Raw genomic sequence first — 57,671 nt, forward strand, 5'->3', positions numbered from 1 at the left:
TCCAAATCCCCTTGTGTTTCCGAAAGGATGTTTCTTGGCAGGTTGTGAAAGAGCCCATGGAGAGGAATTCCGTTCCCATCCGTGAGCCAATGGATACTCGGATAAAATGGTTCTCTTGCCCATGGATTTGGTTCCAATCGGTTGACCCAAGGGAACATCAAAAACGAACCCGAGGCAAAAAATGGATCTGGGGCTTTGTGGCCGGCAACCACAGAAACTTTTGAGCCATCTACGGGAGAATGGAGATTCAAATGCAACCATTGCCCACCTCCAGTGGGTTCCGTCCCAAAACTAGAGTATTTTGTTTTCAGTAGGTGCAAGATTTATCTCCCAAAAATGATTGAAGTCAGAGTTTGCCATCTTAGAAAGGTTTGTATGCCTTTAAGAAAGTTTGGTCTAATTAGTTCCGTCGTTCTTCTTTCGATTCTTTTTACAGAATCATGTGTCATTGGGAATAGTATGAATTTATTCCCTCCAACAGCTAAGTCTGAATTCGAAGAGAAACTCATTGCTGGAAAGGATCAAGAAAAAATCGTAATTATCTCCATAGAAGGGATGATTTCTGATGAAGGAAAAGAATCCTTTTTTGGACCTTCTTCTGATTCTATGGTCGTCCGAGTGAAAGAATCACTGAAACGTGCAGAGAGAGACCCTGATGTCAAAGGTGTGATCTTAAAAATCAACTCTCCTGGTGGAACTGTTACAGCTAGTGACATCATTTACCAAGAAGTGAAAAAATTCAAAGAAAGAAAAGGAATCCCTGTTTTTGCAGGATTTATGGATACTGCAGCAAGTGGTGCTTATTACATTGCAATGGCAACAGATTCCATTGGTGCCCACCCAACAACTGTTACAGGTTCTGTAGGAGTCATCATGTCAGGGATCAATGTGAAAGAAGGTTTAGACAAAATTGGTGTCAAAGACCAATCCTTTACCTCTGGTCCAAACAAAGCCCTCGGTTCCCCTACTACAGAAATGACTGCAGAACAAAGAAAAATTTTACAGTCCATCATTGATAGTTTGTATGCTCGATTTTTTGATGTCGTGAAAAAAGGAAGACCAAAAGTTTCTGAATCTAGACTCAAAGAAATTTGTGATGGTAGGATCTTCACAGCGGAACAAGCACAGAAAGAAGGGATGATTGATTTTATCGGTTATTTTGATAATTTTGTAATCGAACTGATGAAACACCCTAAGTATGAAGGTAACCCACAAGGATCACCTCGCATTGTGACTTACCAAAGAGGAAAAGTTCCTGTGGAAAATATTTACCAAGCAACTGACGTGAAAGGAAATCCTATTTCATTTGGTATCGCTGATAAACTTCTTGGAACAAGTACGAACTCGAAGTTTTTATACCTCTGGGATATCTAAATTTTAAGGTTATCTAATTCATGTTATTCAATTCGATTCCGTATTTAATTTTATTTGCGCTTACCTATTTAATCTATTGGAACATTCCACAAAAGGGGAGAAAACCCCTTCTTGTGGTTTCTTCTCTTATTTTTTATGCTTATTTTAGTTTTCCTTTTTTATTCCACTTCCTTTTAGTCATTCTTGTTAACTACGCATTTAGCGAATGGATGTTTCGGAAAAAAGAAAAAGGAGAAAACCACAACAGTGTCTTATACACAATTGTCATTCTAAACGTTCTTAACTTAGCGTTCTTTAAGTATTTTTACTTCATTACAGATTCCTTATATTCTTTAACTGGGTATCCAAGTTTCAAAGAAATCGCTGGTTCATGGAGTATCTTTTTACCACTGGCGATTAGTTTTTATACCTTTCAGATCATTGCCGTACAAGTGGACATCCACCGTGGTATCATAGAAAAAAGAATGTCCACTGTGGACTACTTTTTGTTCATTTTGTTTTTCCCTCAGCTCATTGCTGGACCGATTATGAGGTCACAGGATTTCCTCCCTCAACTCGACCATCCAACGATCGACCCAGACCGAATGAAAAAGGGAATATTCCTCATCATTGGTGGATTGTTTAAAAAGGTAATCATTGCCGAAAACATCGCGCCTATCATTTCTCCTTTGTACCTAGACCCAGCGAAATACGATAGTTTTTCGATATTCTTTAGTGTGCTTGCCTTCGCGATCCAAGTGTATTGTGACTTTTCTGGGTATACCGATATGGCAAGAGGATCCGCCAATTTACTGGGATACGAAATTCCAGAAAATTTCCAAGGCCCATTTTTTTCACAATCCTTCAGAGAACTTTGGAGCAGATGGCACATCACATTATCCTCTTGGTTACGTGACTACATTTACATTCCGTTAGGTGGAAGTAAAGGGAGCATTTTCCGATCCAATCTAAATTCCTTTATCACCATGTGCCTTGGAGGTTTGTGGCATGGAGCCAATTGGGCATTTGTCCTTTGGGGTGCATATTTAGGGGCGCTCATTTGGATCGAAAGGTCGTTATACCTGCACCGCGGGAAAAAGAAATTCATACCAGACTCGTTCCCACTCGCTGGAATCATTCGCACCCTTGTGATCTTCATTGTATTTACCTTCTCTGGAGTGTTTTTCCGTGCAGCAGCAAGAGGAGCAGAATCCTTAAATGTTGCTTATGAAATTTTCAAAGGCGTTTTAACGTTACGAAATACAGGTGATACTTTAAGCCGAGTTGATGAACTACCAACATTTATTGCTCTTGGACTCATGTTCAACTGGTTCCAATACTCACCGTTAGTGTATGAAAAACTAAAACCCTTTCAAAATATTTTACTCCCCATTTTATCCGTCGTAATCTTACTTTTACTCGGAATTTTTGGAGATGGTGGACAAGATTTTATTTACTTCCAATTCTAAATCAAATTGTAATTCCAATTTGATTTTAGTTCTAAACCAAAAGAAGAAATTCCTTCTTCTTTTGGTGTTTTTTTTCCCACTCTTTTGCACACCAAAACTTGGATGGATTCGGACTTTACCACAAGAATTTCCGAAAGATTCAGACTTACTCCTTGGATCGTACAAGAGACCTACAGAAAAAAAATCAGCGATGGGATCAAAAGACTTCCAACTCTTTTGGACGGAATCCATTTACATCGAACCAAATCTTGAATTTAAAAAAATATGGAGAGAATGGAAGGTATTCAAAGACCATATCCAATTCCGCCAAATCATCGGGAAAGGTTCCATTGAGAAATCAAAGGAATGGGTTCTCTTAACAACAACTGAAATGAATGTAAAAGAATGTAGTTTGGAACAAACCAAAATCCAAATCACAAGAGATTTGACAAAACGGATTCCATGCGAAGTCTTCGTTGTGAATACCACAAAAAACATTGAACATCGACTATTGTATTTTTATGACGGAAAATCTTTATACCCACTTCAATATGAATCTGGTTATACAGAAGCCAATTTTGGGATTGCTTGGGAATCAGACATCCCCTATGAGAAAACTCGATTATTTGAAATTGCGATACGTAAGTATGGGAAAAAAGAATTCCAACCCCACGTGTATCATCACGTGAAGTTGGATTGATTCGAAGGAAGAATCAAAAAAGGGTAACCATCTCTAGAAAGAATCATAACTACAAGTTTTGTTTAACGAACCGCCACCACCGCACAAGCTTTTGCAAATTCCTTTGATTCCAATTCAGCTTTGTGTTCGAATTTAGAAATACCATGAGCACGGAAAGCATCACTTGCTTTTTTTGCATACGTAGAAGCTTCACAAAAGTTACCAGCTTTAGAATACGCTTGGCTTGCTAAGTATTGAATCGAAGCAAAACTTTTATGGGATTTCATACCAATTGCTTCACGGATCTTGATCGCACGGTCATAATGAGTAGAGGCTAAATCAAATTCCCCCATCCCTTCTTCTTCGTTCGCCATTTTCACAAGTTCATTGGAAATGGCAGCCAAGGTTTCGTTATCGTATTGGCCAATGAGGGAAGCTACGTCATCATTCAAAAAGGAGGACTCTCCAGCCTTCACAGAGAAGTTGATCGCTAAAATGATGATGGTTAAGAGTAGTTTTTTCATATTCCCTCCGAACTGCTGTTCATGAGAATAGATGCAACTATCGTGCCAACATGAGATCCCCCTCAAACCCCTTAGAAATGCCGTTTCGGGAGATTCGGAAAGGAAAGTGCCTTTCAATCTGCTGAAAAATTACGCAGATTGAGTGGTTTGCAAGAAATTGCCTAAAAAAACAGGGATTACAAAAAAAAACCTCCTTCCTTGGTTGGGAAGAAGGGATTTGATTCCCATCTGACTGGTCTTGGTAGGTTGTTTCTTTGGCTTGAGACTTACTTCAATTCGTCGTCAGAGATTTCCAATTCACGTTGTAAGAAGTCGTTTAGGTCCATCGATCTGTAGTGGTCTCTGTCCCCATCACACTGCCTTCCACCAGGGACAGACAAAGTTCTGCCTGCAATTGTGATTGGTTTTAAGAATAAATTTCCAGTGAGAGGGCAATTGGGCCCTGGTGAAAGTCCATTAAACGCACAAGTGGCCCCTTTCACCACATCAGCTGGAATTTCATCCGCTTTGCCATTCGGGTAAAAACTTGGATACGGGCCTTCGTTGTAAAAACGAGAATACATTTTCCCCCAAATCGGTGCTGCAACACCAGCAGCGGTGACACCTTTTCCAAGAGATAGAGAAGATTTATCAAAACCCATCCAAACAATGGATGTGTATTTTGGGTCAAAACCTGCATACCAAACATTGGTATAAGAAGATGTAGAACCTGTTTTTCCTCCAGATTCCCCTTTATAATTTCCTTTGTCTGCAGCACGGAGTGCTTGGGTAGGTGTCCCACCCATTGCCACACCGATTAACATTTGTTTGATAATATAAGCTGTGGCTTCTGGGATGATTTGGATGGTTCCATTTTTGGCTTCTTCGGCCAAAGTTTCTTGGACTTCCTTTTCTTTATTATAAACGACAGTTCCACTTTGGTTTAGCACATAACGAACACTAAATGGAATTACATCTTTTCCTTTGTTTGCAAGGATAGAATACCCAAGAGCCATTTCATATGGTGTGAGTTCTGCGACTCCCAATGCAAGGGCAGGACCTGTCGGAAACCGAGCTTTGTTTGTTTTTGTGACTTTGGAGGCAAAATCAATCACGGAATCAGTTCCTGTTCGCATCAGAACCTGGACTGATACAATGTTAAGAGATAATGATAATGCACGAGATAAAGGTACCATTCCTCGGAAGTCACCAGAGATGTCTTGAGGGGAATACCCTTCCCCTTCTTCCGTGATGGTGGTGAGAGGTGCATCCATAATCCCTGTTCCCGATCCAACGGCTCGGTTTTGGATGGCAGCTGCATACACAAATGGTTTGAAGGCAGAACCCGTTTGGCGTCTCGCTTGCATCGCACGGTTAAATTGGTTTTTAGGAGAAAATCTAGAACCACCCACCATCGTTTGGATATATCCAGTTTGGTGGTCAATGGTAATGATTGCACCTTCTACGTGTAAGTTGGAAGAAAATACAAGTGAGGATCTTTGGAATTCTTTTACAGCCGCACTTTCATTTTCGGAAGGGATAAAATCCGTCAATAATTCAAGAGCCGGTGCCATTTCTTTTTCTAAATGCAAACGAAACACTTGCCTATCGTCCAAACTTGTCACATAGGGAACACCAACTGGAAAAATAGAACCAAACAAATTGTATAAAGAAACGAGACCTCGATCGGCACGACCCGCATAACGAAAGTTTGCACCAAATGCAGATTTGTCTTGTTCGATAAGACCCTTTCGGAGTTCTTCTTCTGCAATTTCTTGTTTTCTCACATCAAGTGTGGTATAAACACGAAGCCCACCTGTGTAAAGAGCCTCTTCTCCCAATTCCTTCTCTAAGATTTGGCGTACCCACTCTGTAAAATAAGGGGCACGGTTCAGTTTGGCACCCCAAGTGGATCGAGATGGTGATTGTGTGATGACAACTGGCCAATACCTGTCCCAAAAATCATCATGGATTTTCTTTACTTGGTCTTTGGGTATAAAACCATTTTTTGCCATAAGGCCAAGCACTACCATATGAGCTTGTTTGGCTTCTTTTGGGTTTTTGAAAGGGGAATAAGTGACAGGTGCTTTCGGTAATCTTGCTAAAAGTGCTGCTTCAGCGATACTTAAGTCTCTTACATCTTTTTGGAAGTAAACATTGGCTGCAGAAGACAAACCCGTTGTTCCATGGCCCAAATAAATGAGGTTAAAATAAATTTCTAAGATTTCTTCTTTGGTGTATTCTTGTTCGATTTGTAATGTGAGAAGTGCTTCGAGGAATTTACGTCCAAAGGTTTTTTTCCTTTGTTGCAAAATGGTTTTTGCTAACTGTTGGGTTAAGGTGGATCCACCTTGGACAATGCGACCAGCAAAAACGTTTTTAATTGCAGCTCTTACAATGGCTAAAAAATCAATTCCAAAGTGATTGAAAAAGTTATCATCTTCTACTGATAAAAATGCATGGATCACATGAGGTGGAATATCACTGTATTTTAATAATTCTTGTTTGTGACGGTATAACTCAGCGAACAAAACTCCATTGGTATCATATAATTTTGTAGGAGTTGTTGGTTGGTAAGATGCTAGTTTTTGTAATTCTTTCCCTTTGTTCACTTCGGAAAGAATGTATCCAAAAAAAAGTCCTCCCAGAAGTGCGATACTAAAGAAGGTAGTGATGGTAATTCGAAGTGTTTTTTCTTTGTTCATAGTCATTATAAGTGGAATCTAAGTCCTTCTCTTGCTAAATGAATTTTTAATTTCTTTTCACCTAACTGCTGCTGGTGGAGTTTTGCGTTTTCATAAATATCATAAATTTTTTCATCAGAATAACTTGGTTCATGGTGGGTGAGGACTAAGTTTTTCACACGCCAAGAAGAAGCACAATTAACGGACATCGTATACGCCGTGTGGCCCCAATCAAATTTAGAAAAGGATTCATCTAAAGTGTATTGAGTATCTAAGATGAGTAAGTCCGCATCCGCAAAAAAAGGCAAACAGTCGTGGATGAGGTCCATGTCAGCTCCCGTAAATTCTGCATCCGTAGCAAAGATAAAAATTTTACCAGCACGGTTTGTGAATTTATACGCAAATGAACCACCAGGGTGTTTTAATGGGTAACACTCTACTTTGAGACCCGATGGAAATTCTAACACATCTCCTGGGAAAAAAAGTTTGAACTCTTTTGCAGAACCTGTTCCGTCCAGTGGCACTGGAAAAAATTCTGGTTCTTGTTGTCTTTGTAATCGTTTTTCTAAATCAGCATAGGGAGAATAAAAATGCAAATGGAAGTCTGGGAAGTAGATGGGCTTAAAAAAAGGAAGGCCTTGGATATGATCCCAGTGGGTATGTGTGATAAAAAAGGAGACAGTTTTTTTCAATTGGTTTGTGAAATATTCGGAAACAAGTTCATCACCTAAGTTCCGAAGTCCCGTCCCCATGTCCAAAACATAGGTTTGCCCATCATCATCGGTCACGGAAACACAGGTTGTGTCAGATCCTGTGACAAATTTTAAGTGGTAGGGAAGATTTTGCCAAAACTCATCCACAGATCCATCGGCCCCTGATTGTTTGTAGAGGTCTAAGATCTCGATTATCTTTTTGCGGTAGTCTTGGTTTCGGAGTGGGCTCGCAATGGAACCGCGGACTCCGTAGAGTTGCACAATCACTTCCTCGATGCTAGGAAATCGACTTTCCTTGTCACTCAAGATTTACGACCTTGAATTTATGGCCTCTCGTACCCCAGGATATGAACTCCGATTTGGACCACCTATGGTTCCCGTTGTCCGAACTCTGATTTTAGTCAATGTCATCTTTTTCATTCTGCAACTTCTGACAAAACTCAGCTTTCACTCTCCCCTTGTGGAACTCTATTTGGGTCTCTCTCCCGAACTTGTGTTCCGAGGATGGGTTTGGCAACTTGTGAGTTATGCCTTTTTACACGGAAGTTTTATGCACATCCTATTCAATATGCTGAGCCTTTGGATGTTTGGTTCAGAACTGGCTGAAATCTGGGGGGAACGTGCTTTTCTCAAATTTTATTTTTTCACTGCCCTACTCGGTGGGATCGGAACCATCACTGCCCAATATTTGGGAATCCCACAAGGTGTTGTTGTCGGAGCTAGTGCCAGTATCTATGGCCTTCTTGTTGCGTACGGGATGACATGGCCAAACCGTGAACTTCTTGTCTTTCTCATCTTCCCCATGCGAGCCAAATACTTTGTGATGATTGTGATGCTTATGGTACTGTTTGCACAAGGGGAACGAGTGGCACACTTTGCTCATTTGGGTGGAGCCATCGGGGGACTTATCCTGATGAAATTGTATACGGGTTGGAAAGGCACAAAATCTTCCCTGCCTACTTGGTCACTCTCTCGTTACTTACAAAAACGTAGGTTTATGCGGTACCAAGAAGAAATGGCAAAACGAGAAAATGCCAAAACCAAAGTGGATGAACTACTAGAAAAAATTTCCAAAAATGGAATGGAGTCTTTGTCCCGAAAAGAACGTAAGTTTTTAAACGAAGCGTCTCAGAAATACTTCAACGAGTGACAAAAAAAGTTTTTTTCTTTCCCCCTATTCCACCAAGATCGCCTTACTACAATTTGGCGATTGAAGAATCGATTGCCATCCAAATGGTAAGTTCTGGGATCACAGCGGGGATTAGGTTATGGAAAAATCCAGATTCGATCATCCTTGGACTCTCTGAAAATCCTTACCGCAATATCAAAGAACATGTGGTGAGTGCTTACGAAAAGGAAGTAAAATCTTTTGGATTTGGGAAAAAACCAAAACCTAACTTCTGTTATATCGCAAGGCGTGCCTCGGGTGGAGGGACAGTTTTCCATTCCCTTTCCGGAAATATCAATTATTCGCTTTATTTTAACTTAGAGGAACGAAAGGAATTATTCCCTGTCAAAGAAAGTTACGACCGAATCCTAGGAATCATTTCCAAATCCCTCGCCCACCAAAACATCCAATCCTTTGCCAAAGGGAAATCAGACCTTGTTTTAGAAAAAGAGGGAGTTTTTAAAAAAATCTCAGGAAACGCTCAGTTTCGGAAACGAAATTGTATCGTCCAACATGGAACACTCATCTTAGAAGAAAGTCTCATTGAACATGTCTCCGAGGTTTTACACCACCCTCCCGAAGAACCGGATTACCGTAAGGAAAGAGGCCATAAGGATTTTTTAACCTCCCTTCCTGGTTTTTTTTCCGAAGAAAAATGGGCAATTGATTTGGTTCGGGAAGTATTTTTGTATTTGGAAGAGCCACTCCCATCTGATTTTTCAAACATTTCCTTCTTTGGAAGGGACTTTTCTACTTTTCGGAAACAAGTGCTCCGAGAATCTGAATTTATTCGCAAGAAGAAATACCAAAATCCAGAATACACACTCCACAGAGAAATTCCGACATGAGTTATTTACAAAAACAAGACCCTGAAGTTTATGCTGCCCTAAAAAAAGAAGACGAAAGACAAGAACATTCCCTCGAAATGATTGCGAGTGAAAACTTTGTTTCTCGTCCAGTTCTCGAAGCTTACCACTCTACACTGACCAATAAATATGCGGAAGGTTATCCTGGAAAACGATACTACAATGGCTGTGAAAATGCTGACAAAGTAGAAGAACTCGCCATTGAAAGAGCCAAAAAAATGTTTGGTGCTGAATATGCGAACGTACAACCACATAGCGGTGCTCAGGCGAATATGGCAGTTTTTCTTGCCACTCTTGAACCAGGAGACAGTTTTCTTGGAATGAATTTGGCACACGGCGGCCACCTAACACATGGTAGTGCAGTCAACATCAGTGGAAAATATTTTAAACCAATTCCTTATGGTGTGGATGAAAAAACAGAAACCATCAATTACGATGAAGTGGCAAAACTTGCCAAAGAACACAAACCAAAACTCATCGTTGTTGGAGCATCTGCTTACCCTCGAATCATCGATTTTAATAAATTTAGAGAAATTGCAAATGATATTGGTGCCAAAATCATGGCGGACATTGCACATATCTCTGGTTTGGTGGTTGCTGGTGAACACCCAAGTCCCATCGGAGTTTGTGATTTTGTCACAACAACTACTCACAAAACATTACGTGGACCTCGTGGTGGACTGATTCTATCTTCTGCTGAAAACGAAAAAGTGCTGAACTCACGAGTGTTCCCTGGAATCCAAGGTGGACCACTTATGCATGTGATTGCCGCAAAAGCAGTCGCTTTTGGAGAAGCACTCCAACCAGAATTCAAAACTTATATCAAACAAGTGGTAAAAAACGCGAAAGTCCTTGCAGAAGTATTCCAAAAACGAGGATTTCGTGTGGTATCAGGCGGAACAGACAACCATATCGTTTTACTTGATGTGTCTGTGAAAGGTCTCACTGGAAAAGATGCAGCAGATGGACTTGATCATATTGGGGTGACTGTGAATAAAAACGCGATCCCTTTTGATAAAAATCCTCCTGCAGTTGCTTCAGGGATCCGACTCGGAACACCAGCCCTCACAACAAGAGGCCTTAAAGAAAAAGAAATCGAAGCCGTTGGCAATTTGATTTGTGATTACCTAGATCATTTTGGCGATACAACTTGGGAATCAAAGGTAAAAGCAGCTGTAAAAGAAATCACAGATGCTTTCCCGATGAAACATTTCCGATTGGAAGACTAAAAACCTACCAAACCAAAACATTTCTCCGTTCCGTAAATCCATCGGATAACGGATCGGAGAAAGTTCTTTCAACAATCTCTACAGATTCCTTTCCATAAAACACTAACGTGGATGCCCTCGTTCCATACTGAGGAGTTTTGATGCGAACTGAGGAAAGACTCACTTCCCGTTCAAGTCCAATCCCTGTGTCTGGTAAGTACCTCTCATCCTTAACAAGTTCTGCATCATTTAAGGAACGAAAGAGTTCCGATTCGATTTCAAATTTGGAAATTTTTTTCTCCTGCCATCTCGTTACCAATGGTTTCATTTGAGACAAAAGTTTTTCCGTTTTTGGCCATTGGGTATCCCAACTAGCATTACTCACCGCATGAAACCCAAACTCCACTTTTTGGATGGCAAACGGATCGCCACCAAGTGCGAATGCCTCCTTTCCATCAAAGAGGAATAAATTAAATCCTTCATACAGGTTCTGGTTGGCCTTCACTTCGTCTGCATAATGAGAAGATAAAACGGAGCCCCTTGATTCTAAAAAACGAATCACAAGTTCTCCTCTGGATTTTGGGTTGGGATGGTGGGGTTTTCGGAAATTGCGTACGTTTGTGAGGAAGGTTACTTTTCCATCTTGGTTTGCTCCAAGCCAAGTCCCACCCGCTTTTAGATCTTTGCCCGCCAAGATCGTAGGTTCCGTTTTCCAAACATGTAACCCTTCCGTGGGACGTTCAAAAAATTCATCACGGTTTGAGACAACCACCAAAGGAAAATCTGAGTGAATGCCATAGGCAATGCCAACTAAACACATCTTTTTTCAAAAGATCTTGTGCTTTGGCAAAAGAAAGCGAAAAACCTAAGAAATATTTGGATTGAACCCCAAAAACCATATGAAAACGTGAATTGCATTACGATATGAAAGCATTGGAAGCCATAAAAGCCGTCGCTATTTTCCAAGAATCTGTTTTGGATTGGCATAAAAAAGAAGCCCCACATCCCAATCCCTATCCTGAGGGAACCTTAGAATTCACACTCTACCAAAAAAACCACATCGATACCATCCAATGGCATATCGAAGATGAAATCCGTAGACCAGACATTGCTTTAGAAGAAGTTGTGGCTCTCAAACGAAAAATTGACAAATTGAACCAAGACAGAACTGATATGGTGGAAAAGTTGGATGATTTTGTCATCGAGATGTTTCGTACGGTAACACCAAAACCAGATGCGAGGCTCAATTCAGAATCCCCTGCTTGGTTACTCGATCGGATGAGCATCCTAGAGTTAAAAATTTACCATATGGAAGAACAGGTAAATCGGAAAGATTCATCTGCTACCAAAGAACACATTGAAAAATGCCAAGCGAAGTTAACTGTATTACTCGATCAAAGAGAAGACTTAAAAAAATGTTTAGAAGAATTGTTTGATGATTATGCCAAAGGGATCAAACGAGTCAAAGTATACCGACAAATGAAGATGTACAATGACCAAAATCTAAATCCATCTTTATATAAGAATCAAAAATGACAAACCTTCTTGTACTTCGGTTTTCAGCGATGGGAGATGTTGCCTTGATGACTCCAGCTCTCATAGCAATCGCAGCAAAATATTCCAACATTCAATTAACGGTTGTTACAAGAGGAAACTTCGCACCATTTTTTTATAATATCCCCAACTTAAATGTTTTAGGTATCAATCTAAAAAAATACAAAGGGATCCTTGGTCTTTGGAGGATGTATAGAGACATTGATAAACTTGGGCCGTTTGGTTATGTGATCGACCTTCATGGTTCGTTACGTTCAAGACTCATTGCCTTTTTTTTCCGACTAAAAGGTGTTCCTTATTCTAAGATCATCAAAGGTCGTAGGGAAAAATTAGCACAAACCAGACGTTATAATAAAAAATTAAACCAACTCCCCCATACTGTAGAACGTTACTTAAATGTATTTCGTAAATCTGGATTTGATGCACCGATTCGAAAAGGTCCATGGTTAAATGTGGATGGTGAATCCAAAATGTATGCCAAAGATTATTTTAAATCTATAGGCATTGATAAAAAAGATGGTTTATGGTTTGGATTTGCGCCATTTGCTGGGCATGCATTAAAGGAATGGAGTTTTGAAAAATGCAAACGCCTTGTGGAAGTTTTAGTTTCTGAATTTCCTGATTGTCATGTATTTTTATTTGGTGGACGTGATGAAGCTAAAGAATTGGAAATCTTAAAAAACAACCTAACGCAAGTTCATATAGTGCAAGGTGGCCATTTAGGGATTCGCGGGGAACTTGGGATTATGGACCGTTTGGATGTAATGATTGGAATGGATAGTTCTAACGTTCACATTGCAGCTTTATTAAAAAAACCAGTCATTGGGATTTATGGAACCACTCATCCAGTTTCCGGATTTGGACCATTTGCACAAGAAGATTCAGGAGTTTTGCAAGTTGACTTACCATGTAGACCATGTTCCATTTATGGGAATACAAAATGTTGGCGGGGTGATCACGCATGTATGGAACTCATCGATCCATTAGACGTTGTAAGAAGGATTCGCCTCATCCAAAATGTAAACACTCTCTGGTAATTGGAATTCCATAAGTAAGACGAACGAATAGGAAGGGCAAAAACTGTGAACCGAAAGTTATTCCGTTTGAGTTTGGTATTTATCCTTTCTTTTCTCATTGATGTTTTTCTCTTTACACCTCTATTTTCCCAAGAATTTGATTCCCAATTCCAACAAGTCGAACTTCCATCACCTAACAAAAAAGACTTCGAAGAACAAATCAAGTGCCAAGAAGGAATCTGTAAACAAATCAAGTTCACAGAAGATGGGAAATACTTAGATGAAGTTTGGACTGAACTTGGGAAAGGTGGCGGAAAAGTTGTTGTCGATTTTTTGGATTTTCCCATGTCATTCAGTGAATCACGAATGGAACCAATCGCGGAATACCTTCGTGAAATCACAAAACGAGATGGCCATGTTAGTTTTGAACCGTTTTACATTGCCACAAGAGGGATCGGTTTTTCAGACATTCCAGTTGTAAAAGATTTGTTCGGATTGTCATATAACATATACAAACGGATTCGATCATTTGTCAAATTTGGAAGGATGGAATCTTATAATGCAAAAGTACTTTACCATCCAACAAATGGTAAAGTGTTACAAGTATTCTTTTTCCATAAAAACTATGGGAACCTTTGTGAAACCGTATATTCCACATGTGATCGCATCGAATACATAGATGATGAAATATTCGACAAACAACTTTCTTTACGATTAAAAGAAACAAGGCAAAGGAATATTGAAATTCGATTTGGCCAAACACCTGCTGTTTTACCAACTGCAAAACTTGATATTGGGAATTTATTAGATTCAAATCGATCTGCAAGGCTTTATAAATGGCTCATCATATCCAAAAAGACAGAAACTAAAACAGTAGTGAGAGAACGTTTTTTAAGTTTGGAACTAGCAATCAAAGCATTGGATTATACTCTTAGTGCCTATGAACTTGTTGAAGCAGTCCAGATGTATTTACCTGCCAGGTCCAAACAGGCAGAAGTGACTTATGAAGACACTGAAGAAGGAAAACAAGTTCGTTCCGTTGTTTTTTATCCACTTCCAGCCAAAGAATCACCTTAACACTTAGATCGTAATTAGAACTCAAATTTGGTTTTGTCGGTATTTCACAACGAATACAAACACAAGACAGGCAATGCCCGCAGAACCAGGGAAGAGTGTCGTGGTTAAGTTCCATTCAGCCAAAGCCAAAATCGCTAATGTGTTTCGGAATAAAAAGATCAAATAAAATCCAAGTGGTTCCGAGTATGGCAAAACATAACCTTTTCGGATTGTGGGTATGAATCCAAGAGAATCGGCAAACGAAAGGACAAGGACAGCCGCAAGTGGGCTCGAAAAATAAAACCAAAAGGGCAAACTAGAAAATGCTAAAAGAAAAAAGAACCAGTCTGAGTTTGTAATTTTTATTTCGCCTCTTTTTTGATACGCATAGAGAGCCACAAGCAGAGTTGTAAAACCAGAGATGGCAATGGGTACAGTTCCAATTCCACCTTTTCCTACAAGTTGTGCAAAAAACACAATACAAGTTGTCACTCCCCAAATAATCCAAGAAAAAACATGAGGTTGGACTTTCCCCGTTCTGATTCCTTTTAAGTACGGAACGTACGCATAGAAAGTGAGCCCAACTGCTAGGGCACTGAGAAACGATCTAACCTCTATCCCTAAAGGATTTGTCATTGCATAAAATCAAAAAACAAATCAAAGATTGTTGTCTTTTTCACTTTTCCTTTCATTGCTTCAATGACTTTTCCATACACTTCTTCCATTGCATCCACACATTTTTCCATTTCGTGCCCAGAAGCGATGTGAATGGATTGTTTGGAAAACTTAGAATACAAACTTGGATTGCGAATGATCTCAAGTGCACCTTGCGCAATTCCTTTTGCATCAAATGATTTTGCGATGAAACCATTTTCACCATGACGGATGAGCTCTGGTAGAGCAAATGCATCCACACCAACTGCAGGTAGACCACAAGCAATTGCTTCCAATACAACTAATCCTTGCGTTTCCATAGTCGAAGCAGTTAAGAACACATCATATTGAGGGTATACTTCATGTAAAACTGCATTCGGTATAAATCCTTTGAATTCCACAGACTGATCTATACCAAGATGTTCTGCTTGGCGTTGTAAGGAAGGGATTGCTGGTCCCTCACCAATAATGGTCAATGTTGCCTTTGGAATTTGTTCATGAATGAGTTTGAATGCGTTAATGACGATATCACAATTTTTCTCATACGAAATCCTACCGACATGCAAAAACTTAGGTGCATCACCACTCAAATACTCCTTTGGTTTTCCTTGGAATCGTTTTAGATCCATACCATTGGAGACCACAGTGATCGGACGAGTGATCCCATATTCAATCAACTGTTCTTTGATCAAATGACTAGGGGAAATGACCACATCACATCGATTATAGATATCATTACAAATCTTGAGAATGATTTTTTTGCGAATGTTAAAGTTATCAAATTTTACAATTTTGTCCAATTCTTCAATATTTAACTTTTTTTTGAATTTGTTTGCTTTAAAAAATAATTTGTCGAGTTTAAAGAGACGGTAAAAGGAAACATACATCTCCTGTTCTGCCATCAGTGTGTGATACGTTCCAATCGTAGGAACCCCAAATCGTTCCGCAGCATTGACAGCATAAAGACCGAGAAGGCCCGGTGTATGGATGTGGATGAGATCAGGTTTAAAATCTTCAATGATCCTTTTGATTTTTCCAGGGGAAGGCAAAACCACCTTAATATCAGGGTAACTTGGCAAATAGCCCGAACGAAACCGAATCACCTGGATATTGTCAGTCATCCGATCAAAGTCCCCATCCCCGTACTTGGGGGCACAAATGCAAAATTGGTGGCCTCGGAGAGCCAAAAGCTCTGAAAAATTCTTAATGGAAACAGCAACCCCATCGGTTTTTGGCAAAAAAGTATCGGAAAAATATAAAACTCGCAACTGTTACCTCTTTACAAATGAGAGAAAAAGATTAGTCTCATCCAAAGTTATGATTTACCGACTCTATCGTTCGTTTCTTGCCTTGTCCATCATTTCCTGTGCCCTTTCTGTTTCTCTTAGCCAACTTTACTTATTGTTATCTTTCGTATTTTTCCTTTTCCTCGACGAAAAACCCAAACTCACAAGCCAAATTGTCAAAATTATTTTTATTTTTTACCTCTGGCAAATTGTAACTGTTTTGTATCATTTTGTTAGTGATGGTCTTGACCTCACATCCATCAAACATGCGTTCCGTGACGAAATGAAAGATATATTTTTAGTAACTGCTTTTCTTTCAGTGCAGGGAATCAAGAAAGAAGATAGGACTTATTTATACAAAGCGTTTTTTATCTTTTCGATTCTAATTGTAGTCTCTGGATTTATTTCTATCTTTTCGATGACTCGTTTGTCTAGACTTATCTCTGATTTGTACAAAACATCTAGTTCATGGCCCTACCAACACCATTATGGGAACATTGGAAAATTAAATATTTACCTTCCCATTGGACTCATGAATACCCATTTGACTTTTGGCGGATTACTTGCCTTTATTTTCCCAGGATTTGTATTTCGTTTATATGATTCTTGGTATAATAAATCATCAAAAACAAAAATCACAATCGATGCAGTATTACTACTTCTCGTTTCCATCGTCTTTTTATTTAATAATGCCAGGTCGTCTTTGTTTGGTGCTTTCGTAAGTGTTCTGTTTGGAATTTATATCCTAATTTTTATCGACAAAGACATTTCCAAAAAAGTAATCAAACGAACTAGTTTTGCCATGTTGTCTTTTTTAATTCTACTTTTGATAGGATACTTAAGTACAAATGCTGTCAAACGAGTCGTAGATCCATTGTTTGGTGGAGAAAAACATACAGATTCTGGTAGAACATTTATTTGGGATTCTACATTTCCGCTAATTGAGGCAAATCCTATTTTTGGAATTGGGTCAGGGAACTACCAAAAAGAAATCGAAGTTTCTAGAAAAACAAAAGAAAAAGAGAACCGAGAACTCGCTTTTTTTTATGAAGTGACACAAAGAGGACATGCACATAACGATTACTTTCATTTAACAGCTGTATTTGGATTCCCACAAGTTGTCTTTTATTTAGTTTTATTAGGTAGTATATTATATACTCTTTTAAGCCAAAACATACCAAAACAAATCCGATTTATGACCTACGGACTAGTCGGATTTTTCTTTTCTGGTTTATTACAATGTTACTTCCAAGACGATGAAGTTCTGATTGTATTTTATTTTTTACTTGGTTATCTCAACTTATACGCAGAAGAAAATTTGAAATTATTACAATCGATAGGAAATAAAAAAAGTAGGATCAATACATGACATTAAAAAAATTATCTCCCAAAGGTGAATGGTTTATTGATGAATTCGGAAGAAAAGTAATCCTTCGTGGCGTAAATTTAGGTGGCGATACAAAAGTTCCCTTTCCAAATGGAGGTACCCAATATCCAACCGATTTTTCAGATCATAAGGAAGTGAGTTTTATTGGTCGACCTTTTCCTTTAGAAGATGCAAATATCCACTTTACTAGATTAAAATTATGGGGATTTAATGCCTTACGCCTGTTAACCACATGGGAAGCAGTCGAACACAAAGGCCCAAACCAATATGATGAGGCTTACTTAGATTATTTTACAGAAATTGTTCGTTTAGCAGGCGAATACGGATTTTATGTTTTCATCGATTTTCACCAAGATGTTTGGTCAAGGATGACAGGTGGAGATGGTGCTCCTGGTTGGATCTTTGAAAAGTTAGGAATCGATTATAAAAAACTATCGGAAGCGGATGCGGCTGTCGTAATGCAACGTGCATATGATTATTCCAATCCAGGCATTCGACAGGAAAATAATTATCCAACAATGTGTTGGTCGCAAAATTACCGTTATGCTGGGAATGGCATTTTGTGGACTTTGTTTTTTGGAGGAAGGGACTTTGCTCCAAATTTCCTCATTGATGGGAAAAATGTCCAAGATTACTTACAAGACCACTACCTTGGGTGTATGATTCAAATTGCAGAACGTGTCAAACAATTTGATTTTGTGTTGGGTTTCGATTCCTTAAATGAACCTGGTAAGGGATTTATCGGTCGTGCTATGAATGATCGTGGGCTTATCAATAAAGAAGAAGACCCATCCAAACCAGGGCTTGCTTGGTCTCCAATTGATGCACTCTTCTCTTCTCATGGGCATTCCATTGACTTACCTTACCTTACTCTTAAAGTTTGGAAAGGTGGTTTTGTTCCTACAAAAACAGTGACAGTGAACCAAAACCAAGTTTCGATTTGGTTACCAGAATCACCAGGAGATCCTTTTCAATTAGAAGGAGCTTATACGATCACTAAAGATGGAACTCCATTCATCGAAAAAAATGATTTTTTCCAAAAAGTGAATGGAAGAGAAATTGATTTTGATGCCGACTATTTGATTCCATTTATGCGAACCGTTGGGAAAACGATCCAAGCCATTCGGAGTGATTGGATGGTCTTCATTGAACGGGAAGCTTCAGATGCATTTACGTCTCCCCACTTAAATGGAGAAGTTCCTCAACTTGCAGTGAACGCTGCCCATTGGTATGATATCCTCACACTTTTATTCAAAACATTTTTATACCCGATAGCAATCGATACACTTACCAAACGACCTGTTTTTGGGAAGTCAGGAATTGAGGCCATGTATGTACGCCAACTAACAAGAATTAAAAACACTGCAAATTCAGTTCCAGGCAAAATTCCAAGCCTTGTAGGAGAATTTGGTATCCCCTTTGATTTGCAAGGAGGGAAAGCCTATAAGGAATGGAAAAAAGGAAATCATTCTCCTAAAATTTGGAAACGCCATGTCATGGCACTGGATGCAATGTACAATGCCATGGACAAACTCTTTTTATCAAACACACTTTGGAACTATACTGCTTCCAATCAAAATGATTTGATGGTAGGTGATGGTTGGAACCAAGAAGATCTAAGTATCTTCTCTCTGGATCAGATCATCCCCGGCTCAGACCCAGATGTTTATGGTGGTGGAGGAAGGGCTATTGAAGGATTTTGTCGACCTTATGCAGCGTGTATCCAAGGGGCTCCAACCAAAATGGCATACAATTTAGAATCTAGAGAATTCATTTTGGAATGGGATTCAGATGGTACCATCAAAAATCCTACTGTAATCAAAATACCTAGATTCGTTTACCCAAATGGCGTACACCTTGTACTTTCCAATGCTGAAAAAATTTCCGAAACAAACGGAGAATTGACAGTCAAAGGAAATGGAGGGAAATCCTCGGTTATTGTTAGGCCATTATGATCGATTTAAACACCATCCTTCAAAAATACCCATGGGAAGACTCGTGGAAATCAAAAGGGAAACCAATTGATAACCTCTGGGAGTTTGATTTGTCAGTGACACGAGAAGAAATTTGGCCATATCTCATTGATACCTCTTCTTTCAACAAACGGATTGGCCTCCCAAAATTCCAATATGTAGAAAAGGATGGCAAACTCATTGGTAAAACGAAACAAGCAGGTTTCAATCTAGAATGGGAAGAAGTTCCATGGGAATGGGAATACTTAAAAGAGCTAGGAAATGCTAGAATTTATTCACGAGGATTTGCACATTACATCCGAACTAAAATCATCGTAGAACCGTTAGGTGAATCTCGCTCAAAAGTTTACGTTTATTTAGGTGCGATACCGAGAAATTTTTTCACTCGAAAGATCTTAAACATCGCACTTCCAAGACTTAAGGAATCCTTCCAAAATGGTTTCCAACAATTAGAAACTGAAATCAAACGTGGAAAACCAAAATTCAATCTGAATTCATCTAAGGAAAAAACATTCATTCCTGATGCCCAATGGATTCACCCTGAAAAATTACAAAAACAAATTCCTAACTTAATCCAAAAAGGAATTTCGAAGGATACAATCACAAAGGTTTTTGAATGGATCAAATTATCATCTGACAATGATTTAGATCGAATTCGTATCAAACAAGTGAGTCGTAACCTGGACCTCGATCCAGATGAAGTCCTTTATTTATTTTTGCAAGGATGCCGACTTGGAATTTTTACGTTAAGTTGGGATATTGTATGTCCACATTGCAGAGGTGTAAGAACTTCTCTCACTAAATTGGGTGATATGCCTGCAAAAGATCAATGTGACGTTTGTGAAATTGATTTTGACACAACTGGAGTCAACTCAATAGAGGTTACCTTCCACATCCATCCAAGTGTTCGTATTGTAGAAAAACAAATTTATTGTGCAGCAGAACCCGCAACCAAACAACATATTTTGCTGACGAAAAAAATTGGAGCGAGGAAATCCTTTTCATCCAATTTACTCATTGGTTCCGGTGTATATCGATTACGGAAAAAAGGAGAAAAAAAATACCGACTAGTCGATTCCAAACAATCATACCACCAAACAGACATTCTGTGGTTACCAGAAACAAACGAAGAGGAAATTAAAGTAAGCCCGAAACCAAACTTAGTGTTTGAAAATGAAGCAGAACATGATGTTACCATCGTCTTAGAAGAAAGAAGTGAAGACCAATTTAGCTTGAGACCAACCGAAATTTTTGATTACCAAGAATTTCGTGACTTATTTTCAGAAGAAGCTATTGCCACCAATCTACAACTAGATATCGGAATCAAAACCATTCTGTTTACCGATATCGTTGGTTCGACTAAGTTCTATGAAACCGAAGGCGATCATGGTGCATTTCTACAGGTTCGAGAACATTTTATCAAAACAAACCAGATCATTCAAAATTTCAGAGGTGTAGTTGTAAAAACGATTGGTGATGCCGTGATGGCAAGTTTTTCATCACCTCTCCAAGCGTTAAAAGCAGCGAAGGAGATGCAAGAATGGTTCCATCCAGAAAACAAACACACGCCTGTGCGCATTCGTATTTCCATCCATACTGGAAATTGTTTGGCAGTAAATTTAAATAGCAATATAGATTACTTCGGCAATACAGTAAATTACACCGCAAAACTGCAGTCAGTTGCAAATTCTGGAGAAATATCCTTCAGCGAAACAATTTTTAGGGACAAAGACATCAGGGACTACCTCCGCCAAGTTGAAATCAAATTGAGGAAAGTTGAGTTCCCCCTTCCCTGGGCCAATCGCACAGACTTTGTCTATGTCTGGAAAGTGTGATGATTAACGTTTCTCAAGGATTGGCGGTACTTTGGTGGATATAAATCCGTTGAAAATTTGATTTTTTATAGGTTGTTCCTCTATAAATAAAATAGATTTGTATTTGTTGTTATTAGAGATTTCATCAGACTCAACGAGTTTTCGATTTCCGAATTCAATTTTTCTTAATACGTCTTTATCAACGAGATCTGATGTTATTGCACAATATAAATATAAAATGGGAATTCTAAAGCTTTCGCATTCTTGTTCTATACACTTTTGTTCATAATACCAATTATTTTGTTCTGAATATATCTTACCTTTACCAATTAAACTGCGCTGGTTTGGTTCTTTATCAGGCCCTCCTTGAAAAATTCTAATATCTCCTTTAGAATCAATAATATAAAATAACGTTTGTTGATCTTCTCCAACCCATGTTTTGTTAAAAAATATCTCCCCTAGTTTAGATCTTCTTAGTTCATTTAGAGTTTTATAGCAACCCAACTCTTCTATTTTAGTTAAACATTCGTTACTTATTTCAGAATGTGTATAACATCCAATTTCCATTTCATAAAAAAAAGATTCTTTATTCTCTACACTATTGCCTTTATTTTCTTTGCAATAACTGAAAAACAATACAATCAAACATAATACAATATTATACATTTTCATTTTTTTCAGTTCCTTGAGGTTTTAAATTATAAAATTCAGAACGATTTAAATAATCAGAATAGATGTCTGGAATTTTCAATTTTGAAATTTTCTCACTGATTTGGGTATCAGACATTTTTTGAGATTTATATTTTGATGTTAAATTTGCTATTATCTGTTTATTCGTTTCTGCTCTAATCCAACGATTTTGTACTCCTTTTCCCCCTGCTGATTCCGAGATCAGGTATTCCATCACTCCTAACGTTGGATTGAATTGTTTTCCGATGACAATATAGATATGATCTGATTTCATTGCTTCAGTCTTTGTGCCCTCAATCGTTTCCATTTTCCTTGTGATTCCAATCGTACCTACTTTTAGATCAGGGATGATACCTTTCGCCTTATGAGCTTTCAATTCCGTTTCCGTTGTGAGTCTTTCTGAAACTAATTTGCTAAAACTACCAGCTTGCCGGAAGTATTCCACTCCATTTTTGTGAACAAAACCGGCCTTAAATTCCGTAGCCATACGTTCCATTTCTTCAGGAGTTAAGTAGACATCTGAATTTAAATTAGCAAAATTTCCTTTCTCCGTTAATCCCGCACCAAATAACACGGCACCTATGTATCGGATACAATCTGTCTCCGAAATTTTGCGAAATCCATTTTCATCTACCGTGTTTACAGCTGATGCAACTTCTTTTCCATCAATTAATTGGGATTGTTTGTATTTTATTTTGCTCATCAGGTTATCACCAAGGAGTTTGGCAACATTGGCGCAATGTTGGGATACAAGTTCATTTGTAGAAAGGTCCACATCGGCTGAAAATTTTGAGATTTCATCTCCCAAACGTTTTACATATGCATCGATTGTTTCCTTCTTTGGATCAAATGTAGCATTTACCTTCGAAAGAGCATCACTGGAACTCACATATTCCACAACCTCTGCACCAATGGGACGAACTGAACGAGATTCGCGTAACCGTTTGTATTCATTGAAGGACTTTTCAACTGCTTTAGACATGGGAACATCTTTTCCACCACGTTTTACTTTGATTTTTGCTTCGATTTCAGAAGTGTCCACTCCTGCTTGTTTCAATTCATAAAGTTTTTTTTCTGTATCTAACCTCGAGTCTTTCTTGTAATCATCAATGATACTTGTTTTTAATTTGGAAATACGATCTGTTTCTTTTGCCGATAATGGTTCTTTTGTATTTCTAACTTTCTCATTGGTTTGATCTGGAGTGAAAGAATCAGAATACCTGCTAACAGATTCACCAAACCAAAAAAGTCCCTTTTGGATCGGGTCAGTCAAACGACTAAAAATAGAACGATCTGAATTGGATTCAAAATTCATTTTTCCGATATCCGATCCCACTTGAAGGAAGTTACTCCCTCCACTCATCCTATTTCGTAACAAATTGAATGCTCCAAATCCACCTAACAATAAACCGCCAAACATTCCAATCTGTCCTGCTATGTCGGAAAGAGGACTATCTCCTTCATTTTCAATGACATTCCCATTTTGATCGGTAACATCACTGGCATCTTGCGCCATATTGATATTTTGATTGGCAAAATTAAATTCCTCAAGTTGGAATCCTTCTTCTGAATTGGTTCCTATATTGACTCCCTGTAAGGTTGAAGCATACGAAATTCCATTTGGATCTATATTGGATGTGATTCCGAGTTTTGAGTTTGGTTCTGTATAACCAACAGTACCGCTGAACCCGGAACCTTTTAAATCGTACATCATTGAAAAATTCCAATTTTTTCTTGGACCTTCGCCTGAAGGATTATAGTTGAGACCAATTTTATAATTTTGATTTGATGTAAAGTCTGTTGCAAATTGAATCCCTTTTGCGATTGCTTGGGAAATTTGTAAGGAAGAGTTTCCTTTTTCAGATATCGAATAACTCACATTATTGATTGAATTTCCTATTCCAACAGTACCACCCCATCCATTCTTTTCTGAATATGAAACACCAATCCCTGGCATCATACCTTTGAATATACCCGTATTAAACTTTCCAAATGAATCTGTCAGACCTAACAACGAACCATTGGCAAATCCTGCTACTGCACCATTTGTTCCCTCATGACTACCAGCTGCGGTTTGTAAAACAGTCGAGGTGATCACTTGCCCAACTCTTGCCGTTGCAGGAATTGCCCCCTTTGTCAAAACATTTGCAAATTTACCAACTTTTGCAAGTGTGGAGTTGGCACTCCCCCAGACTCCATTTGCACCCATCGTGATTGCAATGGAAGCTGCATTAACAACTGTTTGCCTAATTGCTGAATTCTGTGCCTTCCCTTCTGATTTTTTCTTTTGGTATTTTCCGTAAACTGCATCAAAAGCTTGCCTAACAAATGTTTCATCAACTCCATAAACTCTTGCTAATTCTTTAGCAATCATTGTTTTTCCTAATTCTGTCACTACCGCATTCTTATCTTTCAGATCTAAGGTGGGACTTTTGTATTGAGTCCAATTTGCCTGCAAACCTAACGTTTGTAAGGTATATCCAAAATTAGCGAGAGAATCAGAATTTCGATTTGTGTTTCCTGAATTAACAAATTTATGAGCATCAGACATGATACTGTAAATCTCCTCTTCAGTTACTCCGATAGCAACAATAGCTGTTTTTAGAATCCCTCCTATTGCACCTGCGATTTTAGAACCGACATCAGAAAGAATATTTTTTGACATCTCTCTATCGGCTTTTTTTGCCTTTTGTTTCCCTCTGAAGTCTCCCACTAGATTGGAAATTGTATCGATAGGAATACCCGTGGCTCGTGCAAGAGAAATCGAAAGACTGGATTCTATAATTTGTTCTTCGTTATTTTTGATTTCTTCGAGTCGTGTTTTCGAACCAGATAATTGTTGATTTAGTTTATTATATTTTTTTTCGCCGGCTAATTCCTTTGTTAGTCCCATTATTCCAGACATTGCCAAATTTATCGGTATTGATCCCAAGCCATTCGTAAGAGTATCGATGCCTTGGATTGTATAAGAAACTGTATTTCTAACAACCGTTTCAATGGCTTGAATTGGATTTTTTATAGAAACATATTTCTCTCGTGATTTAATTTTCCTTTCCGAAATTCGACCTCGCATAAAATCAATTGCCATGGAAGCCAATTGGATTTGATTTTCATCTCCACCTGATGCTTTGATCCAAACTTTTGCAATTTCATTATTAATCGATGATTCGAATTTTCCTTTTAATGATGCCTTCACACCTGCAACACCACCTGTTAAATAAGCGAGTGCCATTTCTTGTACAAAAGAATCTATATTTTCTTGTGATTCTTTTTTCGTTACGTATTTTTTATAATTATTTTCATTTAACGATTCTAAGGCGTTTAAATTTGTAATGAGCTGATTTTGGTCTTTTTTTAAAGACTGTGTCACAAATGTATCAGCAATTTGGTTTTTTCGTTTTTGTAAATTCTCCCAATCTTCCTCTGTCCATTCGGTGAAAAAATCTTTCCGATCGACAGCTTGGATTTTTCCAATCGAACTTAATGATATTTGTTTACTTATCACAGACATTGAAGCATTATATTCGCCTTCATTATTCCTAGAACCTAACATACCATTGTAAATTTCTTTACTTATGGTGATATTTCCATTTTTACCTGGATCAGATACCACATACTCTTTTTTTAACAATTCATTACACTTTGTTACACTTGGATCTTCATAACATTTTCCAAAGTTAGTTTTTTCTTCCTCTGTTAAGTTTTTATAATCTGCATTTCCGACTAAGATCAATTCTCCTTTTGTCAATTTTCGATCCCCAATCACATCCGTATTGATTCCATAGACATATTGGTTGATCAGTTTGTTTTGTTCCTTCTTTTGGAATTCCTCAAGTTCATGATTCATCTGGACAACACTTGCGAATTGATTGACCCCAAACACAGTCCTTTGAAACGTTTCAAGCATAGAACTTTGTCCAAGTTGTATTTCATTCAAATCGTTCCCCAAAAGAGATTCATTTCGAAAAGTCATTAGTTTCCCTTGGTCTTGGATTGTTTTATAATTAGAATCAAATTCTAATGGTTGCACATTGGATACTTTTGTTGTTGCATCTCCTTTTTCATACAATTCACTCCAGGATTTCCATCCTTTCTCATTTTCTCCTTCTAACTTTTGTAACCAATTCTCTTTCGATGATTCTAAGTTAATTCGATTTTTCTGGTATTCAAGTTTTGCTTCTTCAATGAGACCCTCACGAACGTCGGACCAATTTTTAAAACTATCCGAATATTGTTTCACTCTCGTTTCCCATTGGGTAATTGCTGGCAATAGTTTGTCCGTAAAACTTTTGTTTTGCTCTTTTAGTTGCGAAAAATTGGAATCCCAATACAACGAAGTAGTATAAGAAGAATCATCATACATTTCATACAAAACAGAATATCCGATTGCTCCCATTTGGTAAGAATAAGTTCCAGGAGTAAAAATTGTTAAATTTCGTTCTGCTTGCCAAAATCCATATTTACTCTTTCCATCTAAAATCAAATTCCCTTGTGTATGATATGCATTCTCGAATGGAACTCCCAATCCCATGATCGTGAAATTGTTCAAAAAATGGTACGCATCGGTATACAAATTGGCATTGATGAGATTCTGTACCCTTCGACCGTCTCCCAACTTTGCATTGATAATATCTGTAAGTTGATTGTAATCAGAGTTATGAATGGAACGAAAAAATGATTGTAACTCTGAATCCTGAATCCCTGCAAATACTCCAACATCTCCAGGAATGTAACTCCAATTTTCATACTTAACATCACTTGACAATTGATGATAATTCTGATTTCTCAAAATCCATTCTGCATCAGCTAAATTGAAACTAGATTTTGAATTATTTAAATTGATCTGTAACCCGGTTTGGTATGTGTAGATCCGATCTTTATAATAAGTTTGTTCAACGAATGCTTTATTAGATTCATCTGCCAAAAAATCCTGCATCTTTGTTGCTACATTCGTAAACAACAATTCAGGATCCTTTTCATTCAAAGATAGGACATCGGAGATTTCTGTTATTAATTTTGAGAATATTTTGCCTGCTTCATTATAACTTCCATCATAGTTTCGATACAAACATCCAGATGTGATCTCACAAGAACCTTCAATTCCATCCTTCATTTGTTGGATCATGGAAGCCAAAGCAGAATATACAGTTTGCCTATATTCATCAATCGCATTCAAGTTACTAATGAATTGGTTTTCTGTCTCTTGGAGAGTTGACAAGTATTTGACATAATCTTCATCAAGTGCTTCCAATGAAGACGCAAAAGAGTCCAATCCCTCTTGTTTCGATTTTTCCCATTCGTATTCCCATTCTTCAGCAGCTCGCAGGATATTTTCTCGATTCTCATGTAACAACTTCTCCTCCTGCGTGTAGGAATCAAAAATGCTTTCTTGTCCAATCCTTTGGAAATAAAGGGCATCAACCTTTCCTGTTTCTAATTTTTCTAAAAAACTGATGCGGTTTAAATAGTAATCGTTTACTAAATTACGTTCCCATTCTGTATAAACTATAGATGCTTCCGAAAACAAGGATCGCCTTCTCTCATCCACATAACCTTCGTTTGTAATATAAGCATCTTCTCCAGTTTCTTTTTGTAAAATTTCTTCAATGTGACGATTTGCTTCTGATTGCCAAGAAATCATCGCATTTGTCAAAACCGACTCTACTCCTTCTTCCCAATCCTGCAATGAAGAGGAAAAATACAATCGCCCATATAAATCGGCATATTCATTTGTCTGATAGGTTGGGACCTCCCAGGAATCTTGTAAAGACTGGGAAAACACATGATTTGAAATCAATATCAAGTAAAAAATAACAACGAATGATATGGCTCTTAACCAAAAATGATATGATAACATAAAGAACCTCAGATTTAAGAGGTGAGCTTTTCGTTATCTGGTTCTGAATATTCTTAAATTGTTTTTAAACTTATCAGAAATGATTCCAAAAACCTGGAACAAAAACAGTGACTGGAATAAATAAACACCAGATTTCCATGGATAAAAATAAGTAACAATTAACAATCCAACATATGGGAAACTTAGGTAAAATGGAGGGATTTTTTTCTGATAAGAATTCATTCGAAACATAATAAATAAGAATGGGATAAAACACAATTGATCATAATTCCTAGAAAAAAATTGGAATTGGCATTTACAAAGAATTACAAATGCAAATAGAAATGATAATAATTCGATCCAATATTTTTTACGAAAGAAGAAAGGTATTTGGAATAAAAGCAAAAATATAAATTGATATTTGATTGTCCCATGATCTGATTTGGACCTCTCTGCTAATTGGGTCTTATCTTTGGCAAGTAATGTTTGTATTCCGTCTTCCATTAAATTCCAATTGATACCCTCACCTTTAACAATGATCTCCATACTTGTCTCGGCATTTTTATGGTATATTTTTCCCAAATTTTGATGAGTCGAATAATGCCTTAACGATTCAGGATAAAGGACTTTTCCATTCCCAACAGCAACTGGCTGTTTTTGAAAATTCTCTTTTGAAATCGTATGATTTGAATTTAATTTCACATCAACTAACTTTCCTCCGTATAACATTTTACTTACGACATTCGGTTGTAATATAAGATTTGTTTCCCGAATCGACGGATCAATACCTACTCCCATTTTAGTCAATTGATACGCATCCGTCTGAAACTCGATTCCTTCCGTTGAAGGTTGGAATCCCAAAATAACATCCGATACTTTTTTTTGCACCTGAATCCAAGGAATCATTTTTAATACAGATGATTCCAATGAATTTGGATCCATATTTGTGAACCTTAGTATTGTAGATTCAAATCCATCCATTCCTTCTAAAAAATGGAAGTAACCCATTTCCGAAGGTAAGTTTTTAAAATGAAGAGAATGAATCCCTTCCTTCCATTTCATATAAAAATCAGACCTGGTATTTTTATGAGTTACGACAAGTAAGTTTGTCAATTGTTTCTGCAAGATTGATTGTTCCACTTGTTTTGTAATTCGGATCCTCTCTGATTCTGCAACATAGGAAGGAAATTCCAATTTTGCCAATTGTATGTTATCTAAATGAGGGAAGGAAGATACGGGATCAAAAAGCACTGGTAACGAATATAGAAACGTTACAAAATACAATGAGAATGTTAATATGGTATTCGTATTGAAACTACCAGGTTCTTTCTTTGAAACCAATTCATTTAGTTTCTGTATTTGCAAATCTTGTAAGGAAAAACTCTGTTTTCCTTCTCTCTTCCCAAAATTCAAAAACAGATGCAAAAGGATTGGATAAAAAATGAGAGCAAATAAAAAGATCATCAGTAAATTTAAAATCGATGTGGGAAGTAACTGAAAATACAGCGAAAGTATCAAAATCAAACTTGCAGAGAAAATTTGTTTTTTATGCACAACCATCCTTCGAAAGGAAATCAATGGCAATTGTACTTTCAAAAGTAATAAAAATACAAAACCCGAAATTCCAATTGGTATACCCAAACATTTGAGAGAAAAAAATAGGAGGACTAGAAATAAGAGAAATGTACCTGTATGGATGAAACATAAGATCCATTTCCTTTTCACAATACCAAAATATAGGAAATAAATTCCTTCGATTCCAAGGTAAAAATAAAATATAAACGCTATGTTCTCTATCAATTCCTCTTGGCTTGAAAAGACAAATTGCCAATCAGGGAATTCAGACAGGTATGAATCCAAAAGAAATGACAATTGGATGAGTTGGAAGGCATTGTTTGTAAAGATCACTATTGATTCAAAACTCGAGCCATTGATTCTTGTATGATTTTTACCATGAACATTTGATATACTTACACTCGCGATTTTTCCAAGTGGAAGAAAAGTTTTCCCTTGGGCCAAGATGAATACGTTTTCCCATTCACTTGGATTAGCAGGGTATTCTTTCAAAAAATATTGATTTTGTCCCGGATCATAGGAAACCGAATCTAAATGATGGCGTAAACGATTGTAAATTTCCGTCATGGAAGGACTGAAACCGCTTAGCAGAAGGTTATGGTCAATATTGATTTGGATTTCAGTTTCAGACTCTGGTTGGTATGAAATTTTTTTAACACCAGTTACATTCTGGATTTTTCGTAATAATTCAGCAGGTGGAGGTGACTTAGTTTTGGAAATTCTACGTAGGAGAATCAAATTCGAATCAATTCCAGAATCAAACATAAACCTAGGAAATAATACATCTTTGGGGAATAGATCTTGGTTTAAGATGTATAAATTTCGAATTGTTCGTATGATTTCCTCTTTTCCAATTCCTTCATTTAGTTTTAAGTGCATGGTAACATTTCCAAATTCCGAAACAGATTTGAGTTCCAGATACCCACTAACAGATTTTAGCATCATTTCCCATGGTTTGGTAAGTAACTCTTCCACTTGGTTAGTCGTTTTGCCTGACCAATTTTGAGAAATAACCAATGTATGTTCGTGTTCTATTTCCTTATTTTCAGAAATTAATATTTCTCTACTTGTCATGAGAGAAACTAAAATGACAGTACCAAAAAATAATACCCATTGGTAAAGAAACCTTTTGGCAATGGAGAAACTCATATTGGGGAACTAAAACATTTGATAAATATTTTTGGATACAGATAAAACACAAACACGCAGGAAACGAGTATTCCGATACACATTGTCACTGCAATCGCTCGGACAAATTCGGATCCAGGGAAAACAATAAAAACAACTGGTAACAAGCCAAAAAACGTACTACCAAAGTTAAGTAAAATTGGTTTTTGTAACCAATCAAAAACTAATTTGATTCTAAGTGAATTGTCTGGGATTTCCTTTGTTAACTCCCATCTTTCACCATAAAGGGAAATACTATCAATTGATAAACCGATCAATATCACAAGTCCCATATAATGTCCAAAATGAATCTCAGGAATGATAAAAATTAAAAATATCGTTACCGATAAAAAATAACTAAAACTTATTAATAGATATATACATGGTCGATAAAATGATTCGTAGATACCCACTAACGCTAAATATATCAATACATAAGAACAAACTAATAAAACAAATAATGTCAGATAAAAATTCAATGTCTCTTTTTTGACAGAATTGATATAGTATTGTAGTCCCTCATTTTTTTTGGTAAGAATACGATTCTCGATCCCAAAATCACCCATCCATTCGAGAAAAAATTTTCCCGATTCCCTTTGGAATACGGAAAATGATTTTTTTTCTGTCATTTGGAATAATGATTCAGGGAAAATCAGATCCTTTGTGGCTGATTTAAAAAGTGGTAACGATGATGAGGGAGGTAATCTTGAATCGTCAGTTTTCTTACTCATGGACAAATACATGGGAAGTGAATTGCCTTTACCCAAAAGACCCAAATATTTAGGCGAAGTTCGGTACAGAAGATTTTTTTCTAAATCTTCGAGGTCCGGTTGCACTTCTGAATTTGGTAGGATTCTGGTTTTCCAAATTTTCATTTGAATGGGTGTAGGGATAAAATTAAATTTCCCACCTAACTTCTCTTCTGTTTGCGAATGAAGAACTTCTTTTGCCAAACGATTCAATTGGTCCCAATCTTCATGTAGTAAAACAATCTTATCTACAGGGAGGAAAGGTAAGGATTGTGATAATTCAGAATGAATTTCGAATACACCCACTTGCCAGCGATTCGGGTTTATCGATTGGAGTACTTCAGTGAGCCATTTCTCAGAGCCTTCAAAATCAAAGGATTTGATAACAAAAGGAACAGCATTTACATTCGCTTCCCATTGATCTGAGGCTGTGTTTTGAGGTAAGATGACTATACTTTGGAGTAAATGGTTTCCATTGATTCGATTCAAAATATCATTAATGAGAAATTTTTCTTCCAAAAACTGAATTGTCGATTTTGGTACCACGTGGATCAACTTTCCAATCGGCTTTGGATTCGGAAAAATTTGGAACTGGACTTTGTTTCTAGAAAAAACAAATGTTAAAAACAGTATCACCAAACATATAAATACGATCCATTTTTTCCGAACCCAAATTAAATTGAAAACAAAAGGCAACTGAAACAGATCCTTCTCCTGTCGATCTGTTCTTTTCTGGAGCTGAGGATTGAAAGTAATGAATAATAATGGAATCACTGTGACAGAAGTGACTAAACTGGAAAAGATCAATATTACAATGCTAAGCCCAATATCATAAAAAAAATCTCTCCATTCGTGTGCATACAAAAGCAAAGGGAAGATTACCACCATTGTTGTTAATCCCGAACAAAACAAGGAAATCAAAACATTTCGAACACCTTCCGTGACACAATTTACATTCACACTTTCCTTCTGGCATTGTGATTGGATTGAGTAATAAATTAAATTATTCGCATCGAATAACATTCCAATCCCAACTGATATCCCACTAATACTCAAAAGGTTAACCGAAATGGAAAATAGATTCATAAGATGGAAAAAACAAACGAGAGAAACAATTACAGCAAATAACAAACACAAAACGGGAAACCATTCTTTATACAAGGAATAGGAGAAAATGAGAGCACATAGTAAACTTGCAAATAGGAAGAAAAAGAATTGAACCAATTGTTTTGTTAACTCTCTTGAGGTGTCAGAGTACAAAACAGGTTGAATCGATTGTTTGTATTCGTTTAAAATCAAATGAATTTGAGATGAGAGTTTGAGTGGATCTTGGCTTCTATCGACATGAATGGCAAAATATACCGAGTTTTTCCCACCATGTTGCACAATTTGATTCACAGAAGAATGTTGAATCGAAGTATCCGCAAACTGTTCTAAAGGAATGTATTTTGAATCTCCCAAATGGATTGGAAATTTTCGAATCTCTTCCAACGAGGAAATCTCTGGTCCATATTTAATCTCGGTTTCCCTGCCTACATCATATAGTTTTCCAAGTGAACCTGCTTGCATGGCAGAAATAATTTGATATTCTATGTCTTTTATTTTGATTGGATGTAATTTTAAGAATGTTTCTCTTAAGTGAATGAATCCAAAGGATTCAGAATCACCAATTTTTTTCACTTCAATCACTCCCGATATTCTCTCTAGTTTGTATTTCAGTTGATTGATCAAATATGAGAAATTTTCCTTTGTTAAATTGGTTTGTTTGGAAATAGTAAATTCAATAAATGGATTTTGGTGATCACTTCCCATTTGTACTTTGGGAGTGCCTACCCCAAGAGGTAATTCATCTTTTATTTCAAACAATAACTGAAATAGTTCTTCTTTAAATTCCCAGACCGATATATTCGATTGTAATAAAATTTCAATCTTTGAATGTCCATGTTCCGAAAATGTTCGGATTTGTTTGACCTCTTTTAAGGATGAAATGCGTTTAGACATTGGCAGACTTAATGATTTATCAATTTCTTCAGCTGAATGATTGGGAAATGTTGTCGTAACCTGGTATTGTAAAGGTGTCAAGTTTGGCAGTAATTGAAATCGAAAACGATCCATTTGAAAATAAATACCAATGAACATTAATATGATACAGACCCAACACAATCGATTGTGTCTGTCGAAATATTGGATCATATTTCCAACAAATTTCATTTTACATTGACTTGAACAAGATCGTCTTCACTGATTCCCATAAGGATTTCCATTTCATTTTGGTTATGTGGTTTGCATTCAACATATCTTTTTTCAATGGTTTCACCGGACTTCACCATCAGATAATAACCAGAAGATACGTCACCTAACACAGAGACAGTTGGAACGAGAAGGATATCCTTCATTCCTTCAGTTTCTACTTGGACAAGACCAAACATCCCTGGGAGCAAAGATAATCGTTTTTTATGTAACTTAGCCCTAACTCCAATTCCATGGGAACGAGCATCCAAATAACTGCTTATCTTATCGATTTCACCATTAACAAATTGAGAACCTTCGAGGCTCGGGTGAAACGTAATCTCCTTACCAAGTTTCATCAACTTTAGATCTGATTCACCTATTTGATACGATACCGACAGATCTCCATTTTCTATGAGAGCAATCGCTGGCAGATGATTGGTAAGTTCTCCTTCCTTTAGGTGGACTTTGAAAATTGATCCAGCTTTAGGAGCATATAATTTAAATTCTGAAATCATTTGTTTGTTGGTTTGGATTTGGTTTTCGAGAATTTTCGTATTGGTAACACTTAGATCATATTCAGTTTTCTCAATCAGGGAATTTTGACGTTTCCATATTTTAATCCTATCACTGATTGAGACTGTATCTTCTGGAAAATCCAAATGAAGTGTATTGACTAAACTTTCTCTATCACGATTTAGATTTTTAAAATGAGCCTGTTTTGCATCGACATCCAGTTTCCAACGGTCAAGCTCCGATAAAGAAACAAAACCTTCCTTCCACATTGTTTCTTTTTTTTCCATTGTCAATTTAGAGGTTTCCCATTCGCTCTTCGCAAGTTCTAACAATTCCGTTTTTTTATCGATTTCTCGAAGTTTAACCTCGATTAGATTTTCTGCTTGTTTCCATTTTTCCAAAGCGATGATCTGATTGGCTTTTGCAACTTCCAATGAAATTGATAATTTATCTCCTTCTAAACGGAGTAACTCATCATCTAATTGTAATAACAAATCTCCTTTTTTAACAGATTGGCCTTCTGCGACATGAAGGAATTTTATCCTTCCAAGATGTTTGGTCTGTAATTGGATTTCCTTAGTTGCTTCCACAGTTGCTGGATACTCCAATGTAATTCGTTTTTGGATCACAACTGGTTTTTGAAATAATGGAACGTCTTTGGGATTTCCAATTGCATACACATTTTGGTCTGCTAGGAACCAATCCTTGTGATACAAGATTGTTGTCAGCCAAGGGAATCGATTACGGATGTTCTCATTCGAAAACCAGGTAAATAGAATGGAAAGAGTTGTGGATACAAAGAAGTAAAGAATCAAGTATTTCCATTTTTCTCTAAGAATCTGGAGGATTTTCGCTTTCATACACTTACGATCCAAAACATCATTGCTGACCATAAGATTGGGATAAAATAACCAAAACTCTTCGTAAATTTAGGATTTGTATCGCTTACAAAATACATCGATTGCGAAAACAAACTTCCATTTACTTTAATAAAAAGAAGAAAGAGAACAATCCAAAACCCAAAGAGATAAAGGGAATAATAATATGACTCTTGTATCAAACCTATTGATAGATTCCCAATAAACAAACAGAGAATGAGGGAAAAAAAAGACTGAGTCATTCTTTTCGTTAGTTGGAAAAGTTTATTGGGTTCTTTACTACTTCTGAACTTTAAGTAAAGAAAAACCAATACAATGGAAAAACAAAAATATAGCAAATACAGAAAATAAATCGAAACAATTTGGAACGGATATAGTTGCCAAAAAGAAACACTTCCATACCGACTCACCATCTCAAGTTCAATCTGGATATTGGCTAACTTCAGTTTGTCCCAGGAAGTGAAACAATGGATAAAATATAAGATGGTATAAAGGAGAAAAAATGACCAACCCTTTGACCATAAAAGTTTCCAAATCGAAATGCTTACATTTGTGATTCGTTGGAATCGTGACTGGAGAAAACGTAGATTTTTCATTTTTTAGATAACTCCTGATTCATTCTATCTAAATAGTTCTGAAATTGTTTACTTTGGGCCAAAAATAGTGATTTATGTTTCGATTTTACTTGTCTTTCATTCCACTGAAGATACAACAAACAAGCCTCAGGTGAGACGACCAAAAGTTCTAATAATTGTTTCTCCTCTTCCAAGTTTACTTGGATTTTCTCTTTGGAAAGTAAGATCACTTTAAAATAATACATGATCAGTTCTGGAGTTTTTTTCTGGGTATCGTTCCATTCCTTTAGAAACTCATTCCATTCACTCAAATAAAAAAGAGATTTTAGGTATAAATTTTCTTCTTCTAGGGATAGTTTCCTTTCCTTTTTTCGGTCCGATAGGATCGCCTGTACTACCGTTAAATGTCCAGTATTGTAGGCATCCTTAACGATCTGAAATTCTTTTGGATCAATGACTTGTTCTTTCTCACAACTAAATGAGAAAAAAATAATTACAATTACCATATACCAAACTCTTCTAACATTTTGTCGATTCATGGGTTACCTTCGGCTCGGGGAAACAATGGTAATTCCGAATCGGGTTTCCATTCCCAATCAAATTGTTCGATTTGTTTTTCATTTAAATCATAAAGGAAGATTCGAATTGATTGGTTTGGACTCCCCACCTGATAAGGAAACCTAACAAAGAGCACAAATGGGATTCCAAGACCATGGGCAACCTGAGACCAATAGGAAAATCGGGAAGAGTTGTCTCCATTTTTAGGTAAGATTTGTTTTTGGAATTCACTCAAGTGATTGTTCTCAATTGGATCATTTTTGAATTCATGGATTTCTTCTCGATGGAAAACGGAATACCCACTTCGCTCTAACGATTCCGAAATCTGAAGGATCACTTCTTTTTCCCAGAGGTAATGATCAGAATAAAAGGAAGAAACTGTGGGTACCAAAAGTATCAGTTTCCCATGAGGAAGTGGAAATTTTTGATACCTCACAGTTTCATGAAAGAGGGTGCAGGAAACAGAAAAAAGTAGAACAATTGTGAATAGGAATTTCATTTTGCCTCCATTTGGATGATAAAAGGAGAACTCATTTTTTTTCCATTCGCAGAACGTACATCTGCATCTAATTTGAATTCATAATAAGGATAAAAATTGGGAGAATTTGATGAACTTGCCAAATTAAAGTCCCCACCAGTTGTATTATTTCCAAACAAAGTTCCATTACAACTAGCTTCACTTTCTGCAAAGGAATATGTGATTTCCTTACATCCGAATGGATACACAGATTGGCAATGGCTCCATTCCCATGTCGATAAACGAATGTTACTTGATGGTGGTGAAATTTTTGTCAACCGACTGGAAGAGATAACAGAAATTGGATCCATATATTCATCAAAAAATAGTTTGAAATTATCTGTATTTACATCCGCACATGCAGAAGAACTCGCGATACCACCAGTTCCGTCATCTCCACCTCTAAATTGGTATTGGTGTGGTGAAAGAAATGATAATCCTTTACTCCAAAAACATAAAGTAGAATCCCAACGACTCCCCACGGTACTTCCTAATTCTTGGATTCCAATTCCACACAATTGGGAAGCGAGGCCAAAACCAATGACTTCGGGAGGTTTTGCGACTTCGTTTGTGTAAAAATCCATTCGGATCGGTTTTTCTATTTTAGTTCCATCCAAAGCAGAAACACCAGAAGCCAAATTGATTTGGTATCTGGTTTGGCTTTGTAAGGGTGCATCCAATTGTATCTGGACTTGGTTGGGATTTGTCCATTCCAAGTGGTAGGATGTACTTGGTTCCATTCGCAATCCCAAGGAAACATCTGTTTGGTTCATTGGTTTTGAAAATACAATCGTGATTGGAGTGGTTTGAGTATACCCCGAACAAGCAGTATTCACTTCTTCTAAAATACGATCTTTGATATTACCACCCGTCAAACATTCGTCATACGTTCCTTCTGAGATCAAAATGGAATTTATGGTAGGTGGCAATGGTGAATCTTCGACTTGGACTCGAAACGGAATTGAATACACACGATCCAAATCTTTTCCTTTTTTGTTTTCACATTGTTTGGTGAGGCGGATCACATACCCACCAGGCAATAATTCTTGGTTCGGAACGAATTTTAAGGAAATATCAGTTGTTTCAAAATTACCCTTTGTGTTTGGATCAAGGGAAAAAGCAGTCACACAGGACTGTATTTCCATCGGTTGGTTCCATAGGACTGAGATATTTGTTTTGGGGGATACCGATTGTTCTCCAGAACTAGGAGAAAAGGAAACCACCTTTGGTGTATCATCATTAACAAACATAGCTAACCAATCTTTTGAGGAACCCATCTTCGCATGGCAATGATGGAAAACAACCAATGGCAAAAGATAACCACTCCATTTAACGCATTTCATACGGATCCTCTAAATAAAATGGGGTAAGTTTGCCTTTCCTTGGTTCCTTTTTTTCGAAATTTTGTGTTGGTATTTGTTCTTTCCAATCAGACAAAAGTTGATTGAATTCACTTTTATATTTATGGCGATGCAAATGGTAATATCGATTGGAGAAAGGATCTTCTCCCAGTAAAATGACTAATTCTAAAGCAGTTGCGATGTAATTAAAATAATGATCAAAGGTATGTTCAAATGCGACAAAAACTTCCTCTTCAGTTTTTAAATATTCAATTTCTGTAATCTGATTTAATTTTTTCTCTTCCGCTTTTTGTTTTAATGTTAAAAATGCAGATCTTAAAAAATGCAAATATAATGTATATTTTTGGTATTCCTCCTCTAACTTAATTTCTGTAGACTTGGAAAGATTTCGTAAATAAAGTTCGGTTTGTTCTCGTTCTGTGTGAGACTGAACTAAATTGAATCTAACATCGTATCGTTTTTTATCACGACTTACTTCATCAAATAAATTGATGGAACCACTTTGGAATGCATTTTCCCCTGGCCCAACCGCTTGGGGACCATAACCTGGAATGCGTTGGATTCCATTCCCTTCTGATTGCATACCATTTTGGGTATTGGAAACAAAACTGGAACCTCCCAGGTTGGCTTGGAACCCTATACTCACTCCATAAATTTCATTTTGGAGAGGGAATCCTTGGTTTCCATTCCGTCCCAGGTAACCACCTAACACAAGCTTTGGTTTCCAATCGTTCCTTAGAGATTCTTCTTCTAAATGGACAAGTTCCATTTGGTATCGATTTTTTTTTCGCAGAGGGTGGTTCGCATCAACTTCAATCGGTGAAGGAGTTGGTTGGAAAATTTCAATCCTTTCTGTAATCCCAGGTTCCAATTCCAAACTTTCACTTGGGTCAAGGAACATTGCTGCTTTTAATTCTAAGAGGGAAGATTCTCTTAATGCTAGGGTATGGATTCGTTTGGAATAAAAATCTACCTCCCACTGTTTTAATGATTTTGCCTCTACCGCTTGTAATAAGTTGGTTTGGATTTCAAGGTTTCGTTTTCGATTTTCTAATTGGTAACGATCGTATCTGTGGTCAACCATCGATTGGATGAGAGTTCGTTTATTGGCATTGAGGTAAGCTAGGGAGATGTTTTGGAAAATTTTTTCACGTAAGATTTTTTTTTCCTCCAATTGGATGAGTTGTTTGATTTCTAATTTTTGTTTTTCTCGTTCGATTTCGCCACCATCATATAATAATTGTTGGATTTGGATCCTGACATCTCGATACTCTTGGTCTAATTGTTCGCGGTTCCTTGAGAAAATTCCAAAATAATGAACTCCTAATTTCGGTAGGTATTGTTTCCATTTTTCACTCAGTAAAATGGGGAATAATTCTGATTTTGTTCTTTCTAATCTGAATTGGGCATTCCGTTCGAGACCCACCCAAATACAATCTTCCCATAAAAAGAATCCCTCGGCTTGTAAGGATCCAATTCCCAAAGAAAGATACATTGTCACAATGAAGAGAACACGCCACATATCAAAAGATAGGTGGTATTAATTGATTCTGGTTCTAAATAGAATGATTTGTAGGGAATTTTTTGATTTTTTTTTCTGATTTTTGACTTGTAAGGTAGCGCTTATCCCTTATAAAAGTGGCATGATCCGTTTGATTCCCTTATTTTTGTTTTTAATCACGACCACTACTGTATTTGCGGAAGAAGTAGGAGTTGTTAGTTTCATCCAAGGAAACAATTACCTATCAGGTCCCCGTTTTAAAAAAGCAAAAGAACCGGTGAAATTAGGGAGTGTCCTAAAAAAAGGGGATACCATCACAACGGAAGATGGAACTTGCGAAATCCAATTGGCAACACAAGCAACCATTCGTTTGGCGAAATTTTCGACTCTCCGCATTGACGACTTATTGAATCCAAAAACCAAATCCACCACACTCAATTTAGTAGGTGGTAAATTATTCGTAAAAGCTCACAAACCACCAGGTGGTGGTCCTAGTGATTCCCAATTGAGCGTAGTCAACCCAAGTTTTGTGGCAGGTGTTCGTGGGACAGAATTCCTCGTTGCAACACCAAACCAAGGTGGGGAAGACGAAGACTTAAAGGAAGTCGAAACGGGAGTTTATGTGAATGAAGGTACAGTTGCAGTTAGCCCTGACAAAAAAGGCAAACAAACGCTAGTGGGCCAAAACGAAGAAGTGGTAGTTTCAGGCAAAGAATTGAAAAAACAGATTTTGGATGAGTTTGTAAAAGAGAAAATGCGTATCTTTGAACAATTCAAAGCCATCAAAGAAGAGAACTACCAACGCATCAAAGAACAATACGAAAAAAATGATCAAATCATGAACGACTACAAAGGACAAGGTTAATCATGAAACGTTTTTTGGTACTTTTCTCAGTTGCCGTTTTATCTGTATTCTCTGCAGATCGAATTGGTACAACACCAGTATATAAAATAGCGATAGAGGCCTACCCTTCCACGGAAGAAAGTCGGGCTTTGCGAGATTTTATCAAAGAACAAATCCAATCCACTGGTCGTGGGCAAATCGTGGTAGCCTTTCCTTCAAGTGAATCCAAAACCTGGGAATTTGACAAACGAGGGGAAGCGACAACGGAAACAAAGACCAATTTACAATCTCTGACCCAAGTGGATAAATTGGTCCTCGTTTCACAGGAAGATGGACAAGCACTTGTTTCCTTTGTGGATGTTTTACACGAAACGTTGGAATACCGAAATGGACTACCTGAGTCCTTATCTAAAACTTTGGTCGCAGACTTTCTCAGTTACCTAGACAAAAAAAACATCTACCTCGCTCTTTCCCACACAGGCTCTAGTACAACTTCCCAAGTCAAAATCAACTCACTCAAATCTTCGTATGTTGCCGGAGAACCGATTCGTTTTGAAATCGAAACTGCTGAAGACAATTATGTGTATGTTGTTCTCGTTCCTGAAAACCAAAAAGGGGAACCCGTATTGCTGTTTCCCAATCCTATGCAAAGTGACAACTTTGTGAAAAAGGGAGAAAGGATTACCATCCCAGACAAACGGATTTCCTTTAAAGCAGCACCAACTCCTTCAAAAGATAGGATTAGAGCCTTTGTCACAAGAGAAGAATGGAAAGAATACCAACTCCGTGGCAAAAAGGAAGATCCCTTCTACCGTTTATTACCACCAGCAGTCACTGGCACAAAAACATTGGCACGTTCCCTCACACCTCCTCCAACCATCACGTCACCAATCGAACAAAGTTTAGTGAACGAGTGGGAATACCAAATCTTATCTCGCTAAAATTCTTGCAAATTACACTCATACCTTTTGTTATATAAGTTATGAGAATCTTTCGAAAACCACTTATCACGATCTTACTCTTTAGTTCTCTCGTCTCTTGTTCCCTCTTTCAAAAAGAGGACAATCAAGACAAAGATGCCATCAGTGCTCTCTTATTATCCCTATGGGCTTATAACCAAGCCGCAGGTTGTTCTGGACCTAAGTCTGGATTTACCATTTGTATTCCAAAAGGGATTGCGGACTAAATGATGAAAAAGACAGTTTTTCTCCTTCTCTTTTTGGGTGTTAGTTTCCAGGTTTCAGACTACCAGAACCAAACACGTAAATCCGAAAAAACGATTCTCTCTGAATTATTAAGTGATTCCATTCATTTTGGATTTGGTTCCGAAAAACTTTGGTCAGCAACAAGTGCAGATAACTGGGGTTTTGTGAGACAATCGGCGACCTGGGCAAGAGGGAATTCTGGAATCATTGATAACTTAATTTTAGCATTAAAGAATGCTGGTTATTTTAACAACCCTACTGCCTCCCGTACGGATGTTCTCAGTAATGTCAACTTGAGTGGGTTTGGTTCTTCCACTCTAACAATTAAAATCAACACTCCAACGGCAAATGTTGCGTCTACTGCTTATGCAGGGAATAAATCCTTTAACCATTTTCTCGAAATTAAAAAGACAGGTGCTTCCACTCCTTCCTTACAATTATTCTTTGATGATCCAAACACAACTTTGGGCAATGATGGAGCGCTCGTTTACTACCGGTTAGTTGATTTTGGTAACCCACAATTTGCCAATGTAGGGGACGTAATCACCGAAAGTTACACAGGTAATGATTCGATTTATGGAACCAAATTCCAAACCTATACTTGGCGGAATGGCCCCGAAAACTCCTCTTGGATCAGCAAACATGGTCGAGTGGTGTTAACAGAAGTAGATTCTGGAAGGCAACTTTGTTTTCGTTCCGTTGTTAGACTTAGTTTTACCAAATTAAAGGAAATCAATCCATCGAATACAACTGCACTCGACCAATTAAAAACGGCTTGTGGTGGTAGTGATCAAATTTATTATGTTTTAGCATATATGCAAAAATTTGATTCACCTTTCCTAACAACAGCAAAAGCTACATTCACAACAGCTGGAACAAAAGCGGAAACTATCTGTGGTTTATCAACTTCATCCTTTCCCGGAGCCAAACTCTCTTATGGTATTTTTAATATCAATGGGTATGTAACTGACCAATTGAATGCAGACCAAGTTCCAACCAACTATCCAAGTCCCACTGTTGGTGGTTCCGATTTTATGTCTGTTGATGAAGCATTTAACAGAACCTATGTTGCAGCTGGTGCGAGTATTTCTGGGCAGGCAAGTTTGGGAGTCGTAAAACAATATGAAGAAACATCAAAAACGTATTTAGATGCTTTTGATGGATCTGCTCAAAATCTAACCTTTAAATAAGAAAAAAATATTTAGACCTAGGATTGGAATCTTTGATTTTGCAGATTCCAACCCTATGGTAGGATTCCTGAAACAATCAGTGGATTTTTCCCATGGGATAAAATTCTTGAAACGTAGAATCAAAAATCAGTTTGTTTTTAATTGGTTCGAAATATGGCATTCGATAGAATCGAACCTGTGAGTGCAATGAGTTCCACTCGGACATAAGGATCCGATTCCAACATTTGGTAGGTTGCAGAACTCGTATCGGGACTCACTTGTAAAATTTCTCCCTTTTGCCCAATGAAACGAATTTCCAAATACCGTTCTTTCGAAGTCACCTGGATTTGGTTTTTATCATTCACTTGGATTTGAGGAACCATTGGATCAAGAGCCCCTTGGAAGAATTTTTTCACACAATAAAAAGAACCCGTTTGTAAGGATTGCATAACAGCCGTTTGGTCTTTTACACCGTCATTTGTCACGATGTAACGCAAAAAACTTTCGCCTTTCCTACCTCGTTGTCCACCTAATGTTTGGATCCAATCTTTCCAAAAAGGTTGGTCAAATTTTTGCACCACTGTTTCTGGAAAATAATGCAAATCGTCACTTGCCATACAGTGGACATTTTTACCTGAACTGAGTAATGTATCTAATATTTTTGCATCATCACCGAACGGAGAGTATACTTCTACCGCTTGGAAACCATCTAAAGCAGACATCTCTTCTTTTGAATAGGAGTCAAATAATTTGGGATGTGGTAGTATTACATAACCACCTAACTTTTTCATACGATCCATAACCCAATTTAAGTTTTCTCTGGATGCATAAATAGGGAAATAATCATAAAATGCCTTTTGGATCCCAATTGCCAGTATGTGGCGTTTTTTCACATTCTGTCCCCATTCCATTCCTCGGATGTAGAATGGATCTTCTGTCTGCGAAACCTGTCCGTAATCTGTGACAGCGATATTGGAAAAACCTTCCTTTGTATATTCGGATTTGATTTCTTGAATCGTATGTCTCTCAGGAGTGAACCAAACTTCATTAGAATGTGTATGTAGGGAAATTTTTTCACCCATACTCCCATTCCAATTTTTGTAAGGATTCATGATCTTAGATCCAAAAAATGGTGAATTGGAATGTTCTGAAGATTTTCGAAGGAGTAGAACCACTGCAAGTTGGTAGAATACGAGAATCCCAATCATAGCCATCGCAAACAAAGGATAACGGTACTTCCAAAGGGAAGGCCTTGTGGCTTTCGCTTCTATCTCAAGGACAGGACCTGGAATGTGCAGTAACATGGGAAAAGTTTACAAAATCTATTTTCCAATTTGATTCCAGTTTTGTTACAAAATGGATACAAAGGATGTTTCTAAAATTTGGTTTTGACAAGGGTGAGAGGGTTTTTGCTTCTAGGAATGTGCAATTTTTCACACCAAAACGAACCTTTTTCCTATTATTTTTAATTCTGTCTGTATATTTGTTTTGGGGGAATGTTTCTCCGCTGATAGACCAGGATGAAGCTGCCTATGCAGGTTTTGCGAGGACCATGGCGGAAACTGGAGATTATCTCAACATGGAGTTCCCCTATTCAGAACCTCACAGAAAACCACCTCTTCATTTTTGGATCACATCCTTTTTCTTCCAAACTTTTGGAACAAGTGAGTTTGTTCTAAGGTTGTTTCCCACAATTTGTATTCTTGGAACCGCAGCTCTAACATACCATTTAGCATACGTTATGTTCAATAGCAGAACAGCTTTGTATGCATTTAGTATTTTGAGTTTTTCTCTTTATTTTCCACTCAACGGAAAAATCGCACTTGTCGATTCCCTATTAGTTTTTTTTGGAATGTTGGGATTTGTAAACCTTCATCATTTTATCAGAACATCAAAATGGATCTATGCTTTACTATTTTGGTGTTCTGTGAGTATCGGTGTTCTCATCAAAGGACCACCCATCCTTATCTTTTTAGGAGGGACTTGTTTTCTCTTACTCTTTTTTGCAAAGATACGACCCATCATTTGGAAACTCCATCCCTGGTTCGGATTACCGATGGCTCTTTTTCCCATTTTTCTTTGGGGGTATTTTTCATGGCAAAAAGATGGAGGGATTCTCATTCGATGGATGGTCGATTGGTACATCTTACGTAGGGCCACGAATCCAGTTTTTGGACAATCAGGACCACCTGGCACCTATTTGGTGTTATTTGTGATAACACTTTTCCCATGGACAAGGATTTATCTTTCATTTTTAAAAGAAATGTTTTGGAGATTCGTGTCTCATTTGAATGCAAAGGAAATCAAAGATTCTATTTTTTCCTCCTTTCGGAATGGGATTCTTTTGCCACTCTCCCCTCGCTCTTTTTTGATGATTGGTCTCGTTTTCTCATGGATCTTTTATGAGTTTCTATCGAGTAAACTCCCTTCCTATCCTCTGTCTGCTTACCCAATCCTTTCCATCTTACTTGCTGAACAATTATCGAAAAAACACAATCAGATTTACTTATACAGGTTGTACTTAACAACTTCGATTCTGATGATCCTTGTGATTGGATTTATCGTTTTACCAAAATTTAATGAAATGAGAAGGGAAACAAAATCATTAGCTGAAATTGCCAAAGGGCGAATCCAAACAAATGAAACCTTATATTCGTATGGTGGACTTGGAATCCCAAGTTTTGCCTTTTATTTTCATAGACCCATCAAAGAAATCGAATGGAACGAATTCATGAAGGTAAATGGAACCATTCTTATGACAGACTCTGATCGAATTCTATTTGATTCCATGGGATTCAAACTGAAACAAATGGGAGAACCCATCTCCCTATATGCATATGATCGAAACAAAACCTTAAAACTAGTACTTGTAAAAAAAGAACCTTAGTCTAAAAACCTTTGTTTCAATTCGGGTGTTGGTACCATACATGTTTCCGCTTTGCCAAACCACTGGTACCGGTGTTTGGCGATCAAACGATACAAAAAATTGCGGAGTGATCTAGGTACTAACCAAAAGAGAACTCCCAATCGCCATGGGAAAGTTAATTCCTTTGTGATACTAAGGATGGCATCTGATTCTTGGTAGAGTTTACCTTCTTTCCAATACAAAATGCTATCAGGTAGGGAATTTCTCGCAGGTTCGGGAATGAGTTCTAAAAAAGTTTTGGACCCAATTGCAGAAAAGGAGAGAGATTCTGTTTTGTTGAGTTTCAATAAAAATTGAACCGAACCCATACAAAGATGGCACACTCCATCGAAGAAAACAATTTTCCTTTTTTCCACTGGCAGACTTTCCCCTTAACTCCAAATTGGTTGATAAGCATTCGAAATCGAGTCTAATTCCTAAGAGGTACAGATGTTTCCAGAATTTCATTCCGACAATTTATCACAAAAAGAATCGACCATTTTAAAGAAAATGGAGTCGAACAAAGAATTCATCCAATCTCTTCTCAAAAAAAGTCCCCTCTCATTTCAAAATTTTTTGAAACCATACCAAAGGATACAAACAGAACTTGGGGATTTGGTTACTGAAGTATCACATATTAACTCAGTTAAAAATAATGAAGAAAGCCAAACAATTTACAGTCGATTGTTGCCTAAACTAAGTGAATATTATACAGACTTAGGACAAAATGAAGAAATTTATGCAGCCCTACTCAAAATCCAATCCACTGACAAATCACTCAATGAAGAACAAAAAAAAGTTTTAGAGAATGAAATTCGAGATTTCCAATTGTCAGGTGTTGGACTCAATCCAACGACAAAGGAAGAACTGAAAAACATCCGTATCCAGTTATCTGATCTTACCAACCAATTTTCTCAAAATGTGCTAAACGCAACAAATGCTTTTGCCCTTTATTTGAAAGAGGAGGATGTAAAAGGAATTCCAGAAAGTGACAAAAATTCAGCCAAACAAGAAGATGGAACCTATAAGTTTACACTTCATTTCCCATCTTACATTGCTTATATGACTTATGGCGAAAACCGAAAGATCAGAAAAGAACTTTATGATGCCTATTGTACAAGGGCTCCAGAAAATGGTGCACTCATTGAAACAATTTTAGATTTAAGAGACAAAGAAGCAAAACTTCTAGGATTTGAAACCTATGCACATTTGAGTTTGGCTACAAAAGTTGCCAACACTCCAGAAGAAGTGATAACGTTTCTCGACCACTTAGCAGAAAAAGCGAAACCGATTGCAGAAAAAGAATACACAGAGATCAAATCTTTCGCTAAAAAAATGGGAGAAACTCAAGTGGAACCTTGGGATCTCACTTACTATTCAGAAAAATTAAAAAAAGAATCTTTTTCGTATGACGAAGAAATTTATAGACCATTTTTGGAAAAAGAAACTGTCATTCATGGAACCTTTCAATTTTTGGAGCAACTGCTTGGCGTTAAGTTCCAAGAAGTGAAAACAAGTGTATGGGAACCGTCAGTCCTTTGTTATGACTTGGTTGTGGAAGGGGAAACTCGTTCCCGTTTATACTTAGACTTGGAAGTGCGAAGTGATAAAAAAGGTGGGGCATGGATGCACAACTGGAAACCCCATTTCAAAGACGAATCTGGCAATACAGAACTTCCCATCGCCTTTGTCGTAGCAAGTTTTCCAAAAGCAACCGCCACTCAACCAAGTTTACTTAGACCAAGTGATGTTGTTACATTGTTTCATGAATTAGGACATGCACTCCATCATTTACTTTCTAAAGTGAATGAAGCATTTGTGAGTGGAGTCAATGGAGTAGAATGGGATGCGGTAGAATTTCCTTCTCAATTTCTCGAAAACTTTGTCTATGAACCAAAGGTATTACAACTGTTTGCGAAACATTACCAAACAAAAGAACCGATTCCCAACTCTTATATCGAGACAATGGTGAAAGCAAAAAACTTTATGTCTGCCATGGGAGTTGTTCGACAAATCGAATTTGCAAAATTTGATATGTTGGTTCATAAAGAAAAACCAAACGAAGCCAGAGTTCAAGAAATATTAAACCAAGTTAGGAAGGAAATAGCTGTTGTTGTTCCTCCTTCGTATAACAAATTCCAAAACTCGTTCACTCATATCTTTGCAGGTGGTTATGCTGCAGGTTATTATTCTTATAAATGGGCGGAACTATTGTCTGCGAATGCATTTTATTCATTTGTAGATAAAGGAGTGTTTGATTTAGAACACGCTTCCCATTTCAGAAAAACTGTTTTGGAAAAAGGTGGTTCTGCCAATGCCATGAATCTTTTCCGTGATTTTTATGGAAAAGATCCAGACATCCAAGCATTACTTCGATTGAACGGAATTGCTGCTTAAAGCCAAAATCGTTTTGGAAATTACCTCTTTCCCATCGGTTGACTTGATGAGTTTTCGAGTTTTCCTTTGGGAATCCAAAACATAAAGATACGTCGAGTGATCAAAAGCCAAACCATCTTTCGTTTTTTCCACATAAGCAGCATATTGTTTTAACAATCGATTGGTTGTACTCGGATCAAAACTATAACCAATCGAATTGGGAATATAAAACTGAACATACTTCGTTGCGGTTTCTGTAGAATCCCTTTCTGGATCGATAGAAACAAACACTACACGGAAATTTTTCTTTTCCATTTCAGAAAAATGTTCTGTCGCAGATTTGATTTTTGCCAATGTATTCGGACAAAAATCAGGACAATATGTATAACCAAAAAAAACAAGTAAAACAGGCTCACTGAAATTTTTGAAATTCACATTCGTTCCCGATTTGTCCAAGGCTTCAATATTTCCACCTATTGGAAGTTCTGTGAGTTCAATTGCCGAACCACATTGTAGAATATTAAATAAAAGGAATATGGCAAAACTAAGAACTAAAATTTTCTTCATAATGATTTTTTCTCCACAACGTGTTTTTGAACCAACCCATTTGAAAAATGAATTTGAATCAAAAGTTCACCACTTGAATTTTCTTTCTCATATAACATAAGGTGTGTGCCGTTGCGTGAAAGTTCAATTGATTCCTTTGGTTTTATAACGATCGGATAGTCTATTTTTCTCATCCTCATGATCCCTTCTTTGTCCGTGGTAATCGTATGGAATTCAACAGTTTTGTATTGGTTACTAGAAACGGAAAGGATGGAAACATCAGAATCAGTTGGATTTTGGATGGTTCCATAAACAGCAGTTGTTTTTGCTACATCAGGCACGATGGGAGTCCAGAACATATGTTCTTCATTCGTTTTGTGACAGAAAATGAACAAATTGACTTGAATTAGAAACAGAATTCCTAAATTTGTAGTATTTACCTTTCGTAACAAGAGAACCTCGATGAGATTAATAATCAAATGGGTGACCGCAATCACTCTCATTCTTTCTTCCTTTCTACTATCCACTTACAATTGGTCTACTGGTGAATACAATTATGATTCCACTCGAAAATTCGAAAATTTCGAAAGCTTTTACCAAAATGAACTTGAGATCAGTAAAAAAGAAAATACAAAACCCAATAATGAAGAATATTTAATCCGAGTTTCAGATGAACCTACACCAATTGCAATTTTATACCTACATGGATTTGGTGCAAGCCGAGGTGAAGGGGAAGAAGTCACAAACAAACTGAGCGAATACTTTGGTGCCAATACTTATTATGTACGCCTGCCTGGCCATGGAACAAATATCGAAGACCACCTCAACACTCCATTCCAAAAATACTTACAAGACGCAGAAGATAGTTTACTTTATTCGAAAGAATTAGGACACAAAACAGTAGTTATCGGAACAAGTATGGGGGGAAACATTGCAACTTACCTTGCCGCAAAACACCCAGACTTAATTGATAGTTTAATCCTCGCGTCTCCTTTTTATGATTTTGATGATCCCACAGCTCACATCTTCCGATTATATTGGGGAAAATCTTTCATAGATGCCATCAAAGGTGAAATTCGAATTTCTAAAACTGATCCAAAGGATGAATCCGCTAAGTATTGGTATTTGGACCAATACTACGGTGCCATTCAAAATATTTTGGATCTAAAACGATTTATGGATAAAGAAAATCCTTACCCAAAGGTTAGCACACCTACCCTTTTAATGTATTATTATAAATCCGAAAGAGAACATGATTTTGTTGCTTCCATAAAAGCAATGTTAGATGTATTCGACAAAATCCAAAAAGGACCAAATGCCAATCCTAAAAACCGATTATTAAAAATCGAAGATGGGGCTCATGTCCTTCTTTCCAAATATGTAAAGTCTGACAAAACACTGATCGAAAAGGAAATGATCCAATTCATCAAAGAGACTACGGGTGCTGAAGAATTCAAAAAATCAAAGAAATCCAAACGATAACAGAATCGATTCGTATAATTCATCAACGGATATTGGTTTGGACCGAACCAATATCCCTTCTTTAGAAAGTTCTTCTGCGTCTAACCCATCCATATTTCCTGTATACAAAACAGCAGAAACATCAGCTGATAATTGTTTGATCTTACGAATCATAACAAGGCCACTCATTTCTCGTAAACGATAATCTGATAAAACGAAATCAGGAATCTCTTCATTCAAATATTGGATCGCTCCTGAAGAAGTTGAAAAAACTTTTGGTTTGATTTGTTTTTGAGATAAAACAAAGCAAATTGCCTCACTTGCTGCCTCGTCATCTTCCACGATCCAAATTTTTTTCTTTGAGATTTCAGACCAAACATCTTTTGGTTTTGGTTCGGGATTCAATTTGTATGGATTGTGGACAGCTATTGACTCCTCCAAAGGTAAGTAAATGAATACCTTTAATGTCATGGGGTCTGGTTTGTCTAAATAAAACTCACCTCCCCAATTCTTCACATAACGATTGATTAAATGGATTCCAGTCCATTGGAAATCCTCATCTCGAAAATTTACCAAATCCAAGGTGGTTAATTCCGATAAACCGGGTAAGGACAATCCTGTAAATTCCAAGGAAATGAGTAACCTTACTTCATCCATGGGTTGTGTTTGGATTTGGACAAGTCCACGTTTCCTATCATCCCAAACAAAAATACCGCCTGAAGTTAATTCACATAAAATTTTAGAAAACTGAACAACATCAACTTTTGTCATCAAAGGTGTTTTGAAAAAATCGAATTGTGCTTCTACGTTTTTAGGTAATCCAGCAACAAGTAATGGAATCGTGGACTCCACAACCGATGATATATCAATTTTGGAAACAGAATGTTCATTTTTTGTTTTAGAATAATCGATAATTCGATGAATCATCGAACGAGCATTATCTGCACCCATTCGAATTTTTTCAAGATAATCAAGAATTTGGTTTTGGTCAAATTTCCCTAAAGTGATTTGTTCTTTTCCAAGTTGTGAAAAGACATGGATTGGTTGTAAGTAATTATTAAGGTCATGTGCTATATTGGTAGCAAGACTTCCAATGGTTTCCATTTTTTGAGAGTGTAACTGATAGGATTCTAATTGTTTTTTTTCAGTGACATCATCCAAAAATACATAATAAAAATCTGGTTTTCCTTGTGAATTACGGAACGCACTAATTCGTCGGTAAACATTGATTCGTCGGCCATCCTTTCGAGTGAGCTTAGATTCTTCTGCACCTTCTTTGAAAAAACTAAAGTATTCCATTTCTTCATCGGAAATGGGTTCCCCTTTGATCCTACGAATATTAAGGTCTGTTAGGTTCTGAAAACTATACCCAGTGATTTCTGTGAACCTTGGATTGATACGAAAATAACCACCTTCCCAGTCTTGTAATGCCATACCCACAGATGCGTTTTCAAAAAGACCTAGGAAAAATTGGATTTGTTCTACTATATTGATTTCATTTGTTTTTTCATTTGTGACGTCTCTCACAAACACAAGATCTAGAACTGAATCCACTCCAGGAATGTTCACTTTTCTTTTTTCAAACTGGAACCAGCGAACAAGCGTTTCGTTTGGCATCTGAAACCTATAATCCCCTACAATTTGTTCGCGATCATTTCGTTTGTTTGGAGAGAGGATCTGTTCTAAAAATGCTTCCTTGTCATCCTTAAATACCCAAGCAAGTAAATCAGATTCCAAACAATCTTTGCCAGGTTTTTTACATCCTAAATTATCCTTAAAAAACTCATTGGAAAATAAAATTTGGCCAGATTTGGGATCGGTGAGATACACACCCCCAGAAAATAGGTTTGGCAAGACCTTAAAGAATTCTATCATTCCGCTTGCTTCCAGATTCGTTTGCATAACTCTTGCCTTAAGAGGGAAATATGCCATCCAATCCGTTTTCTTTTCAAGCACCTATTGCTTTTTTTAATCTAGGACCGTGGGAGATTGCACTCATCGTATTTTTAGCCTTACTTTTTTTTGGTGGAAAACGATTGCCAAGCCTTGCCAAAGACTTAGGTTCCGGGATCAAGGAATTTAGAAAGTCACTCACTGGTCAAGACGAGGAACCGACTCAAACCAGTTTTCCTGTGGAAGAACCAAAACAGACGTCTCAGTCCAACGCAAAATCCACTAAAAAGAAAAAAGCTTAATTCCACCATTGGTCGACAAAAAAAGAACCGCACTACCACTGCCGGAAGATTCGGAAACCAGGGAAAAATATATGTCCCTGGGTGACCATTTAGAAGAACTTCGGCAAAGACTTATTTATTCCATCTTAGTCGTTTCTGTTTTTATGATTGGAACTTTGTACTTTGGAAGTGAGATCCATAGTATTCTCATCCAACCATACAAATCGGTGCTTGGGCCAGATGCCCATTTTTTCCAGATCCAACTCATGGCACCGTTTCTCATCTATTTGAAAACGTCCTTTATTTTGTCGGTCCTTGTTTCCCTTCCATTTTTACTCTACATCCTATGGGGCTTCATTGCTCCCGCGGTCAACCCAAGGACAGAAAAATGGGGAAAGTTCATCATTCTGTTTTCTACCTTACTCTTTTGGTCAGGCCTTGCTCTTTGTTGGTTTACTGTCTTCGAAAATTTTTTACGAGTGTTCCTAGTGGTCTTAAGACCAGATGGAGTGGATCCTTACCTTCCCATTGATGAATACTATGATTTGTTTTTTAACTTACACCTAGTCTTTGGGGCATCCTTTCAGTTACCGATTGTGCTGATTTTACTCGGTCGAATTGGTATATTATCTTCTAGGTTCCTGATTTCCCGATGGAGGGAAGCGGTTCTCATCATTGCAGTTGTCTCAGCAGTATTATCACCAGGGCCCGATGTTTTTTCGATGCTCATGTTACTATTACCACTTAGTTTTTTATTCTTTTTGTCTGCAATTTTAATGAGAGTATTGGAAGCCACTGATTCAAAATGAGTTACCGAGTTAAACTTCCCATTTTACTTGGAGTCATTAGTTTTTTATTTTTTTTCATTCATTTTTTATTTGCTGAATTCACATTCACACATTGGCAAAATCCAAAAGGTGAAAACACCCTTAACTTTAATTTAGTTGGGATTTATAGTTCTTTTCTTTTGGCATTGTGCATTAGTTTTATCGTATATTATTTTCTTGGATTTTTATACCAATACATCCTCCATATCATTTTTCATATCCAAGATAGCGAAAACCAAATCCCTAAAGACATACGTAACTTAAATCGTAACTCTGATGAGTACAAAATTTATAAATCAGTCATGTTCACTCTATTACAAGGTGAAGAGGGACTTGGAGAAGAACAATTTGAAAACAAGTTTGATTGGAAAACAATCCAAGCAACTTCCTTAAATAAACAAATTCCAGATATTAAAATCCCAAATTCACCTGGTTTTGATGTAGCAGTATTCCCGTCAGTGATGCGTTATGCGGGAGCTGATTACATTCGTATCGTACGCGCAAAAGATGGACTTTTTGGAATCATTGCAGGTCACATGGAACCTGGAATTTTAGAGTCTTCAGAAAAAATATTCATCCATGGCATTGTCTCTTCCTTTGGAGATGGACTTTTTTCTACGGAAGAATTACTGGAAAAACTAAAATTTGCCCTTCACCAATTTGCTTTTCTAAAATTAAAACTCTCTGCCTTTGTGATCCAAAACAAAGATGATAAAATGTCTTTTTTACATTACATGGATATGCCCATCTTCCAATTTTCTGATCATGGCATCCAAGTGATTGAAGGAAGTGGGGATGACCATTGGTATCCCAATCATAAACATCCAATCTCAATGGCAGATGGGATCGAAGTGGGAGATTATTTGGTTTGGGCAAGTGACAGAACTCTCACTCAGTTTGGACTCACATCATTTGAAATCATGGAAGAATTTGTGGACTACTTACTTGACCTAAGGCCTAGTTCTTCGAGACAAATGTTACTCGCCATTGCAAAAAAAATGAGTGCTCTAGGACGCGAACGAAACCTCACAAACCCAATGGAAAAACTTTCGATCTTAGTGGTTCGGCGAAACAAGTAACCGGATTGTATGACGGAGTAAATCGAGTTTCCCCCAATTTCCGTGCCCTGGCACAACCACCTCCGCATCTGGATACCGAGTGAGCACTCGTTTGACTGCGGATTCCCATTCCATCACATTGGCATCTCTCAGATTCCCTAAATCTTCCGCTTCCAAAGCTTTCACAAGGCACCCTCCAAAGAGGATATGTGTGTCTAGAAGCCAAACGACTATATTGTCTGGAGAATGCCCATGCCCTGGGTAAAACACTTCCACAGAAACATTTCCCAAGGACAAACGACTTTGGATGTCTAGGATGGGACTTGGAATTCCATATCCATTTTCCTTGGCTAATTTAGCTGTCAATTGGGTGCTATAAACAGGGATTTTCCTTTTTTGAAAGGATGAGACTCCCGCCATACGGTCGTCATGTGCATGAGTCAGAATGACAAAACCAATTTGTTTTTGAAACTTTGCCTGAATGGATTGGATGAGTTCTTCGGTTTGTGGTTCAGTCCAAGCAGTGTCTATGACAATGACACCCTTATTCGTCAAAACCACAAGTCCATTGGACGGATAGGTTTTTCCTTGGAAACTGCCAAAACTTTTGTGGATATAAACCGATTCTTTGATTTTGATCCATTCAATCGAGGATTCAATGGGTTTTGTGGTTGGGATTGGTGGACCAGTGGGAATCTCTTTTGCCGAATGGCATTGGATAAACCAAATACCAAACGACATATAAAACACCCAAAAGGAAACTTTTGTTCGCATGAGCAAACAGAATTTAGGCGATCTTTTCGATATCACCTTTTAGAATCGTAATCGGTGCTTCTTTTTTGAGAACGGTTTCGTCAGTGACAACCACTTCCAAAACATCCTTTCTAGATGGGATCTGGAACATGAGTTCCATCATGATCTCTTCCACGATCGCACGAAGTCCCCGTGCCCCACTTTCCCGTTTGATCGCTGTTTGCGCAATTGCTTCAATTGCAGATTCAGTGAACTTGAGTTTTACATTCTCAATATCAAACATCTTTTGGTATTGTTTGAGAAGGGAGTTTTTTGGTTCTGTAAAAATAGATTTTAAACTTTCAATCGTTAACTCATCGAGAGTGGCAATGATAGGAAGTCGTCCAATGAATTCTGGGATCAAACCAAATTTCATCAAATCATCAGGGATTACATGGTGTACCACCGATTCCCCTTCTTCGATTTTCCTTCCTTTGTCGTTTACCACTTCATTCGAGTGGAATCCAATTGATTTAACACCAACTCGTTGTTTGATGATGTCAGTAAGACCCACAAAGGCTCCCCCACAAATGAAGAGGATGTTTTTGGTTTCGACTGGGATGTATTCCTGGTGAGGGTGTTTACGTCCACCTTGTGGAGGCACATTGGCAACAGTTCCTTCAATGATTTTAAGAAGGGCTTGTTGGACCCCTTCTCCACTCACATCTCGGGTGATGGAAGCTGAGTCGGATTTACGAGAAATTTTATCAATTTCGTCAATGTAGATGATTCCCATTTCAGCACGTTTCACATCATTGTCAGCATTTTGGATGAGTTTGAGGATGATGTTTTCTACGTCCTCGCCCACATAACCTGCTTCCGTAAGAGCAGTTGCATCGACGATGGCAAAAGGAACCTTTAGAATCCTAGCGAGTGTTTGTGCGAGTAAGGTTTTTCCAGATCCAGTAGGACCAATGAGCATGATGTTGGATTTTTCCAATTCAACATCGCCCGCCTTACGTTCGTTATGGAAGATTCGTTTGTAGTGATTGTAAACGGCAACAGATAAAGCTTTTTTTGCTTGTTCTTGCCCAATCACATACTGGTCTAAGATTTTTTTGATTTCAGTTGGTTTTGGAATATCACCCACGATTGCGGTTTTTTCACCGCTTTGTGGTTCTTCTGCGATGATTTCGTTACATAAGGAAATACATTCATCGCAGATATAAACACCAGGACCTGCGACAAGCCTTCTTACTTCGTCTTGGGCCTTTCCGCAGAAAGAACAATGTAATTTTTCTCTGGAATTACCCGTTTGGCTTGCACGTTTGGTCATGGAGACGCCCCCTTAGGCTTGTGGCATTTGTTTGCGTTCTTGGATCACGTTGTCGATGATGCCGTATTCTTTGGCTTCATCTGCACTCATAAAGAAATTTCTTTCAGTGTCTTTGCGGATTTGGTCAGCAGACTTTCCTGTGTGTTTACCATAAAGATCGATGAGTTTGTCCTTAATCTTGATGATTTCTTTCGCGGAGATTTCAATATCAGATGCTTGCCCACCTGCTCCACCATAAGGTTGGTGTAACATAATTCGTGAATTTGGAAGGGCAGAACGTTTTCCTTTGGCACCACCAGCAAGTAAAAGAGCAGCCATAGAAGATGCCTGCCCAATACAAAGAGTTCTCACTTCTGGTTTGATGAGTTGCATTGTGTCATAAATCGCAAGTCCAGAACTCACATAACCACCAGGGCTATTGATGTAGAGATAAATATCTCTGTCTGGGTTTTCCGCTTCTAAAAACAAAAGTTGAGCGGAAATCACATTTGCATAGGTTTCGTCGATGGCAGAACCTAAAAATATGATCCGATCTTTTAATAACCGTGAAAAAATGTCGTATTGGCGTTCGCCACGGCTTGTTTGTTCAATGACATAAGGCATCAGTGTGGACATAGTTTACTCTTCTTTCCCGCTAAGAATTTTCTCAGCTTCTTCCGTTGAAATTGCTTTTGGCGATTTTTTCTCTACCTCAGCGTAAACAAACTCGTCGATTTTATCAAACAGGAATTTGTCACGGTAGTAGGTTTCCGCCTTCTGTTTTTGGACTTCTTTTTTGAGAGTTTCGGCAGGAATTCCTTGGGCAGACGCCTCTTTTTCGTAACCGGCCTCTACTTCCTCGTCAGAAATGACAATTTTATAGTCATCAGCGATTTTTTGCTTCAAAATGTAAGTTTGGATGCGTTTTTCAGCAGCTTTGGAGAAAGATTCCCTTACTTCTTTTTCTTCTTTTCCTAGGCGTTTTGCGTAGTCGGAAAGAGAAGTGACAGGAAGGCCAAATTCACGCATGAAGTTTTTGAATACAGTTTCTGTTTCTTCGTAAATGAGGGATTCTGGGATGATGAATTTGGATTCTTTGATGATTTCGTTGTAAGCATCATCTGTTGCACGTTTGGTGAGTGCATTTCCAAAAATCTCAAGTAACTGTTTTTTAGTTTTTTCTTTTAACTCTTGTAAGTTAGCAGAACCATCCACTTCGGAAGCAAAGTCATCATTGATTTCAGGGTATGTTACCTTGTAAATCGCAGTCACTGTTACTGTGTATATGATGGATTTTCCAGCAGACTCAGGAGATGCGGGATACACGTCTGGGTAAGTGAATGTAAACTCTTTTGTTTCATTCAGTTTCATTCCAAGGAGATTGGTCTCAAAACCTGGTGGGTTTTGGGGAGCACCCATTTGGAATTTTCCTGTTTGGTTTTGATCCGGGTATTCTTTTCCTGTTTCTTTGAACTTATAATTGATTTCGAGAAGGTCGGCTGCTTCAACCGGTTCGCCTTCTTCTTTCAAAGAATTACGAGCCAT

Annotated in this window: 48 protein-coding genes (2 of these 48 cut by a window edge); 22 read left to right on the plus strand and 26 right to left on the minus strand. The window is 37.6% G+C overall.

The annotated features are described in order from the left end of the window. Window positions 1-320 carry the 5' end (the start) of an aldose 1-epimerase gene (locus CH354_RS00270; RefSeq protein ID WP_100726378.1) on the minus strand. Its footprint begins 577 nt before the window's first position, so only the first 320 of its 897 coding nucleotides appear in the window; its start codon is at window positions 318-320; the stop codon falls past the left edge of the window. Between the two features lie 55 nt (window positions 321-375). On the opposite strand from CH354_RS00270, the gene sppA reads away from it, so the two are divergent. The 3 genes from sppA to CH354_RS00285 are packed head-to-tail and all read left to right on the plus strand — an operon-like array spanning window position 376 to window position 3,501. Further along, window positions 376-1,374 (plus strand): signal peptide peptidase SppA, encoded by a 999-nt coding sequence (gene sppA / locus CH354_RS00275; RefSeq protein ID WP_100718734.1) that lies wholly within the window; start codon window positions 376-378, stop codon window positions 1,372-1,374. Between the two features lie 20 nt (window positions 1,375-1,394). Further along, window positions 1,395-2,822 carry an MBOAT family O-acyltransferase gene (locus CH354_RS00280; RefSeq protein WP_100726377.1) on the plus strand — a complete coding sequence of 476 codons (1,428 nt, stop codon included), beginning with the start codon at window positions 1,395-1,397 and terminating at the stop codon, window positions 2,820-2,822. Continuing rightward, window positions 2,788-3,501, plus strand: a complete 714-nt coding sequence (locus CH354_RS00285; RefSeq protein ID WP_207764231.1) for a hypothetical protein — start codon at window positions 2,788-2,790, stop codon at window positions 3,499-3,501. The genes CH354_RS00280 and CH354_RS00285 overlap by 35 nt, the downstream gene beginning before the upstream one ends. 62 nt (window positions 3,502-3,563) lie before the next feature. Here CH354_RS00285 and CH354_RS00290 read toward each other — a convergent pair whose 3' ends face one another. From CH354_RS00290 to CH354_RS00300, 3 genes are all read right to left on the minus strand, one after another. Then, window positions 3,564-4,004, minus strand: coding sequence for a tetratricopeptide repeat protein (locus tag CH354_RS00290; RefSeq protein ID WP_100718736.1), 441 nt, complete (start codon window positions 4,002-4,004; stop codon window positions 3,564-3,566). Between the two features lie 266 nt (window positions 4,005-4,270). Then, window positions 4,271-6,688 carry a penicillin-binding protein 1A gene (locus CH354_RS00295; RefSeq protein ID WP_100728311.1) on the minus strand — a complete coding sequence of 806 codons (2,418 nt, stop codon included), beginning with the start codon at window positions 6,686-6,688 and terminating at the stop codon, window positions 4,271-4,273. Between the two features lie 5 nt (window positions 6,689-6,693). Continuing rightward, window positions 6,694-7,647 carry an MBL fold metallo-hydrolase gene (locus tag CH354_RS00300; protein WP_207762660.1) on the minus strand — a complete coding sequence of 318 codons (954 nt, stop codon included), beginning with the start codon at window positions 7,645-7,647 and terminating at the stop codon, window positions 6,694-6,696. A 58-nt stretch (window positions 7,648-7,705) separates the two neighbouring features. On the opposite strand from CH354_RS00300, the gene CH354_RS00305 reads away from it, so the two are divergent. From CH354_RS00305 to glyA, 3 genes are read left to right on the plus strand one after another with little or no spacing between them, the layout of a single operon-like run. Further along, window positions 7,706-8,530, plus strand: coding sequence for a rhomboid family intramembrane serine protease (locus CH354_RS00305; protein WP_100726464.1), 825 nt, complete (start codon window positions 7,706-7,708; stop codon window positions 8,528-8,530). Further along, window positions 8,527-9,396: a lipoate--protein ligase family protein gene (locus CH354_RS00310; protein WP_100718737.1), complete on the plus strand. Its 870-nt coding sequence runs from the start codon at window positions 8,527-8,529 to the stop codon at window positions 9,394-9,396. Before CH354_RS00305 ends, CH354_RS00310 begins: the two co-directional genes overlap by 4 nt. Further along, window positions 9,393-10,643 carry a serine hydroxymethyltransferase gene (gene glyA, locus CH354_RS00315; RefSeq protein WP_100726376.1) on the plus strand — a complete coding sequence of 417 codons (1,251 nt, stop codon included), beginning with the start codon at window positions 9,393-9,395 and terminating at the stop codon, window positions 10,641-10,643. The genes CH354_RS00310 and glyA overlap by 4 nt, the downstream gene beginning before the upstream one ends. Before the next feature lie 4 nt (window positions 10,644-10,647). On the opposite strand, the gene CH354_RS00320 is transcribed toward glyA, so the two are convergent. Continuing rightward, a complete protein-coding gene (locus tag CH354_RS00320; RefSeq protein WP_100718739.1) occupies window positions 10,648-11,442 on the minus strand; it encodes an NRDE family protein in 795 nt (264 codons plus the stop codon). A 104-nt stretch (window positions 11,443-11,546) separates the two neighbouring features. Between CH354_RS00320 and CH354_RS00325 the strand changes: the two genes are divergently transcribed. The 3 genes from CH354_RS00325 (at window position 11,547) to CH354_RS00335 (ending at window position 14,269) form a co-directional block, all read left to right on the plus strand. After that, the gene (locus CH354_RS00325) at window positions 11,547-12,158 is read left to right on the plus strand and encodes a DUF4254 domain-containing protein (protein WP_100718740.1); all 612 of its coding nucleotides are present in this window, start codon (window positions 11,547-11,549) and stop codon (window positions 12,156-12,158) included. Further along, entirely contained in the window at window positions 12,155-13,213 is a 1,059-nt protein-coding gene (locus CH354_RS00330) for a glycosyltransferase family 9 protein (RefSeq protein WP_100718741.1), read from the plus strand. Before CH354_RS00325 ends, CH354_RS00330 begins: the two co-directional genes overlap by 4 nt. Window positions 13,214-13,285: 72 nt before the next feature. Then, the gene (locus CH354_RS00335; RefSeq protein ID WP_409036411.1) at window positions 13,286-14,269 is read left to right on the plus strand and encodes a hypothetical protein; all 984 of its coding nucleotides are present in this window, start codon (window positions 13,286-13,288) and stop codon (window positions 14,267-14,269) included. A 21-nt stretch (window positions 14,270-14,290) separates the two neighbouring features. Here the strand turns inward: CH354_RS00335 and CH354_RS00340 are convergent, their stop codons facing one another. Both CH354_RS00340 and CH354_RS00345 read right to left on the minus strand, forming a co-directional pair. Continuing rightward, window positions 14,291-14,884, minus strand: coding sequence for a hypothetical protein (locus CH354_RS00340; protein ID WP_100726374.1), 594 nt, complete (start codon window positions 14,882-14,884; stop codon window positions 14,291-14,293). Beyond that, complete coding sequence (locus CH354_RS00345) at window positions 14,881-16,170, minus strand: glycosyltransferase (protein ID WP_100726373.1); 1,290 nt, start codon at window positions 16,168-16,170, stop codon at window positions 14,881-14,883. The genes CH354_RS00340 and CH354_RS00345 overlap by 4 nt, the downstream gene beginning before the upstream one ends. Before the next feature lie 49 nt (window positions 16,171-16,219). On the opposite strand from CH354_RS00345, the gene CH354_RS00350 reads away from it, so the two are divergent. Genes CH354_RS00350 through CH354_RS00360 form a run of 3 tightly spaced genes read left to right on the plus strand, consistent with a single transcriptional unit; the run spans window position 16,220 to window position 21,383 of the window. Further along, on the plus strand, window positions 16,220-17,557 hold the full coding sequence (locus CH354_RS00350; protein ID WP_100726463.1) for an O-antigen ligase family protein: 1,338 nt from the start codon (window positions 16,220-16,222) through the stop codon (window positions 17,555-17,557). Then, a complete protein-coding gene (locus CH354_RS00355) occupies window positions 17,554-19,530 on the plus strand; it encodes a glycoside hydrolase family 5 protein (protein ID WP_100726372.1) in 1,977 nt (658 codons plus the stop codon). Before CH354_RS00350 ends, CH354_RS00355 begins: the two co-directional genes overlap by 4 nt. After that, window positions 19,527-21,383, plus strand: coding sequence for an adenylate/guanylate cyclase domain-containing protein (locus CH354_RS00360; RefSeq protein ID WP_100726371.1), 1,857 nt, complete (start codon window positions 19,527-19,529; stop codon window positions 21,381-21,383). Before CH354_RS00355 ends, CH354_RS00360 begins: the two co-directional genes overlap by 4 nt. 3 nt (window positions 21,384-21,386) lie before the next feature. On the opposite strand, the gene CH354_RS00365 is transcribed toward CH354_RS00360, so the two are convergent. From CH354_RS00365 to CH354_RS00410, 10 genes are read right to left on the minus strand one after another with little or no spacing between them, the layout of a single operon-like run. Beyond that, entirely contained in the window at window positions 21,387-22,034 is a 648-nt protein-coding gene (locus tag CH354_RS00365; RefSeq protein WP_100726370.1) for a hypothetical protein, read from the minus strand. Next, a complete protein-coding gene (locus CH354_RS00370) occupies window positions 22,021-27,909 on the minus strand; it encodes a TIGR04388 family protein (RefSeq protein WP_100726369.1) in 5,889 nt (1,962 codons plus the stop codon). Before CH354_RS00370 ends, CH354_RS00365 begins: the two co-directional genes overlap by 14 nt. A gap of 33 nt (window positions 27,910-27,942) precedes the next feature. Next, window positions 27,943-30,612 carry an efflux RND transporter permease subunit gene (locus tag CH354_RS00375; RefSeq protein WP_100726368.1) on the minus strand — a complete coding sequence of 890 codons (2,670 nt, stop codon included), beginning with the start codon at window positions 30,610-30,612 and terminating at the stop codon, window positions 27,943-27,945. Beyond that, window positions 30,609-33,572: an efflux RND transporter permease subunit gene (locus CH354_RS00380; protein WP_243395899.1), complete on the minus strand. Its 2,964-nt coding sequence runs from the start codon at window positions 33,570-33,572 to the stop codon at window positions 30,609-30,611. Before CH354_RS00380 ends, CH354_RS00375 begins: the two co-directional genes overlap by 4 nt. A gap of 14 nt (window positions 33,573-33,586) precedes the next feature. Further along, window positions 33,587-34,984, minus strand: coding sequence for an efflux RND transporter periplasmic adaptor subunit (locus CH354_RS00385; RefSeq protein WP_100726366.1), 1,398 nt, complete (start codon window positions 34,982-34,984; stop codon window positions 33,587-33,589). After that, a complete protein-coding gene (locus CH354_RS00390) occupies window positions 34,981-35,598 on the minus strand; it encodes a hypothetical protein (protein ID WP_100726365.1) in 618 nt (205 codons plus the stop codon). Before CH354_RS00390 ends, CH354_RS00385 begins: the two co-directional genes overlap by 4 nt. Then, window positions 35,595-36,116, minus strand: coding sequence for a hypothetical protein (locus tag CH354_RS00395; protein WP_100726364.1), 522 nt, complete (start codon window positions 36,114-36,116; stop codon window positions 35,595-35,597). The genes CH354_RS00390 and CH354_RS00395 overlap by 4 nt, the downstream gene beginning before the upstream one ends. Further along, a complete protein-coding gene (locus CH354_RS00400; RefSeq protein WP_100726363.1) occupies window positions 36,113-36,634 on the minus strand; it encodes a hypothetical protein in 522 nt (173 codons plus the stop codon). The genes CH354_RS00395 and CH354_RS00400 overlap by 4 nt, the downstream gene beginning before the upstream one ends. Beyond that, window positions 36,631-37,995: an Ig-like domain-containing domain gene (locus CH354_RS00405; protein WP_100726362.1), complete on the minus strand. Its 1,365-nt coding sequence runs from the start codon at window positions 37,993-37,995 to the stop codon at window positions 36,631-36,633. Before CH354_RS00405 ends, CH354_RS00400 begins: the two co-directional genes overlap by 4 nt. After that, the gene (locus tag CH354_RS00410; protein ID WP_243395900.1) at window positions 37,982-39,535 is read right to left on the minus strand and encodes a TolC family protein; all 1,554 of its coding nucleotides are present in this window, start codon (window positions 39,533-39,535) and stop codon (window positions 37,982-37,984) included. The genes CH354_RS00405 and CH354_RS00410 overlap by 14 nt, the downstream gene beginning before the upstream one ends. Window positions 39,536-39,656: 121 nt before the next feature. Between CH354_RS00410 and CH354_RS00415 the strand changes: the two genes are divergently transcribed. Genes CH354_RS00415 through CH354_RS00430 form a run of 4 tightly spaced genes read left to right on the plus strand, consistent with a single transcriptional unit; the run spans window position 39,657 to window position 42,753 of the window. Next, the gene (locus tag CH354_RS00415) at window positions 39,657-40,379 is read left to right on the plus strand and encodes a FecR family protein (protein WP_100716426.1); all 723 of its coding nucleotides are present in this window, start codon (window positions 39,657-39,659) and stop codon (window positions 40,377-40,379) included. A 2-nt stretch (window positions 40,380-40,381) separates the two neighbouring features. After that, the gene (locus CH354_RS00420) at window positions 40,382-41,299 is read left to right on the plus strand and encodes a DUF4384 domain-containing protein (RefSeq protein WP_100726361.1); all 918 of its coding nucleotides are present in this window, start codon (window positions 40,382-40,384) and stop codon (window positions 41,297-41,299) included. Window positions 41,300-41,340: 41 nt separating this feature from the next. After that, window positions 41,341-41,544, plus strand: coding sequence for a hypothetical protein (locus tag CH354_RS00425; protein WP_100726360.1), 204 nt, complete (start codon window positions 41,341-41,343; stop codon window positions 41,542-41,544). Window positions 41,545-41,547: 3 nt separating this feature from the next. Next, complete coding sequence (locus CH354_RS00430; RefSeq protein ID WP_100726461.1) at window positions 41,548-42,753, plus strand: LIC_12337 family protein; 1,206 nt, start codon at window positions 41,548-41,550, stop codon at window positions 42,751-42,753. A gap of 137 nt (window positions 42,754-42,890) precedes the next feature. Here CH354_RS00430 and CH354_RS00435 read toward each other — a convergent pair whose 3' ends face one another. Then, on the minus strand, window positions 42,891-44,036 hold the full coding sequence (locus CH354_RS00435; protein ID WP_100726359.1) for a PHP domain-containing protein: 1,146 nt from the start codon (window positions 44,034-44,036) through the stop codon (window positions 42,891-42,893). Between the two features lie 119 nt (window positions 44,037-44,155). Between CH354_RS00435 and CH354_RS00440 the strand changes: the two genes are divergently transcribed. Further along, complete coding sequence (locus CH354_RS00440; protein ID WP_100726460.1) at window positions 44,156-45,619, plus strand: ArnT family glycosyltransferase; 1,464 nt, start codon at window positions 44,156-44,158, stop codon at window positions 45,617-45,619. On the opposite strand, the gene CH354_RS00445 is transcribed toward CH354_RS00440, so the two are convergent. Beyond that, window positions 45,616-46,020: a thiol-disulfide oxidoreductase DCC family protein gene (locus tag CH354_RS00445; RefSeq protein ID WP_100726358.1), complete on the minus strand. Its 405-nt coding sequence runs from the start codon at window positions 46,018-46,020 to the stop codon at window positions 45,616-45,618. The two genes, CH354_RS00440 and CH354_RS00445, sit on opposite strands and share 4 nt — an antisense overlap. 67 nt (window positions 46,021-46,087) lie before the next feature. Here CH354_RS00445 and CH354_RS00450 point away from each other — a divergent pair, with 67 nt between their 5' ends. After that, entirely contained in the window at window positions 46,088-48,034 is a 1,947-nt protein-coding gene (locus CH354_RS00450) for a M3 family metallopeptidase (RefSeq protein ID WP_100716421.1), read from the plus strand. Here CH354_RS00450 and CH354_RS00455 read toward each other — a convergent pair. Both CH354_RS00455 and CH354_RS00460 read right to left on the minus strand, forming a co-directional pair. Next, a complete protein-coding gene (locus CH354_RS00455; RefSeq protein ID WP_100766256.1) occupies window positions 48,005-48,580 on the minus strand; it encodes an SCO family protein in 576 nt (191 codons plus the stop codon). The two genes, CH354_RS00450 and CH354_RS00455, sit on opposite strands and share 30 nt — an antisense overlap. Further along, the gene (locus CH354_RS00460) at window positions 48,577-48,918 is read right to left on the minus strand and encodes a copper chaperone PCu(A)C (protein WP_238760647.1); all 342 of its coding nucleotides are present in this window, start codon (window positions 48,916-48,918) and stop codon (window positions 48,577-48,579) included. Before CH354_RS00460 ends, CH354_RS00455 begins: the two co-directional genes overlap by 4 nt. A gap of 103 nt (window positions 48,919-49,021) precedes the next feature. On the opposite strand from CH354_RS00460, the gene CH354_RS00465 reads away from it, so the two are divergent. Continuing rightward, a complete protein-coding gene (locus tag CH354_RS00465) occupies window positions 49,022-50,041 on the plus strand; it encodes an alpha/beta hydrolase (RefSeq protein WP_100728655.1) in 1,020 nt (339 codons plus the stop codon). Here CH354_RS00465 and CH354_RS00470 read toward each other — a convergent pair. Further along, window positions 50,021-51,922: a hybrid sensor histidine kinase/response regulator gene (locus CH354_RS00470; protein ID WP_100726357.1), complete on the minus strand. Its 1,902-nt coding sequence runs from the start codon at window positions 51,920-51,922 to the stop codon at window positions 50,021-50,023. The genes CH354_RS00465 and CH354_RS00470 overlap by 21 nt on opposite strands. A 23-nt stretch (window positions 51,923-51,945) precedes the next feature. On the opposite strand from CH354_RS00470, the gene CH354_RS00475 reads away from it, so the two are divergent. The 3 genes from CH354_RS00475 to rktP all read left to right on the plus strand — a co-directional run bounded on the left by CH354_RS00475 (window position 51,946) and on the right by rktP (window position 54,100). After that, on the plus strand, window positions 51,946-52,215 hold the full coding sequence (locus tag CH354_RS00475) for a Sec-independent protein translocase subunit TatA/TatB (protein WP_100716416.1): 270 nt from the start codon (window positions 51,946-51,948) through the stop codon (window positions 52,213-52,215). 71 nt (window positions 52,216-52,286) lie between these two features. Continuing rightward, window positions 52,287-53,003 (plus strand): twin-arginine translocase subunit TatC, encoded by a 717-nt coding sequence (tatC, locus tag CH354_RS00480; RefSeq protein WP_100716440.1) that lies wholly within the window; start codon window positions 52,287-52,289, stop codon window positions 53,001-53,003. After that, the gene (gene rktP / locus CH354_RS00485; RefSeq protein ID WP_100726356.1) at window positions 53,000-54,100 is read left to right on the plus strand and encodes an Arg-Lys translocation region protein phosphatase RktP; all 1,101 of its coding nucleotides are present in this window, start codon (window positions 53,000-53,002) and stop codon (window positions 54,098-54,100) included. The genes tatC and rktP overlap by 4 nt, the downstream gene beginning before the upstream one ends. On the opposite strand, the gene bla is transcribed toward rktP, so the two are convergent. The 4 genes in view from bla to tig are tightly spaced (at most 13 nt apart) and all read right to left on the minus strand, a layout consistent with a single transcriptional unit that may run on beyond the window. Next, the gene (gene bla / locus CH354_RS00490; RefSeq protein ID WP_100726355.1) at window positions 54,077-54,853 is read right to left on the minus strand and encodes a subclass B1 metallo-beta-lactamase; all 777 of its coding nucleotides are present in this window, start codon (window positions 54,851-54,853) and stop codon (window positions 54,077-54,079) included. The genes rktP and bla overlap by 24 nt on opposite strands. A gap of 13 nt (window positions 54,854-54,866) precedes the next feature. After that, window positions 54,867-56,147: an ATP-dependent Clp protease ATP-binding subunit ClpX gene (gene clpX, locus CH354_RS00495; RefSeq protein WP_100716413.1), complete on the minus strand. Its 1,281-nt coding sequence runs from the start codon at window positions 56,145-56,147 to the stop codon at window positions 54,867-54,869. A 12-nt stretch (window positions 56,148-56,159) separates the two neighbouring features. Next, the gene (gene clpP, locus CH354_RS00500; protein ID WP_100716412.1) at window positions 56,160-56,762 is read right to left on the minus strand and encodes an ATP-dependent Clp endopeptidase proteolytic subunit ClpP; all 603 of its coding nucleotides are present in this window, start codon (window positions 56,760-56,762) and stop codon (window positions 56,160-56,162) included. Window positions 56,763-56,765: 3 nt separating this feature from the next. Beyond that, window positions 56,766-57,671, minus strand: partial view of a trigger factor gene (gene tig / locus CH354_RS00505; protein ID WP_100716411.1) — the 3' portion only. 441 nt of this gene lie beyond the right edge of the window; the window shows 906 of its 1,347 coding nt (coding positions 442-1,347); its start codon lies beyond the right edge, outside the window; the stop codon is at window positions 56,766-56,768.

It is taken from the genome of Leptospira levettii, assembly GCF_002812085.1.
In the GTDB taxonomy this organism is placed as follows: Bacteria; Spirochaetota; Leptospiria; order Leptospirales; family Leptospiraceae; genus Leptospira_A; species Leptospira_A levettii.

Excerpts from the sequence above, each read along its gene's own strand:
- sppA (WP_100718734.1), top strand. The coding sequence starts at position 376 with ATGCCTTTAAGAAAGTTTGGTCTAATTAGTTCCGTCGTTCTTCTTTCG.
- CH354_RS00280 (WP_100726377.1), top strand. The coding sequence starts at position 1,395 with ATGTTATTCAATTCGATTCCGTATTTAATTTTATTTGCGCTTACCTAT.
- CH354_RS00285 (WP_207764231.1), top strand. The coding sequence starts at position 2,788 with ATGGTGGACAAGATTTTATTTACTTCCAATTCTAAATCAAATTGTAAT.
- CH354_RS00290 (WP_100718736.1), bottom strand. The coding sequence starts at position 4,004 with ATGAAAAAACTACTCTTAACCATCATCATTTTAGCGATCAACTTCTCT.
- CH354_RS00295 (WP_100728311.1), bottom strand. The coding sequence starts at position 6,688 with ATGAACAAAGAAAAAACACTTCGAATTACCATCACTACCTTCTTTAGT.
- CH354_RS00305 (WP_100726464.1), top strand. The coding sequence starts at position 7,706 with ATGGCCTCTCGTACCCCAGGATATGAACTCCGATTTGGACCACCTATG.
- glyA (WP_100726376.1), top strand. The coding sequence starts at position 9,393 with ATGAGTTATTTACAAAAACAAGACCCTGAAGTTTATGCTGCCCTAAAA.
- CH354_RS00320 (WP_100718739.1), bottom strand. The coding sequence starts at position 11,442 with ATGTGTTTAGTTGGCATTGCCTATGGCATTCACTCAGATTTTCCTTTG.
- CH354_RS00325 (WP_100718740.1), top strand. The coding sequence starts at position 11,547 with ATGAAAGCATTGGAAGCCATAAAAGCCGTCGCTATTTTCCAAGAATCT.
- CH354_RS00330 (WP_100718741.1), top strand. The coding sequence starts at position 12,155 with ATGACAAACCTTCTTGTACTTCGGTTTTCAGCGATGGGAGATGTTGCC.
- CH354_RS00340 (WP_100726374.1), bottom strand. The coding sequence starts at position 14,884 with ATGACAAATCCTTTAGGGATAGAGGTTAGATCGTTTCTCAGTGCCCTA.
- CH354_RS00350 (WP_100726463.1), top strand. The coding sequence starts at position 16,220 with ATGATTTACCGACTCTATCGTTCGTTTCTTGCCTTGTCCATCATTTCC.
- CH354_RS00355 (WP_100726372.1), top strand. The coding sequence starts at position 17,554 with ATGACATTAAAAAAATTATCTCCCAAAGGTGAATGGTTTATTGATGAA.
- CH354_RS00360 (WP_100726371.1), top strand. The coding sequence starts at position 19,527 with ATGATCGATTTAAACACCATCCTTCAAAAATACCCATGGGAAGACTCG.
- CH354_RS00365 (WP_100726370.1), bottom strand. The coding sequence starts at position 22,034 with ATGAAAATGTATAATATTGTATTATGTTTGATTGTATTGTTTTTCAGT.
- CH354_RS00370 (WP_100726369.1), bottom strand. The coding sequence starts at position 27,909 with ATGTTATCATATCATTTTTGGTTAAGAGCCATATCATTCGTTGTTATT.
- CH354_RS00375 (WP_100726368.1), bottom strand. The coding sequence starts at position 30,612 with ATGAGTTTCTCCATTGCCAAAAGGTTTCTTTACCAATGGGTATTATTT.
- CH354_RS00380 (WP_243395899.1), bottom strand. The coding sequence starts at position 33,572 with ATGATCCAATATTTCGACAGACACAATCGATTGTGTTGGGTCTGTATC.
- CH354_RS00385 (WP_100726366.1), bottom strand. The coding sequence starts at position 34,984 with ATGAAAGCGAAAATCCTCCAGATTCTTAGAGAAAAATGGAAATACTTG.
- CH354_RS00390 (WP_100726365.1), bottom strand. The coding sequence starts at position 35,598 with ATGAAAAATCTACGTTTTCTCCAGTCACGATTCCAACGAATCACAAAT.
- CH354_RS00395 (WP_100726364.1), bottom strand. The coding sequence starts at position 36,116 with ATGAATCGACAAAATGTTAGAAGAGTTTGGTATATGGTAATTGTAATT.
- CH354_RS00400 (WP_100726363.1), bottom strand. The coding sequence starts at position 36,634 with ATGAAATTCCTATTCACAATTGTTCTACTTTTTTCTGTTTCCTGCACC.
- CH354_RS00405 (WP_100726362.1), bottom strand. The coding sequence starts at position 37,995 with ATGAAATGCGTTAAATGGAGTGGTTATCTTTTGCCATTGGTTGTTTTC.
- CH354_RS00410 (WP_243395900.1), bottom strand. The coding sequence starts at position 39,535 with ATGTGGCGTGTTCTCTTCATTGTGACAATGTATCTTTCTTTGGGAATT.
- CH354_RS00415 (WP_100716426.1), top strand. The coding sequence starts at position 39,657 with ATGATCCGTTTGATTCCCTTATTTTTGTTTTTAATCACGACCACTACT.
- CH354_RS00420 (WP_100726361.1), top strand. The coding sequence starts at position 40,382 with ATGAAACGTTTTTTGGTACTTTTCTCAGTTGCCGTTTTATCTGTATTC.
- CH354_RS00425 (WP_100726360.1), top strand. The coding sequence starts at position 41,341 with ATGAGAATCTTTCGAAAACCACTTATCACGATCTTACTCTTTAGTTCT.
- CH354_RS00430 (WP_100726461.1), top strand. The coding sequence starts at position 41,548 with ATGAAAAAGACAGTTTTTCTCCTTCTCTTTTTGGGTGTTAGTTTCCAG.
- CH354_RS00435 (WP_100726359.1), bottom strand. The coding sequence starts at position 44,036 with ATGTTACTGCACATTCCAGGTCCTGTCCTTGAGATAGAAGCGAAAGCC.
- CH354_RS00450 (WP_100716421.1), top strand. The coding sequence starts at position 46,088 with ATGTTTCCAGAATTTCATTCCGACAATTTATCACAAAAAGAATCGACC.
- CH354_RS00455 (WP_100766256.1), bottom strand. The coding sequence starts at position 48,580 with ATGAAGAAAATTTTAGTTCTTAGTTTTGCCATATTCCTTTTATTTAAT.
- CH354_RS00460 (WP_238760647.1), bottom strand. The coding sequence starts at position 48,918 with ATGTTCTGGACTCCCATCGTGCCTGATGTAGCAAAAACAACTGCTGTT.
- CH354_RS00465 (WP_100728655.1), top strand. The coding sequence starts at position 49,022 with ATGAGATTAATAATCAAATGGGTGACCGCAATCACTCTCATTCTTTCT.
- CH354_RS00470 (WP_100726357.1), bottom strand. The coding sequence starts at position 51,922 with ATGCAAACGAATCTGGAAGCAAGCGGAATGATAGAATTCTTTAAGGTC.
- CH354_RS00475 (WP_100716416.1), top strand. The coding sequence starts at position 51,946 with ATGCCATCCAATCCGTTTTCTTTTCAAGCACCTATTGCTTTTTTTAAT.
- tatC (WP_100716440.1), top strand. The coding sequence starts at position 52,287 with ATGTCCCTGGGTGACCATTTAGAAGAACTTCGGCAAAGACTTATTTAT.
- rktP (WP_100726356.1), top strand. The coding sequence starts at position 53,000 with ATGAGTTACCGAGTTAAACTTCCCATTTTACTTGGAGTCATTAGTTTT.
- bla (WP_100726355.1), bottom strand. The coding sequence starts at position 54,853 with ATGCGAACAAAAGTTTCCTTTTGGGTGTTTTATATGTCGTTTGGTATT.
- clpX (WP_100716413.1), bottom strand. The coding sequence starts at position 56,147 with ATGACCAAACGTGCAAGCCAAACGGGTAATTCCAGAGAAAAATTACAT.
- clpP (WP_100716412.1), bottom strand. The coding sequence starts at position 56,762 with ATGTCCACACTGATGCCTTATGTCATTGAACAAACAAGCCGTGGCGAA.